We start from the raw sequence: 56,321 nt of genomic DNA on the forward strand, positions 1-56,321 counted from the left end.
GACGCGCCGCCGAACCCAACATCACCCGGGCATTCGGTCTGCACGCCCGGGCACTGGAACTCCTCGACGCCCGCGGCATGGCCGACGAACTCGTTGAACAAGGCAACCCGCTGCGGACCGTCCACCCCGCCTACGCCTCGACCGTCGACTTCGGTCGACTCGACACCCGCTACCCGATGCTGCTCGTCGTCCCCCAGAGCGGGACCGAGCAACTGCTGTCCCGGCGTGCGAACGAACTCGGCGTACAGATCCGCCGGGGCGCGGCCGTCACCGACCTGACCCAGGACGCGTCGTCAGTGCGGTTGCACCTCGACGACGGCACCGAACTGGTCACCCAGTACGTGGTCGGCGCCGACGGCGCCCACAGCACCGTCCGGGACCTGATCGACGTCGGGTTCGTCGGCGAGAGCTACGACATGCCGATGCTGCTCGCCGACGTGCGCCTGCCCTCGGGAGCCGACTCGCCTATCTCGCAGGTCGGGACGGAGGGCGCGGTCGTGGTCCTCCCGTTCGGCGACGGCTGGTTCCGGGTCGGCGCGTGGCTGCTGCGCCCCGAGGAGACCGGGACCGACTTCGCGCAGATCCGCCGCGCCTTCCATCTGATCGCAGGGACCGACTACGACATGAGCGAACCCCGCTGGTGCTCCCGATTCCTCGCCCAACGCAGACAGGCCCGCGCCTACCGCTCCGGCCGAGTGTTCCTCGCCGGCGACGCCGCGCACGTCAACTCGCCGATCGGCGGGCAGGGCATGAACACCGGCATCCAAGACGCCTTCAACCTCGGCTGGAAACTCGCCGCCGACGTCAACGGCTGGGCCCGAGCCGGGCTGCTGGACACCTACCACGCCGAACGCCACCCCGTCGGCGCCGCGGTGCTCGCCATGACCGACCACCTCACCCGACTCGCGCTCACCGGCTCCAAACTCCGCCTGGCCCTCAACCGCCGGATCATGGCCGCGATGCTCCACACGGCCCCGGGGCGCAAGCGCGTCATCGGGACGCTCTCGGGGCTCGAATTCAGCTACCCTCCAGACGATCCCGGCGCGCACCGGCTCATCGGCCGCCGCGCCACCGACCGGCGGACCGATCGCGGCCGCCTCTACGAAGTGCTGCGCAGCGGACGATTCGTGCTCCTCACCGACGCGGCCGACCCCGCCGAGGCCTGGAGGGAGCGCGTCGAGACCGCCCGGCCGCAAGACGGCCTCGGCCCGGAAGCGGTGCTCGTCCGCCCCGACGGATACATCGCCTGGGCGGGGAGCAACGCGGGCGTTCAGGGGGCTCTGATCCAATGGTGCGGCCAGGCGACACCAACCGACACGGGAAGGCGATCCGATCATGCCCCCGCCTAACGCGCAGCGGCGCGGCCACCTCGCCGACGCCGCCATCACCGTCCTCGCCGAGCGAGGCTCCCACGGACTCACGCATCGGGCCGTCGACGCAACCGCGGCCGTGCCGAACGGGACCACCTCCCGGTACTTCCGGACCCGTGAAGCCCTCGTGAGCGGAGTCGTCGAACGGATCACCGCTCGCATCAACGACCGCGTACAGGCATTCAACGTCCGCCCCCTCGACCCCGATCACCTCGAAGCCGCCCTGGTCGCCATCCTGACCTTGATGGTCAGCGAGGACGCCCGCGATGCCCTCGCCCTCTTCGAGCTCCACCTGGAAGGCACTCGCAACCCGCGGCTGCGCGAGACCTTGACCGCCTCGCTCAACGACCGGCGAGACCTCCTGCTGCGCCAATGCCGGGCCGCGGGGCTGGGCCTAGACGAAGCGGACGCCATGCAGTTGGAGATGAGCGTCCTGGGCATCGTGTTCACCACGCTCACCACCGGCACGGAGGACAAGGACCCGAAGGCGGCAGTGCGAACCGCGGTCCGGGCCCTGCTGAGCCGGCGGCTGCACCAGAAGTCCGCGGTGCCTGCCGAGTGACTGTTCGACGGTGATCGCAGTACCTCGGTTGAAGCCTCACATCGACAGGCGCCCTTCGGTGCGCCGCCGGGGACAAGAGCCGACTATTGCGGGCCGTCACGGGATCCGGCCCGGGCTCGATGGCGCGCATACACCGCTTCGGAGGTCCGCGCCTTTCCGCGGGCTGGGCGGCACAGCCCTGTAGCGGACACGGGAGTGCCGAAAATCGCTTGCCGCCGTTCGCGGGGCGTGACAGACTTCGCGACCATGACGCCTGCATCACCGACACTGCGCAGCGAGCGGCTCGTCTTGGAGCGGTATGTCCACGCCGACGAGGAGGACTTCGTCGGCCTGTTCATGGACGAGCGCGTCTCGCGCTACATGGGCGACGGGCCCGAACCCGAGGAGCAGGTGCGGGCCCTGTTCTGGCGGGTCTTCACGAACGTCTACGACAAGGGCGCGTTCGACGTGTGGGCCGTCCGCGAGCAGGGGGCCCACATCGGCCACGCCGAGATCAAGCCGACCGAGGTCTCCGGCGGCCACGAGCTGATCTACGCGCTCGCGCACCGAGCATGGGGCCGCGGGCTCGGCACCGAGCTGGCGAAGACGATCACCGGCTACGGGTTCGATGTGCTCGGGCTCGAGGAGGTCCATGCCACGGTCGCGTCCGAGAACTCCGCGTCGCTCGCCGTCATGGCGAGAATCGGCTTCAAGCACATGCGCGACAACGACAACGAAGACGGCTCGGTCACCCGCGTCCTGACGCTCGCGAAGACCGACGCCCACTGGTACCAGCCCGCCGCGTAGCGGGCTTCGGCGGCCGATGTCCCGGTCGACGCTCGCGACGCGGCCGTGATGGTGCGGGGGCGTTGGCGTTCCGCGACGAACGGTCGTGCGGGGGTGCTCGGAAGCGGCCGCGGGCTTGGCACGCTCGGAGCGCGCCTGCGAATCGGCGGTCGGGCGAGGGTCAGCCGGCCCGCCACGCCGCTTCAGGGCTCCGGTGGTCACTGGGCCGAGTGCCGCGGAGCCGTTTGAACGCCACGCTCAGCGCGAAGGCATTGGCGTAGCCCACCTTCCTGGCGATCGCGTCCACGGTGTGGTCGGTCTTCTGCAGCAGGTCCGCTGCGAGGGCGATCCGCCACCCTGTGAGGTAGGCGATCGGCGGTTCGCCGACCAGCGCGGTGAACCGGCGGGCGAGCGCCGACCGCGACACTCCCGCCTTGCCCGCCAGGTCCGCCACGGTCCACGGGTGAGCGGGCGCCTCGTGCAGCAGCCGCAGCACGGGCCCCACGACCGGGTCCTCCAGTGCCCGGCACCAGCCAGGGGCCCCGGCCTCCGGGTCATCGAACCAACTGCGCAGGACGGAGACCAGCATCAGATCCAGCAGCCGGTCCAGTACCAACTGCTGTCCCGGTCGGTCGGCGGCGACCTCCTCGACCACCGCCTCCACCGACGGATAAGGGCCGCCCTCGGCCGGCACGACCAGCACGGGCGGCAGGGCTTGCAGTAGCCGTTCGCTGAGCTCTCCTCTGCGTTCGAAGGCCCCGCTGACCAGCACGGCGGCGTCGTCGGTCGGCATGCCGCAGGTCCGGACGGGCCCAGAGGCGCTCTCGATGCCCTCGGCCCCTGGGCAGTAGTCGGCGCTGGTCACCACCACCGTGGGCGCGGTCGCAGGGTCATCGGCCACTGTGTAGGGCGCCGCTCCGCGAACGAGGGCGATGTCGCCGACGCCGACGGGCACCGGCTCGTGCCGGTCGGGAACGATCCATGCCCGGCCGCGCAGCATCATGGCCAGCGTCAGCGGGGCGCCGCCGGCCATGCGAAGGGCCCAAGGCGGTCGCATGACCGCCTGCCGGAAGACCGCGCCCCGCGCTCGTACCTCCGCCAACAGCTCCGACACGGCGTCCATGCCCAGAGTGTAGACGCCCAGACATCGACTGGCCTCTTCCGGACATGGATCGTCCCAGCCGTCGCCGGTTGAATGGGGTCATGCCTGAGCAAGCGATTCTTGTCATCGGCGCGACCGGCAAGTCCGGCCGCCGCGTCGTCAACCGACTGCGGGCCGAGCGACTGCCGGTCCGCGCCGCCGCCCGCAACGGCGAGCACCGTTTCGACTGGACCGACAGCGGCACCTGGGATGCCGCCCTGGAAGGGGCGCGGTCGGTCTATATCGTGCAGTTGGACGGCACGAAGCTCGTGCGGCCCTTCGTCGAGCGGGCGGTGACGCATGGGGTGCGGCGGATCGTGCTGGCCTCGGGTCGTGGGATCGACGACCCCGGTTATGCGAACGACAGCGGCGGCACGCTGGAGGGACTCCTCGACAGCGAGGCCGCCGTGCGGGAGAGCGGTCTGGAGTGGACGATCAGCAGGCCGGGGTGGTTCGCGCAGAACTTCAGCGAGGGTTTCTTCGCCGATGCCGTCCGCGCCGGTGAGTTGCGCCTGCCCGCCGGGGACGGGGCCGCCAGTTTCGTCGATGCCGAGGACATCGCCGCGGTGGTGGTCGCCGCACTGACCAAGGACGGCCATGCCGGCCAGACCTACGAGCTGTCCGGGCCCCGGGCGGTGACCTTGGCCGAGGCGGCCGCCACGATCTCCGAGGCCGCCGGCCGCGAAGTCCGCTATGTGCCCCTCTCCGTCGAGGACTATGTCGCCGAACTCGTGCGGCAGGGGCTCTCGCCGACGGACGCCGCAGCCTTCGCGGATGTCGTCGAGCCGCTCAGGAAGGGCCGGGACGCGTACGTCTCCGACGGTGTGCAGCGCGCCCTCGCCCGCCCGCCACGGAGCTTCGCCGAATTCGCCGAGTCCACCGCCGCCGCGGGCGCCTGGTCGGCCTGACCGCCGCGCCGCAGCCGACCGGCGCCAGCGGTCGCGATCGGGCCGGCGGAACCCGTCGGCGAGGGCGGCTCCGCGGGTAGGCCCCAGGCCGGGTGGAACCGGTAGGCGGCGCCGCCGTGCTCATCGAGTACGGCGGCGCCGGTCATCGAGGCCCGTTGCAAGGCGCGCGGCTCCGCTTCGCGAGCGGCGCCGCGCGCTTCCGCGACATCGCGATCGTCAGGATGCGGCCGCCAGGAGCTTCGCGACCTCCTCGACCTGGGCGGCGGTGAGCGGCCCCTTCTCGAGGGCCCCCGCGTTCTCCTCGACCTGGGCGGCGGTGCGGCAGCCGGGGATCGGGACGGTGGCGTCGCTGACCGCCCACAGCCACCCGAGCGCGCCCTGGGCGAGAGTGCGGCCTTCGCTGGTGAGGACGTCGCGGACGGCCTCCAGCCGGGCCAGGTACTCGGGGACGGGCCGGCCGTCCTCGAACAGGGTCTTCTCCCCGCCGCTGCCGCGGATGTCGTCGGGGCCGACCTTGGTCTCGGCGGTGTACTTGCCGGTGAGCAGGCCCATCGCCAGCGGGCCGCGGTTGATGCAGGCCAGGTTCAGCCGCTCGCAGACCTCGACGACGTCGGTCTTGCCGCCCTTCATGACCGAGAAGTCGTGCTGGACGGCGGTGCAGTGCTCGCCGCCTGCCCCCCATGCCTCGGCGCGGTCGGGGAAGTCGGTGCTCCACCCGTAGGCGCGGATCTTTCCCGCTTCGACCAGGGACTCGAGCGCCTCGAGCTGCTCGGCGGCGCTGTCGACCGGGTGGTCGTTGAGGTGGAACTGGTAGAGGTCGATGTAGTCGGTGCCGAGTCGGCGCAGGGACGCCTCGACCGCGTCGCGGAGGTATCGGGGTCCGTGCCCGGGCCCGGTGAAGACTTTGGTGTCCTCATCGAACCGGTTGCCCCACTTGGTCGCGATGACGACCTGGTCCCGACGGCCCTCCAGGGCCCTGGACAGGACGCGCTCGCTGTGTCCGGCGCCGTAGAGGTCGGCGGTGTCGAAGAAGGTGACGCCGAGGTCCAGAGCGCGGTGGACGGCGCGGACCGACTCGTCATCGTCCACCTCGCCCCAGCCGAGGGCGGTCCCGTCCGTGGTGAAGAACGGGCCGCCGATGGCCCAGCAGCCCATGCCGATCCCGCTGACTTCGATGCCGCTTCTTCCGAGTGTTCGTCTCATCATGCCCTCGACGCTAGAACCTGGAGCGCACTCCAGGTCAAATCCTGTTTCAGGATTTCTTCGTTGCGAGGGCCGGAAGGTGTCGCACCCGGGCACGACAAGGCGAGTCCCGAACGGGCCGATGGCGCAGCAGTGCACAAGGCGACGCCTCATTTGCTTCGGCGCCCTCGGTAGTAGTACTCGGGTACCTCTCGGCTTGCTCAGGTTCATGCGGTGAACCGATGATGGCGCGTTCGGCGGGCCGTAGCGTCGGAGACATCATCCACCCCTTGACCTGACGTGGATGTCCTTGCAGATCCCATGACTTCGGAGCTTTAAGTGACCAAAAGGGACTCCATTCGTTTCCGATACTCCTATAACGACCTCACCCGGAACAAGGGCGTCAACCTGGCGCTGATCGTGATCCTGGTGCTCAGCGCCTTCCTGATGGCCACCGGCGCCATGCTCATCGAACGCACCCTCAGCTCGATGAGCGAGTTCTTCGACGAGGCCGCGCCTCCGCACTTCCTCCAGATGCACAAGGGGGAGTACGACCCGGCCGAACTCGAGCGCTTCGCGTCCGAGCACCCCGAGGTCGACGAGTGGCTGATCGAGGACATGCTCGGCTACGACAGCGCCGCGATCAGCTGGGAGCGCCCCTCCACCGGCGAAGGCGGCGACCTCTCCGAGAGCCTCATCGACAACCTGTTCGTCACCCAGAACTCGGAATTCGACTTCCTCATCGACCAGAACGGCGCCATCCCCGAACCCGGCGCCGGCGAGGTCTACGTGCCGGTGGCCTACGAGCAGCAGTTCGAGCTCGAGGCCGGCGACCTGCTTCGCGTGCGGACCGCCGAGGGCCTCCATGAGCTGCGCGTCGCCGGCTTCGTGCGCGACTCGCAGATGGCCTCCTCGCTGTCGCAGTCGACCCGCTTCCTCATCTCCGAGGACGACTTCGCGGCGATGTCCGCGGCCGGGGGCGCCATCCCCGAGATCATCGTGGAGTACCGGCTGACCGACACCTCCCTGGCCCAGGCCCTCCAGTCCGCGTACGAATCCGACGAGGCCCTGCCCAAGAACGGGGAGTCCGTCACCTACGACCTGTTGCTCATCATCAACGCCATCAGCAACGGACTCGTGGCCGCAGCGCTCATGTTCGCCGGCCTGCTGCTCGTCGCCATCGCGCTCCTCAACGCCCGCTTCGTCATCCGCGGGACACTCGAGGACGAGGTCCGTCAGATCGGTGCGATGAAGGCGATCGGCCTGCCGGACCGCACCATCCGCGGCCTGTACCTGGCGAAGTACCGGGTGATGACCCTCATCGCGTGCGCCGTCGGCGGCGCCCTGGCGATCGCGGCCGTGCAGGTGCTCACCCGCACCGTCCAGGCCAACTACGGCGAAGCCGACGTCGGCCTCCTCACCGTGCTCGTGCCCGTCGCCGCGTTGGCGCTGGTCTACGTGTTCGTCGTTGCCATCTGCCGCAGGATCTTCGGCAAGGTCCGCAAGATCGAGGTCGTCAACGCCCTCGTCCACGGCAGCACCCTCGACGACCGCCAGACCGCGCGCCGCGCCAAGCGCGAGGCGAAGCGGGTGCGGCGCACCAGTCTCACCAGGTTCGGCGGTACGAGCCTCAACCGGCGGCTCGCCCTGCTCGACCTGCGGGCCGAGGCGCGACAGTGGGTGCTCATCCCGATCGTCATGTTCCTCGCCGCGGTGCTCATGACACTCCCGATGAACCTCCTCAGCACCTTCTCCGACCCCGAGTTCATCACCTATATGGGCTCGCCCGAGAGCGACCTGCGCGCCGACCTGGAGCTCTCCGAGGACGTCGACGCCGTACGCGGAGACCTCCTCGCGGCGATGTCGTCCGACGAGCGGTTGGACAACGTGCGGGCCTTCGCCAACCTCCTGTACGAGACCGAGGGCGAGGAGGGCTGGGAGGTCCTGCGCGTCGAGGTGGGCGACTACTCCGACTCCGCCATGCCCTTCATCGAAGGCGGCCCGCCCGAGCCCGGTGAGATCGCCCTTTCGGCGATGAACGCCGAGAAGTACGGCCTGGCGACCGGGGACGAGCTCCTCGTCCGCCTCGACGGAGAATCGTCGAATCTCACCGTCAGCGGCGTCTACCAGGACATCACCGGCGGCGGCCTCTCGGCCAAGATGCAGGGCGAGGTCGACGCCGGCGCGGCGAGCTACACCGTCTTCGCCGACACCGCCGAGGGCGCCGACACCGCCGAACTCGTCTCGGAGTACGCCGACGCGTTCCCCTCTGCCAAGGTGACCCCGATGCGCGAGTTCATGGAGCAGACGCTCTCGTACATCACCGGCGCGGTCCGCAGTGCCGCCGCGCTGACCTTCGCGTTCGCGCTCGGCGTGGCGCTGGTCATCACGAGCCTGTTCCTGAAGCTGCGGCTCGCCAGTGACCGGCAGAAGATGGGCATGCTCTCCGCCGTCGGCTTCTCCACGAACGAGATCATCGCGCAGGCGCGGGGCAAGACCCTCCTCGCCGTCGTCGTCGGCACCGTCCTGGGCACGGTGTTCGCGACCACCGGTGGCGAGAGCATCGCCGGGTCCTTCCTCTCCTTGGCGGGGCTGGGCATCGTCGACTTCCAGTTCCTTCCGAACCCGTGGCTCGTCTACCTCGCCTACCCGCTGCTGCTCATCAGTGCCGGATACCTCGGCGCCGTTTTCCTGACTTCGCGCCTCCGCGGCGCCGACAAGAGCTCATGGCTCAGAGGATGAAAGAAGGACCGATCATGTCGAACGACCACCGCATCACCCTGGAATGCACGGACCTCAGCAAGACCTACTTCTCGACCGACCCGCCCAGCCAGGTCCTGCACGGCATCGACCTCGCCGTGCGGACCGGCGAGTTCCTCGTCGTCATGGGCGCCTCCGGATCGGGGAAATCCACACTGCTGTACAGCATCAGCGGCATGGACCGACCCACGAGCGGCAACGTCCTGCTGGAAGGCCGAGAGCTCACCTCCCTCGACGACGCCGAGATGAGCCGGGTCCGGCTCACTCGCATGGGCTTCATCTTCCAGCAGGCGTACTTCCTGAGCAACCTCAACCTCCAGGACAACATCCTGCTGCCGGCGCTCAAGGCCGCGCCCGAGGACAAGGACGGCGTGATCAAGCGCGTCGACGCCCTCATGGAGCGGTTCGGCATCGACCACGTGAAGCGCCACGGCGTCACCCAGGTCTCCGGCGGGCAGCTCCAGCGGGCCTCGATCTGCCGGGCGCTCGCGGGCGAGCCTGCCGTGCTGTTCGCCGACGAGCCCACCGGCGCCCTCAACAGCAGCATGTCCACCGAGGTCATGAACGCCCTCACCGACGTCCACGGCGACGGCACCACCATCGTCATGGTCACCCACGACCCCGCCTGCGCCGCTAGAGCCGACCGCGTGGTCTACCTCCGCGACGGCCTCCTCATCGACACCCGCGAACAGGGCCCGTGGACCGAAGACCAAGCGAAACAACGGGAAGACGACCTGTTCGCCTGGCTGAGCGACAAAGGATTCTGAACACCCTCGGAAACGATCAGCGACCGAGGCCGCAGAGCGCCTGGGCAACCGGGGCGGGGCCGCACGGCCCCGCCCCCGCAGGACGGCGGCGAGGTGCGAGTGCCGATCGAAATTCAAGCGCCGAATCCGCAGCACGACCGCAGTGCGGATGCGGCGCCGGTCGGGGACCCGAGCCGGCGAGGTCGCGACGATCGCCGAGGATCCGGCGTCGGCCCGGGGCTCCTACACTGGCCGCATGTCGCATTCCGATGGTCCCGGTTCAGGAGCCGGTCCGGTCGAGCGGCGCTTCGCCTTGGATACGGGAGTCGTTGTCGGCCGTGTCGATGGCGATGTGGTCCGGGCGCTCGGCATCCCCTACGCGGAGGCGACACGGTTCGCCCCTCCCGTCCCGATCAAGCGATACGAAGCGCCGGTCGAAGCATTCCATCGGGCCCTGGCCGCGCCGCAGCTGCCGCCGAAACTGTTCGATCGGTTGATCAGCGGCGACGACCTGGGCACGGATGAGCACTGTCAACGGTTGTCGGTCACCGCTCCGGCCGACCTCGGCGACGACGAGCGGCTGCCGGTGATGGTCTGGATCCACGGCGGCGGCAACGTCGCCGGTGCCGGCGATCTCGCCCAGTACGATCCGCGCGCTCTGGTGGTCGAACAGCGGGTGGTCGTCGTCGCGGTCACCTTCCGGCTCGGGATGCTCGGCTTTCTCGGCGACGGCGCCGACGTGCCGGCGAACCTCGGCTTGCTCGACCAGCTGATCGCATTGCGTTGGGTACGGGACAACATCGCCGCGTTCGGCGGCGATCCCGATGCGGTCACGGTGTTCGGCCAATCCTCAGGCGCGGATGCCATCGCTCATCTGATGATCAGCGACGGCGCCGAGGACCTGTTCGGGAGAGTGATCCTGCAAAGCGCCCCCTTGGGCGTCACTGCGAGTCGAGCCGCCATGACCGAGGCGATGATCGCGGCGGTCGGCACGCCGCCGCGGGACGCCCCGGTCGAGGAGGTCCTCGCGATGCAGCCGGTGGCCGAGCATGCGGCCCGGCGCTTCGGGAAGGCGGCCAGGATGCCGTTCGGTGTGCAGCACGGATTCCCGCCGGTCCCGGGCGAGGCCGATCTGGATGCGGCGTGGCGAGAGGCGGCCCGACGCATCGATGTCCTGATCGGCTGCACGCTGGACGAGACCGGAATAATCGCGGCCCTCGTTCCGGCCCTGCACCGCGTGTTCCGGGCGCCGGCGCTCGGCCGTGCCACGCGGCGGCTGCTGACCGCGTCGCTCACTCGATCCATGTACGACACGCCCGCCCGGCAGTTCGCCGACCGGCACCGGTCCTGGGGTGGTCGTGCGCATCGGTACCGCATGATGTGGCGACCGGACGGCAACGGCTTCGGGGCCGCGCACCTCACCGATCTGCCGCTCCTGCTCGGCACCCGCGAGTCATGGGAAGGCGCTGCGCTCCTGGGGTCTGCGGATTGGTCCGACATGGACCGCCGCGGCCGCCTCGTCCGTGGTGTCTGGGCCGAATTCGCCCGCACCGGCTCGGTGCCGGACTTGCAGAAGAACGACACGATCGCCTTTCCGTCGCCCTGATGGGCCTGACATGGACCTGGTGTGGTCGAGTTCGCCTGATTGTTCCGGGAGGCACCGGCCCCACTTCCGGCGCTCGGCCGGGGCTCGAGACGCGCGTCGGAGACCGATACGGACGGCCAGGACCACGCCTGCCTCCGTCGCAGTCCAGCCGAACGCCCATCCCGCCCCCCAAGCGCCTCAGGTCATCGGGGGCCGACGCTCGCGGGAACCGACTTCCTGGAATCCCTCCTGAGGCCGATGAACCTGGACGACCGGGCCGTGACAGCCCGTAATGATCACTCGCGCTTGGCGAGGGCCTCGCGGCGGATCCACTGCGGGAGTGTGGGGTTGTCGGCCGTGGTGATGACGCCGACGGTCTTGCGGACATAGCGGTCGTCGTCCAGCAGCGACAGCATGCCCGCCGCCAGATCGACGCGCGCGGTGTAGCGACCGTCGGCGCGGCCTTCGACGAGCGTGTAGTCGGTGACCGACGGCAGGTGGTAGAGCCCACTGGGCCGCACGATGGTCCAGTCCAGATCGTCATCGCGCAGCAGTGCCTCCATCCGCCGCATGTCGTCGTACAGCGACTTGCCCAGGACGTTGGTGACATATGGCAGCAGCAGCCGGTTGAACAAGAAGCCGGCATCGGCGTACGGCTGCGGTTCGACCCCGGTCGAACTGATCACCGCGATGCGGCGCAGGCGGTGTCGGTGCATCGCGGCCGCGATGTTGGCTGTCCCGCGTGAATAGGTGGTGATCGGTTCCTTCCCGGCCGGCACCCCGAGTGCCGACAGGACGGCGTCCCCTCTCGCCACGACGGCGTCGACCGCGTCCTGGTCGAGCACGTCCGCGCCGATCACGTCGAGTCGGCCATGTCGCAGCGGAAACGAGTCCGGGTTCCGGGTGGCGGCGGTGACGTGATGACCGGCGTCGATCGCCTGACGAGTGAGCAGGCGGCCGGTCGGGCCATTGGCTCCGAAGATCGCGATGCGCATGATGTTCGTCCTTCCTAGACCATGTCCGGGTGACCTGACCGGCTGACGGTCACCACGATTCGATGAGGGGGTCTGCGTGCTCGACCCGTCGCCACCGCTCGGTGAGACGTCCGAGCCGGTCGGTGTCGGCAATGCTCACCACGCTCGCGATCTTGTCGCCGCGAGTCTCCAAGACCGCCAGGCCCACCACCTTGTCGCCGAGCGTCGCCAGGACCGCGGGAAGGCCGTTGACCATGTCGGCGTGGATCGCGGGGCGGCCGCCGGCCAGTCTCCGCTTCGCCGGAGTCGGCCTGAAGGCGGCCCGCACCACCGCGGCGATCTGTTCGGGGACCGTGTAGCTCAGCAGGTGCTCGGTCAAGCCCAGCCCGTCGAAGACCGCGGTCGTGTCATCGGTCAGCAACGCCACCAGCCGTTCGGTGCGGCCCGAGGCCGCAGCGTCGACGAACGCTTCGGCGATGCGCCGGGCGGCGGCACGGTCGGCCGTGTGGACGTTGCGCGCGACCCTGACACGGCTTCGCGCCCGGTGGGCGTGCTGCTGGCTGGCCGAGACACTGATGTCGAGGATTTCGGCGATCTCGGCGTGGCGGTGGGAGAACGCCTCGCGCAGGACGTAGACGGCCCGCTCGATCGGCGCTAGGCGCTCCAGGAGCATCAGCACCGCCAAGCTCACCGACTCGCGCTGCTCGGCGGTGTCGGCCGGGCCCAGCATCGGATCGCCATCGAGCAGCGGCTCGGGCATCCAGATGCCGACCGAGCGCTCGCGCCTGGCCCGCGCCGAGCGGAGCCGGTCGAGCGAGAGATTGGTGACCGTCTTGGTCAGCCACGCCTCGGGCACCGGAATGCGCTCGGCGTCGGCGGCCTGCCAGCGCACGAAGGCGTCCTGCACGACGTCTTCGGCGTCGGCGGCCGAGCCGAGCAGTCGGTACGCGAGCGAGGCCAACCGGTTCCGGTTGGCCTCGAAGCACTCCACGGTGGCAGCGTCCATGGGCACTGCCCTAGGCGGCGAGCGTGTTCGTCGCGCGGTCGACCTCGGCGGCCAAGCGGTACTTGCGGGTGGGCATGCCGAAGGTCGGGTGGGCCGCTCCCCATGCGGCGCCTTTGAGAACGGCGCCCTTGACACGGGCGGCCTTGCGCCCGAGCAATGCCCCGGTCCTCGATCGCGCGTCGCCGTCGACCAGTTGGAAGATCGCGTCGTCGCGTCCGAGGCTGATGTGGTTGCCGATATAGGACAGCTTGACGATCGGGGCCTTGCGACCGGTCAGATCCTCGATGATCGCGGCGATCGCCCGCTTGCTCGTAGGTCCCGCCGAAGCGCAGGACATCGGCAGCGGCCGGCCGTTCTCGGCGATGGCGTAGGCGCAGTCGCCTGCGACGAAGACGTCGGGGTGCGAGAGTGACCGCATCTGGCGATCAACCGCGATCTGTCCGGTCGCCGCGACGGCGAGACCGCTGGCGGCGGCGATGGGGTGAACGGCGAAACCGGCGGTCCACACGGTCGCGTCAGAGGCGATGTCGGTGCCGCCCGAGACGACCCCCGCCGCCTCGACGCGGTCGACGGTGGTGTGCTCGCGGATCGCGATGCCGAACCGATCGAACGCCCGCAGCAGGTGGCGGCGGGCCTTGGAGCCCAGCCATCCGCCCAGCTCGCCACTGGTGGCGAGGGTGATCTGGAACCCGGGCCGGGATTCGGCGAGTTCAGTGGCGGTCTCGATCGCGGTCAGGTTGCCGCCGACTACCACCACCTTCCCGTGCCCGCCCAGCTCGTCCAAGCGCCGCCGAAGCCGCAATGCCGCCGGCCGCCCGGCGACGTGGAAGGCGTGCTCGTTCACCCCCGGGACACCGTGGTCGGCGACGGTGCTGCCGAGCGCGTAGAGCAAGGTGTCGTACTGGAGCCGGTCGCTGCCTTGGTCGCCTTCGACGTGCACGATCCGCCGATCAGGGTCGACGCCGGTCACTCGCGCGAGCCGTATCCGGATGCCGGTGCCCGCGAAGACCTTCGACAACGGCCGGTGCGGAAGTTCCTGCCCGGCGGCGAGCTGATGATTGCGCAACCGCTCGACGAAATCGGCTTCAGCGTTCACGACGGTGATCTCAACTTCGTCGGAACGGAGCTGACGGGCCAAGTATCCGGCCGAGAATGCCCCTGCGTACCCGGCGCCGAGGACGAGGATCCGGTGCTTCATGGTGTTGCTCCTGTCTGATTCGTCTGCCCCTTTAACGAGACAGCGCTCAAATCCATGACAGAACCGCTCCGGGACCCGTGCCGAGATCGACCCGACGGCCGGTGCCAATCGCCGCAACGCGAGCCGCACGCGAATCGAACTCGCATCATCGGTTTGGAAGACCACGGCGTTTACCCTGATCTACCTGCGGAAACACCTATGCGTCGCCGCATGCTCGCCGGCGGTGTGCGGGCCGAACCGCACGTCTGGGAAGGCGCTTCTCACGGCAGGTTCGGCGGGAACGCGCCCGAGGACCGGGAGCAGATCGCCCGACTGAAGACCTTCTTCGACCGCGTCCGAGAACCGATCAGCGGGGCCGGGACGGATCCCGGCCTCGCTGATCGGATCGGCCGCTACTGGACGAGCAGCTGATCCGAGCGGTGGAGCCAGCGGGCGAGATCGGCGCGCTTGACCGGGCGCTCGGCGCCGAAACGCTCAGCGCCGGCAGGGTCGATGACGCCGGACTCCACGGCCCAGGCGATCGCGTCGGCCGCCGGGTCCGAAGGATCGACGTCGGCGAAGTCAGGCGGCTCGGTGGGCTCGGGCGAGCCCGCGAGCTGCCAGAGCGCCACTGCCGCTTCGTCCCTGTGCGTCGCCCCGTTCGCATCGTCGGGCTCCGGCACGCTGCCGGGGCGGTACGCCTCGAGCACCTGCTCCAAGTCGGCGTGGGTCACCGTGCGGCGCGGCTGGAAGTGGCCGCCGGCACCGGACAGGTCGATCACCTCGTCGTGGAGCCATTGGATCGCCTCGTAGTCGGGGTGTTCGCCGTTCACGTCCGGGTAGGCCGGAGGCGGCGGCGTTCCGGGCACGGCGCGCAGTTCGTCGACCGCCACCGCCCCTTCGAGCGCGCCGCCCTCGACCGCGTTGACGAAGACGCTGAACTGCGTGACCCGGCTCAGGGTCTCGGCGTCGAGTCGCCGGTCGGCGTTGCCGGTGTCCCACGGCGCGGGGCGCCAGTCCGCGAACGGGATCGTCGCCAGGTACGGTTCGTCCGCCTCCAGCGACGGGTACGCCTCGAACGCGACACCGTCGGCGACCAACTGGAGCACCATCGTGTTGCCCGAGGCGTCGGGGTCGATCCAGACCTCGAAGTCCTCGAACGACGACCAGTCGCCCGAGACCTGGCGCCCCACGCCCGTATAGGACTGGGCGGCGAACGAGTACGCCATGCGCAGGGCCTTCTCGCCGCCGCCGACGGCGTCGCCGTCGGCCGAGCGCAGCAGCTCGATCGTGTTGGCGTTCTGCGGCACCCAGGAGTTGCGCAGCGCCGCCTGGTCGCCGTAGCCCTCGAAGTCGTCGACCGCGCCAGGCGGCAGCACGGGCTCGGGGCCGAGCACGATCGACGATGCGACGGTCCGGACCTCGGTGCCGCCGGAGTAGACGTGCAGCGTGAGCCCTCGCGTCGAGTTGTCCAGTTCGGCCTCCGGGACGTCCCATTCACCGGTCCACCACATGTCGCCGTCGCCCGGGGCGGACAGTTCGACCGTCGGGCCGCCGTCGACGCTGACCGTGACGCTGTCGGCGTCGTAGCCGGTCACCGACGCGCGCAGGTCCACCGGGCCGGTCGCCACGCGCGAGCCGTCGGCCGGGCTCGCCAGGTGGGCCGCGGCGGACGGGACCGGCTCGGTCGCGGCGTCGTGGACGCCTTCGAGCTCGTCGGCGAAGTAGGTGTACGGGTCCTGGTGGTAGGCCTGGAAGTCCGGCAGCATCTCGCCGTCGACCGGCGTGTACGGGGTCGTGTCGCCGCCGTAGTTCGCCCAGGTCAGCATGTAGGCCGTGCGGGAGGCCGACGGGTCGGCCTCGATCGCCTCCAGCACGTCGGTGTACCAGTTCGGGTTCGCGTTCGCCCCGTCCGGTTGCACGCCGCCGCTGATGCCGAACTCGGTGAACGCGCTGATCTTGCCGCGCTCCTCGGCGAGCTCGCCCATCATGCCGAGGTCGGCCACGATCCCGTCGAGGAACGTCTGGGACGCACCGGTGCCGTCATAGGTGTCGTAGCCGAGCACGTCGACGAACTCGTCGCCGGGGTAGGTGCGCAGGTACTGCTCGGCGTCACCGCCGAATCCGCCGCCGGGCGAGAAGGCGTAGAGCAGGTTGTGCACGCCTTTGACGTCCCGCAGGTACTCCACGGTGAAGCGGAAGAGCTCGGCGTACTCGCCGGGGTTTCCGAAGGCCGCGCCCCACCAGAACCACGAGCCGGCGTTCTCGTGCCACGGGCGGAAGATGATCGGGATCGGCCTGCCTTCGGCATCGATCGCGTTCGTCGCGGTCATGGCGAAGCGGTCGAGGTAGGCGCGCAGGTCGTCGTGGTGCTCGCCGCCCGGCAGCACGGCGCGCAGGGCGTCGCCGCCGGTGTCGTAGAAGTCGCCGCCGGTCGCCCAGTTCTCCATGTGGACGGTCATGGTGGGGATCGCCCCGACGTCGTGCGCCTGGCGGATGTTCTCGGCCAGCTTGAGTGCGTTCGCCTCGCGCTCGGCGGTCGACATTCCGGCCGTCTCGAGCGTGTCGAAGCCGATCACGGCCGGGTGGTCGCCGGTGGCCGTCAGGACGTCCGAGGACGTGCCGTCCTGCTCGTCGAACGACTCGCCGAAGTACAGGTCCTCCTGATGTCCGAACAGGACACCTTGGTCGTCGATGTCCCGCAGGTACGCGAACAGTGAGCGCGTCTCGGGGGTCGCGTCCGGATCGGCCAGGTCCACCTGCGGGTCGATCGGGACCGGGTCGGCCTGCGCCGGAAGCGCACCGGCGAAGGCCGAGAGGCCGCCGACGGCCAGGGCCGTCGCTGCGGCGAGGAGTCCGCGGCGCAGCCGCGGCGAGGTCGGATTCGAGTTCATCGTCGAACCTCCGAAGACCTGCTCGTCGTTGTGTGTGACATCGTCGTCCTTTCACGTCCGAGGCGGCTTCGCCTGCGGAGCCGGAGGGGTGGCGCTCGCTTGGGCGTCCTCTTATTATTAAGCCACTAAATTTAACGTGTCAAGCTTCTGATGCAACAGCGACCGCGAACCATCGCCCAGGCCGTCGACGACGGCCGAAGGACGCGGGAGTCCTCGGCGCTCGGACAGGTAGGCCGGTTCCAGTAAGGTGATCCGCACCGACACTTGCCCGTGAAACGCGCCGTGAGGAGGCCGCATTGCGATCGTTCGGCGCAGACACCCGGATGCCGACGGTTGCCGCGGTGCTGGACCTCATCCGCGAGCGGAGGACGGTCAGCCGCGTCGAACTGGCGGAGGCGACGGGCATGACGCAGGCGACGATGACGCACGCGGTGCGCAAGCTGATGGCGATGGGCTTCGTCCACGAGGTGGGCAAGGCGCGTTCGAGCAATGGCATGCCGCGTCGACTCGTGGAGCTGGTGCCGGAGGCGAGCTACCAGGTCGGCATCCAGTTCGACCGGTATACGGCGGTCGGGGTGGTGATCGACCTGGCGGGCGCGACAGTGGTCCGGCGCGACCTCCCCGGAGCGGGAGACCGCCATCCGGAGGAGGTCCTCCTCGAGTACGCCGGGGCGGTGGACACGATGCTCGACGCCGCATCGATTCCCCGCGAGAAGGTCCTGGGCATAGGTCTGGCGACGCACGGGCCCCAAGACCGGGGGAAAGGGGTCCTGCTGACCCCCCAGCCGTCGCCGGACTGGCGGGAGTTCCCGCTGGCCGCGAGGCTCCAGGAAGCGACGGGCCTGCCCGTGGCACTGGAGAACGACGCGACCGCCGCGGGCATCGGCGTCCAGGCCAAGGCGGACGCGGCATCGAACTTCGCGGTGGTCTTCATGTCGGGCGGCATCGGCGCGGGCGTGATCATCGACGGCCACCCCTACCGCGGCGCGACCTCGAACGGCGTCGAACTGGGACACATCTCCGTCGAAGCGCGCGGCCCGAGATGCGCCTGCGGCAACCGGGGCTGCCTCGACATGATCTCGGGCCCCGCGGGTGTGACGGGTCAGGCCATGAGGAACCGATCCCTGATCTCCCGTCTCGGCTTGGGCAAGGACACATTGACCGACTTCCTCGCGATCGGCAGAGCCGCCGCCTCCGGCGATGCGGAAGCCGAGGTTCTGATCGACACCTCGAAGCAGCACCTCGCAATCGCCACGATCACGCTGGTGAACCTCTTCGACGTGGGAAGGGTGGTCTTGGCGGGCGCCGCCTTCGCGGAGTTCGGGGACGTATACCTCGACGCGCTCCAGGAAGACCTCGACGAATCGGTCTTCATGCGCCACGTTCACAGCGTCCAAGTGCGACTCGCCGAGAATCCCGCCGACGCCCCTGCCGTAGGCGCCGCCATGGTGGTCCTCCGCGACCTCCTGGAATCCCCTGGCGAATTCCCGACGCCCGCCACTTGAAGCGCGCGCCCCGCCGCACCTCGTGTGCCACCGAAACCGCGACAGAGCCGGTGGCCGGGAGCGAAATCCTCCCGGCCACCGCTCGATTCAGGCGGGCCGACATCGTCAGCCGTGGCCGGCCGTCGGTGTCATCCGAGGTCGGGGACTTCGTCGCGGGTGATGACGTAGTCGCTGCCGTAGACGTGCCGCAGGTGTGAAACGGAGTTGCTGACGGTCAGGTGGTCGCCGTGCCAGTGTTGAAGAGCACCCAGCCGGTGCCGGTGGATCGCAGCCGGTCGGGGTCGGGGATGGGCCCGTTCTCGTGCAGCGCGATCGGCATGGTGTCGCCGACGATGCCGCGCATCTCGTTGTACATCGACGTCAGCGGGTCGTAGTTGCCGTCGCCGGCGTAGGTGTCCGCGCCGATGTGGTAGCCGATCATGGGGATGCCGCCGGCGTTCCACCAGTCGATGGCGCGCTGGGAGAAGTCCGGCGAGTCGGTCTCACCGTCTGGACGCTGCTGGTCCCAGCCGTCGGGAACGGTTCCGTAAGCGGTGTAGCCGAGCCGTTCGTAGAAGGCGCGGTTCCCTGTCTCGTGTTCCTCGTAGCGCAACTCGGCTCGGGAGCGCCCACGAGAGCGGATGCGGTCTTCCAGTGCGCCGACCAGCAGGGTCCCGAGGCCGCAACGCCGCAGGATCGGATGGACGGCCAGTTGCCACAGATAGCCCGCGTCGGCGAACGGAGTGAAGTCGACCCCGCCGATCGCGACCGGGGCTCCCGATGGGGCGCCGATCGCCAGATAGTCGACCTCGCCGGCCTCGGCTCGCTCCAGTTCGCCGGCCACCGCTGCCAGATGCGAGGGACCGCCCGCCCACCCGCAATCGTTCAGGTCGTCCATGGACAAGTCGCGAACCACCAGGGACAGCGTCACCTCCGCGTGCTCCACCGTCCCAGAACCGTCCGACCGGTTCCCCCGTCGCTGATCCATCACGCGAGCCTGCCAGCCCCCGGGGCAGTATCGCAACGGGCCACCCGGCAACGATTGCGGGACGGCTTTTAACCCTGCGATGTCATGCCCGTGTGCGGGGCATGCGCTGATCGCGCGGCCGCGATGTCGGGCCCGTGTTCCACAGCCCAATCGGCGAGGGCCGAGAGCGGTACGAGCAGGGTCCGCCCGAGTGGGGTGAGGCGGTACTCGACGCTGGGCGGGTTGGTGGGGAAGACCTCGCGATGGACCAGTCCGTCGTGCTCCAGTCCGCGGAGCGTGCGGGTCAGCATGCGTTGGCTGATGGTCTCGATCCCGCGGTGGAGCTCGTTGAACCGGTACGGGCGTTTCCCGAGCAGTACGACCACCAGGATCGACCACTTGTCGCCGACCCGCCGGAGTACGTCGGTGACCGGACACTGCTCGTATTCCTCGACCGGCACCGGATCGGGCAGGGAGGCGCTGACCATTGAGGGCACATCCGTGTGCGTACCGGACATCAAACTGCCTCCTTGTGCGACCGCGGCTGGTTACTGATGATGGTAGTGCTTACTGGAAGTAACTACCTGAGGAATCGATACATGACTGCTCCGCAACCGAACCCGCACAGCCCCCGCGTCATCGTCATCAGCGGGGGGACCGATGGGATGGGACGCGCTCTGGGCCTCGCGCGCGCCGAACGCGGCGACCACGTCATCGCGCTCGGCAGCAATCCCGCCAAAGGGCGCCAACTCATCGCCGATGCCGACCGGATCGGCGCCGCCGACCGTGTCGACTTCATCCAGGTCGACCTGTCCGGCGTCGAAGCCACCCGGCGGGCGATTCGCGATATCGCCGCCCGCCACCAGGTCGTCGATGCGTTGTGCCTCTTCGCGAACCGGCAGTCGCCGAAGCGCACGCTGACCCCCGAAGGGCTCGAACGGACCTTCGCCCTGTACTACCTCAGCCGCTACCTGCTCAGCCATGAACTCGCTCCACTGCTGCGCCGAAGCGCGGCCGGCGTGATCGTCAACGTCGCCGGTGTCGGCATGGACAAAGGCAGCGTCCACTGGGATGACCTCCAGCTCGAGCGCAAGTACAGCACGATCACCGCCCAGCTCCAGGCCGGCCGCGCCAATGACCTCCTTGGCGTCGCCTACGCCGCCCAGCCGAAGAACCCCGTCCGATACGTCCTGTACCACCCCGGGTTCACCAAGAGCGGCGACCTCGGTCCCTTGCCCGCCGCGGCGCGCCTCTTCATCCGCGTCGCTGCCACGTTCGCCGCGCGCACGGTCGAGCAATCCATCGCACCCGTCCACGGGTTCATCGACAACCCGCCCTCGACCCCGCTCACCGCGATCGACCGCGACACCTCGCTGCCGCTCACGCTGAAGACACTCGATCCGGCTGGTGCCGAACGACTCGCCGAAACGACGCAGGCGCTCCTCGCCGCGCTTCCGTCTGGATCCGCAATCGAATAACAGCCCATGACGCCGCGATCCCGAAACACGTCGATCGACAAGGAGAATCGCGCCTGCGCCGATATCGCCTGTCATCGCCGATCTGTTCGAACAGCTGGGACCGCTTGCCCTGGATGATCTCCCTGACCTGCGCGGATCGAAGACCACCAGGGGAACGCGGGTGCACCTGCTCTCGGCGGTCGACCACGGTCAGGCGGTCACCCTCGCCCAGCGGCATGTCGACCAAGAAGTCTATGCAAAAGCCGCTTCCGAGTGACGGCGGAACATCTGGAGCTTGACCACGGTCTGTAGTGCGCGGTCGGCCTTCGGCAGCGACCGCCCTTTGATTCCCTGACTTGAGGCCACGTTCATCGGCGCTTCCGGCTGCGCTTCGGCTCGGCGATGACGATGACCGGGTGCTGTCCGGACAGACTGAGCGGACGGCGCTCGACGAGGTTCCAAGCTGATCGCTCGGTCTCGAAGTGGCACAACAATTCCGGCGGTACCAGGCACACGAGCCGTCCATCGTCGGCGATGACCCGCCGCCACGCCGCCAGGAGCGCGGGGAAGCGCTGCACCGTGGCGACCTGGCGCCCCCAGGCCGGATTGGTCACGATCCGGTCGATGCCGCCGGCGGGCATCGGCAGTCGGGCGGCATCGGATTTCGCGAATGCGATGTCGGTGAGGCGTCGCGCGTTGCGCGCAGACGCGGCGAGCGCATCCGAGTCGAGGTCAGAACCGATGAAGTCGGCGCGGGGAGTGAGCTTTTTCGCTTCGATGAGGATCGTCCCGGCGCCGCAGCAGGGATCAAGGACGGTCATCCCCGTGTCGATCCCGGCGAGCCGGGCCATGGCCGCGGCCACCGGCGGGTGCAGGGTGCCCCGAATCGATGCGGTCTTCCAGGCTCGGCGGTGGAGGGGCGGGCGGCGGCCTCGGTAGCCGAGCAGGAGGCCCTCGGGTGAGAGCACCGCGCGCCACTCGGCGGCACCGGCCGGAGGTCGGTTGCCGCCGCTGCGGGAGACGAACCGGGCTCGGAGACGCTCGGAGAGGAACGAGCCGATCACGTCCTCGAGCTCATGGCGGTTGTAGGTTCGCCGACCGATCATCGATGCCGAGACGGCCAGGACCGGGTCGCCGCGATCGAAGTCGGACTCGATCGGCTTCAGGTCAGCGGCGTCGAGCAGGTGGCGCAGGCGCTGCAGATCCGCTTTGGCAGGACCGGGGTCCGCGGTTCGTGCGATCTGCATGAGCAGGTCATCGACCGTCCGAGGACGCTCGGCCAGGCATGGCTCCGGAGCCGTGAGCAGCACCTGACGCTTCCGGATCGAGACGACTCGGCACCCGAGCTCGGTGAGTTCTGCGGCGGCGAGGTGCTCGAGTCCGTGGACGGTGCTGGCGAAGAGATGCCGGGGTTCCGGTGTTTCGGGCGTGGATGAGCCCACCGTCGAGCGACGGTTTGATGACATGACAAAGCTCCGGGTGAGCGACCTGGAGCGGCGGGCAGCCGCACCACATCGCTAGCCACGGGGATTCCCTCTGGACGGCTAGCGGAGCGCTAACCGAGACGGAAGAAGCTGTATGTCACCGCGCCATGCTAACTCACCCGAACGAGACTTTCGCATCAGCTTGCTGCCGTTCGCGTATTGGAGAGGACAGTTGTCCCGGCGTCGTTGTCCATGACCCGGCCTGCTGGGGAAAGGCTTCCGATGGTCGAGGACGGTGTGCAGTCGCGGTGTCCCGGCGTGGGAGACGCTGACTAGACTGGGGCTGCCGCTGCCGAGTGTTGTTCCGGTGTGCGCGCCGGTTCAGGACCGGCGCGTAGCAGCCGGTGCCTGGCGGCTGATGTGAAACCGGGGGAAGCGATGACCGAGACCGCTGGCCGTTCCGGGCGTCGGCATGCCGGCGATGGGGCGGCCGGGTGGAAGCGATCGCCGCTGCTGCGCCGCGGCATGTTCGTCGCCGCGGTCCTCCTCGTCTGCTTCCTGTGGGCCATGCCGATAGCCGGGCTGGCGTTCGCCTTGGTCGAGCGCGGAGTCGCGTATTGGTGGCTGATACTGATATTCGGACTGCTCATGCCCGTGATCGCGATGGCCGCGGTTCGCGGCGCCCTCATCGCTTCCGGTCGGGGCGGCGAGGCTCCCTCCTCGGTCGAACACGGCGCCGCCGCTTCCTCCGTGCCGCCGCACCATGCCTCGGTCGCCTCCGACACCGATCCGGTGGCTGAGTCGTCCGGTGCCCCGACCCGATCGGTGATCGAGCCGCTCAGCCCGCGGGAGATCGAGGTGTTGGAGCAGCTGGCGGCCGGGCGGTCCAACCGCGAGATCGCCGTAGCGCTCTACGTGGCGCCCGGCACGGTCAAGGCGCACCTGAACCACATCTTCCGCAAGCTCCAGGCCACCAGCCGGCTGCAGGCGGTCGCGCACGCCCGTCAGGCTGGCCTGCTCGACGCGCTCGATCGGAAATAAACCCGCTGTAACCCCCGGTTATGGCCGTCCGGCAGAGGTCGTGGCGGTCGATTCCCGGCTACGTTTCGGCTCCCACACCCCGATCGCGCCAGACCGGCCGCCCCTGTCGACGGGCCCCGGTCCGGGTCCCAACGCAAGGAGCCGGTAGCCACGATGAACACCCCAGCAATGACGAGCGTCAGTCCTCCGCCGGTGCCCGCCCGGAGTGCACGGCTCGTGCCGGTCCTCCTGTCCATGTCGTTCACCGTCGTCGTCCAGACGCTGTCGATGTCCGCGTTCGTGCCGGTGCCGGTGGCGATGCTCATCGGCCTGGGATGGGGCGTCGCGATCGGCCTGGCCGCGGCCTGGATCGCGGGCAAGGCGAGAGCGAGCGCGTGGTGCGAGGACGTGCTCGTCGTCCTCGGAGCGGTCGCGATGGCCGCGCTCGCCTTCGGAGGCGGGGTCGGGCTCCTGCTGCTGGGCACCGCCCTGGACAGCTCGTCGCTGACCGGCGAGACGCTGGTGCTGATGTTCCTGCCCAGCATCCCCATCGCGATCGCCTCGAACACGCCGATAGAACTCTTCGCGGTGCCCGCGCTGCTGATATTGGGGTGGCGAGAGGGCAGGCGGCGGGCCCTCATCGTCGCCGCCTCGGCGCTGTTCCTCATCCACCGCGTCTGGACGCAGCTGGTGTTCGCCGCCGATCGACTGGACTTCGCCGCCATGGAGCAGTCGACCACGCCGCTGACCGAAACCGAGCGCCGGCAGATCGCCACCGACCTTCAGATCGAGGACCCGCGGTGGATCCTCAACCTGGTGGTCTTCGCGCTCTTCCTGCTCGCCGCGCAGTTCTCACGCGTCCGAGAGCTACAGGCGGCGACCACCTCACCCGGACCCGATGGACAGTGAAGCGACACTTTCCACCCGGCGAGAATAAACGCGACGCCGACCATCGCCGGACCCCCGCAGGGCAATACGACTGCCGGCGAGAATAGAACCAGCACAACGCGATACAGCTGTCGTGCCAGCGCCGCGGCTGTATCGCGTTGAGCCGTCCCCTGCTGTTGAGCGGGCGGTTGCCGCGGTGTGCCGGCGCCGGTTCATGCGAGGTGGGTGGTGAACCATTCGGCGGCGAGGGCGGTCGCATCGTGGGCCGCGTCCCGGTCGTAGAGCTCGTTGTGGGTCACGCCCGGCAGGATCTCGATTCGTTTCGGGCCGGTGAGCCGCTCGTACACCGCCTGGTGGTCCTCGGGGAGGGTGGAGACGTCCTCGCCGCCGACGATGAGCATCCCGGCGCGCGGCCCGACCGTGTCGGCCGAGGTCCGCGTGTCGTGCACCAGCAGGGTCCGCAGGGACATGGCGGTGGCCTGGTTCTTCCAGCGTGCGATGCCACCGCGTTCGGGATCGCCGTAGTACTCCTCGGCGATCGGGTTGTCGAACAGCACCGGTCCCTCGTGTCCCTCGGTCCGCACCACCGGGATCCGGTCGAGCTCTCCGCTCCGGTGGTGGCGCTGGAGCATCGCCGTCTGTTCGGCCAGCATGTCGTCGTAGGCCGGCATCAGCTCCCGGGCGCGGGCCGGGTTGAGCAGCCCGGCGGCGACGGCCACGAACGCGCGGACCCTGGGGTCGGCGGCGGTCAGGTTCATCGCCAGGCCGCCGCCGATCGACACGCCCATCGCCCCGATGCGGTCGGCGTCGACCGCGGGCAGTCCGGCCAGGTGGCTGACCGCGACGTGGAGGTCGGCCAGCCGATCCTCGTTGTCCTCGTGCTGCCGCGGCCCGCCGCCGCTCTCGCCGAAGCCGCGCTGGTCGAACGCGAGGGTCACGAATCCGGCCTCGGCCAGCCGCTGCGCGTAGCCGGCGTTCACCGACTGCTCTTTGACCGAAGTCATCGCATTGCTGACCACGATCGCCGGCGAAGGGCCGGCGGCCCGCTCCGGCACTCGAAGGTGCCCTGCCAGCCGGACGCCGTCCGGTGTGCGCATGCTCATCCGGTGGAGCGTGACGCCGCCCTCGATGCCGAGCACGGTGTCCTCCTCGGATTGCTCGGCCGCGGCGGTGCCTGCAGTGGCGGCGTCGAGCAGGAGCCCCGCCGTCGCGGCGCCTCCCGCGACGAGCAGGCGGCGGCGGCCGTTGCGGTGGCCGGTGTCGTCGGTGGACGCGTTCATGAGAGGGTGCTCCGTTCGTTCAGGTGATGGGGTGCAGGCGGAAGCCGGGCGTGGAGAGCCGACCGATGACGTCGGGGTCGAACAGGATGTACGGCTGGTAGAGCTCGGGCCGTCCCGCCTCCTCCAAGCGGGCCGCCTGCTCCTCGGTGAGGGCGAGGTCGAGCGCGGCGAGGTTCGCCTCGAGCTGGTGGACGTCGCGCGCGCCGATCAGGGGCGAGGCCACCCCGGGGCGGTTCGCCGTCCAGTTGATCGCGACCTGCGCCGGCGTGCCGCCGATCTCGCCGGCGACCGCGGTCAAGGTGTCGAGCACGGCCCAGTCCCGTTCGGTGCGGCGCCGCATGAACGGCGCGTCGGCGATCGCCCCGAGCCGTCCGTCGCCGGTCGCCGCGGTGCCCTCACCGCGGGTGTACTTCCCGGTCAGGAAGCCGCTGGCGAGCGGCGACCACGGGACCAGCTCGGTCCCGAACTCGGCGGCGGCCGGGAGGTGCTCGCGCTCGATGTGCCGTTCGACCAGCGAGTATTCGAGCTGGAGGGCGGCGACGGGCTCCCAGCCGTGCCGGTCGGCGAGCATCTGCGCCTTGGCGAAGTACCACGCGGGGACGTCCGAGAGGCCGACGGCGAGGACCTTGCCGCTCCGCACCAGCGCGTCGAGGGTCGACATCACCTCCTCGACCGGGGTCAGGGTGTCCCAGAAGTGCATCCAGTACAGGTCGACGTGGTCGGTCTGGAGCCGCCGCAGCGAGGCGTCCAGGGAGCGCAGCAGGTTCTTGCGCCCGTTGCCCGCGGCGTTGGGCTCGCCGGGCCTGGTCGCCCCCGAGTACTTGGTGGCGAGCACGACATGGTCGCGCGAGCCGGTCTCCTTGACGAACGCCCCCACGAGTTCCTCACTGCGGCCGCCGCCGTAGCCATCGGCGGTGTCGACGAAATTCCCTCCCCATTCGAAGTAGGCGCGGAATATCGCACGGGCGGTGTCCTCGTCCGTGCCCCATTCCTTTTGACCGAACGTCATCGTTCCCAAGGCGAGCGGACTGATCCGCAGCCCGGTGCTCCCCAGCAGTCGATAGCGCACCAGTAGTGTTCCTTTCCAAGCGGTCGGAAGTCATCAGTACGATATGCGCGGCGGCGCCGGCCGGGCTTGTACGTTCTTGACAAACCTTTTCGGCCGCAAGAGGAGACAGTGTGCGAGACAAGGTGAACGGTGAGCCGTGGACGCCGACGGGCATGCCCGACCTGGTGCTCATGGCGAGCCCGCCGCAGGCCTACCGAGACAACCTCCACAGTGAACTCAAGCTCGTCTGGTGCAGTGGCGGATACGAGATCGAGCGTCGCGGCCGGCGCTACAGCGCGGGCACTGAACAGCTCATCGCGCTGCACGCGGGCGAGGCGCATTCCGGCCGGCCGGACCTCGAGGGCGGTGCGGCGAGCGAATGGCGCATCATCTGCGTGCCGCCGACCCTCGTCGACGCCGTCGCCGATCCCGATGACCTCAGATTCGAGCCTCCCGTCATCGACGACGGCGGCATCGCTCGCCTGTTCCGCTCGGTCTTCGACTTGTTCGAATCGCCCGTGTCGCATGCGGAGCAGAGAGCGGGTCTCTACGAGCTGGTGGCCGCGTTGACGCCGTTCGCCGCCCCGGCGGAGGCGCCGTCCTTCGACCCCGTCGACGACGCGGCGCTGCGCCGCGCGCAGGACCACCTGAGCGGCCGCATGGCAGACAACGTCACACTCGACGAGCTGGCCGACGTCGCGAAGGTGAACAAGTTCCGGCTGGTGCGGGCCTGCACCGCACGCTTCGGCCTGGCGCCGCACACCCTGCACCTTCGCATGCGCCTCGACCACGCCCGCCGACTGATCCGCGACGGCGCGCGGCTGTCCGACATCGCGCATGCGACCGGCTTCTACGATCAGGCCCACTTCAGCCGCACCTTCACCCGCGCCTTCGGCCTCACGCCCTCCGCCTACCGGGCCTCATGGAAGGGCACCGGCCCCGAACGCAAGATCGCCCCCGACCTGCGGTAGACCGGGGTCGAAGCCGTCCCCCACGAAGGACACGCCCCTGGGCGCGGACGCGATCAGCACCGAGGTAGCTGGGGATGAGCGTGTACACGGCGCCGTTAATCCGTCGTAGCCGCCGTCGGTCAGGATGGTCGGCGGGTGCCCTACCCTGCCCGCTACGAGAGCTTGTCTTTTAGCCTGCGGCACTGGTCAGAGTGCCCCGCGTGTACACGAGTGAAGCCCTTGCTTGATGATTCTTGTTGCGACGCAAGAATCTCCACTAAGGGGCGTCCCGTAAGTGGGTGCTGGCGCCCGATCCTCCGATCAGATGCTTGATGGTTTCGGTGCGTTCGGGCAGAGTTCCTGGCGGGATCGGCACGCAGTCGTAGCCCAGCTCGCGATAGGTCTTGCGGTGGAGCGCCTCGAACTCGATCGCTTCCTCGAGGTCGATCCGGCGGGCCGCGCTGGGGGTGATGAACCCCAGCAGCTCAACGAAGAAGACCCGCCGTTGGTAGACCTGTTCGGCCTCGATCCGGTCGAGTTCACGCTTCAGGGCAGGCGGGACCTGGTGCCCGAGGTGCCGAGCGAGGGCGAGGGTGCAGATCGGTGAGCGGTCGTAGAACTGCACGGTGTCGGGCCGGGCCGAGGCTGTGGTCTGGCGAGCGCGCTGCAGCTGGCAGATCCGGTCGGGAAACGACGGCTCGGTCCACGGCTTGGCGACGCCTCGGGCCTGGTCGAGGGTGATGACGTCGGTCGCGGCTTCCTCGACCACGGTGTAGCCGTCGGCCTCCAAGGATCGCAGGAGGGCCGTCTTGCCCGCGCCGGGAGCGCCGGTGAGGATGAAGCGTTGCAAGGATCTGCCTTTCTGATAGGGACGAATCGGATTCGACCGCCGCGGCAGCGTGCCGCGGCAAGCACGGTGAGCTGGTTTCATGACTGGTTGGGCACATGGGATCATGCCTGCGTGAGCGGTGTGATCAGCGCGGCGGACGAGGCCATGGTGGAGCTGTTCAGCGGGCTGAGCCCGCGCCTGTTCGCCAAGCTGGTGCGGCAGTTGCGCGTGAAGGCGCCGACCCTGCGCTGAAGGGCCGCCCGTGGAAGCTGGGGTTCGAGGACCGGGTGCTGCTGGTGGCGGCCTACTGGCGCACCAAGCTGACCATGCGGCAGATCGCGGCGCTGTTCGGGACCTCGAAGTCGGCGGCCGACCGGATCATCGACGACCTCGCCCCGAAGTTGGCGCTGCGTCCCAGGAAGCGCTACGCGCCGGAGACGGTTCTGATTGTAGACGGCACCCTGGTGCCCACCCGTGACCACACCGTGGCGGCCAAGAGCAAGAACTGTGCTCCCCCGTTTTTCCGGAGAGGTTTCATTTTGGTTTCCAATGAAGCCAGAAAGGGACATAGTTCGTATGCCTATCCGGAAGTACCCGCCGGAGTCGATTTCTGTCCACATAGACAAGGGTCGGTTCTCCACCCGGGTGTGTCCACGGAATCTGGCAACCAGGGGCACTCAGTCGCACAGGTGTCGGGTGAATAAAACGCTCCCGGTTCGATCCTGTGATCGGGACTGGGGGCGTTTTTGCATGTCACGGGCTTGAGCGAGCGACGAGAATCGAACTCGCGTCATTGGTTTGGAAGACCAGCCGGTGCAGGTGCCCAACCTGCTAAAACGTTCAGGGTAGTCGTGGATCCACCTCGAACCAGCCTGGTTTCCCGTTTCCCGTGAATAGCACGCTCGTGATCTGAGCGGCCTCGCGGAGCAGGTATACGGCATGGGGCCGAGGCACATCGGTGTCTCGGAATAGCTTCAGACCTGGACAGAGCGGCTCAGGTGATGTGAAATTAAGCGATTCCCTGACTGCCGCTCGGGCGGGGAGACCCACGACGCGGCACCGTTCACGCTCGGGACATAGAGCTGCCCCGCGTGGGCGGGGCGACTAGCGTTCGGACCGGGGCGTGACCACGAGCGTCGCGGCGGCGGTGTTCGCTCGATCGACGGCCCGGGTGAAGGAGTCGCCTGAGGCTAGGGACGCCAGCAGCGTGCCGGCGAATTCGTCTCCCGCACCAGTCGTGTCCACGGCCTGGAGCGGTATCGCCTCGATATGCCCGTGCTCGGCGTCGGCCGCGAACGTCGCGCCACGTGCCCCGACGGTGATGACGACCGAGCGGGCGATCCGGCGCAGCTTCGCAGCCGCCGCATGGTCGGCGGCATCGACGCGATCGGCACTCGGCGGCTCCCCGAGCAGGTACGCGGCCTCAGTCTCGTTGACGATGAGCGGGTCGGCCAGGTCGATGATCCCACTTGGCAGCTCGGCCACGGGGCTCGGATTGAGCATGAACCTGGCGCCGTTCGCCTCGCACCAGCGGGCCGCGGCGGCGACGGCGTCGAAGGGGATCTCCAGTTGCGCGAGCACGGCGGCCGGTCGTATGCGGTCCATGGCGGCGGTGACGTGCTCTGGCGTCACCGCGTGGTTGGCGAGCGGGGCGACGACGATGCTGTTCTCGCCGCCGTGGTTCACCTCGATGAGTGCGCGGCCGGTCGGGACGTCGGACCGCGTCACCTCGTCGACCTTGACGCCTCGGCGTCTCGCGTCTTCGACCGCCCGGGTGCCGAACGCGTCGTCGCCGACGCAGCCGAGCAGGTGCGCCTGGACGTGCTTGGCGGCGGCCACCGCCTGGTTGTATCCCTTGCCGCCGACGGTCTCGGCGTAGGCGGAGGCGAGGATCGTCTCGCCGGGCAGGGCGTGCCGGTCCACGGTGACGACCAGGTCGATGTTGACCGAGCCGACGACCGCGACCGCCGGTGGGGGCGGGGTGCTGGCGGGCATGGGGTGTCTCCTCACTCGTTCGGGGCGGTCGACGCGGGGCGGGGCGGGCACGGCGCCCGCCCCGCGCGCCTCCTCTCAATCGCCGGCGACCCAGGTCGACAGCGCGCGCCACAAGGGCGCGTAACCCGTCCACTCCATAAACGGCGGAGGAGCCCAGTGCGGCGACATGTCCGAGGTGAACACCCCGGTCCGTCCGCGGCCGGCCGCGGCGACCGCCACCAGCGGGTGGCCGTTGACTTCGGCGAGCACGTCGGCGCCGTCCTTCGGTTTCGTCCGGTTGAAGCCCAGCAGCGAGGGCCACAGCTCGCCGGCCGCGCCGATCGCCGGATGCTCGGGCCTGAGCACCTTGACGGTCGCGCCCTCGGGGTGCTCGGCGCGGTCGTCTACTTCGAGGACCTCGACGGGCAGCAGATCGCCGATCGGGCTGTTGGCGTACCCGGCCTTGGCGTCGACGCCCGAGAACGAGAGGTAGCCGCCGACCATGAGCAGCCCGCCGCCGCCGAGGACGTACTCGCGGATGAGCGCGAGCCGGTTCGGTTCGCTGACGCTGGTGTTGAACACCGCCCGGGACAGCAGGAAGGTGTTCGCGCCGACGTCGCTGATGACCACGAGATCGTAGGACCGGAGCGTGTCGAGGTCGGTGGGGAACGCCGTCTCGATGGTGTGCGCGGGCAGGTGGACGACCTCCCAGCCGTCGCCGCGCAGGGCCTCGGCGTATTCGCGTCCGCCCTCGACGTACTCGGTCGTGGTGAAGCTGTCGAATCCCTTCTGGTGGATCATGTGCGTCGTCCACGACTCGCCGAGCAGCAATGCCTTCTTCATGTTCTGGCCGCCTTTCATCCGATGGTTCCGGAGGGGAAGAGCTCGAGGAACTTCCAGTCGTGTTCGGGGACGATGAGGTCGGCCTCCCGGCGCAGCCGCTCGTAGCCGGCCATGAGGTCGGGCAGGTCCCAGAACGACCCCATGGGCCAGTTCAGTTCGAGGTTCTTGTAGTTGTACATGACGTCGCTGGTCAGGCATACCGTGCCGAGTTCGGTCTCGACCATGACGACCATGCAGCCGGGTGTGTGGCCGCCGATCTTCACCAGTCGCACGGCCGGGTCCATCTGCACGTCGCCGTCGATCACCCGCAGCCGGTCGCGGACGGCCTCGACCTTGTAGGCGTACTCGGGGTAATAGAACATGCAGAAGCCCGGCGGCTCGGTGGCCTGGGGCAGCTCGTCCCGCTGCACGACGAACGTGGCGTTGGGGAAGAGCTCGTTGTTGCCGACGTGGTCGAAGTGCAGGTGCGTCAGCACGACCACGTCGACGTCGCCGGGTTCGACGCCGTGGCGGGCCAGGCCCGCCACGAGGTCCTGCTCCGCCGAGCGCGAGGCGACGAAGTCGACGCCGTAGCGGCTCTGCATCCGCGACACCTCGTCGATGTCGCCCAGGCCGGTGTCGACCAGGATCGTCTGCTCGGTGCCTTCGAGGAGCCAGACCGGCACGGGGACCATCACTCCTTCATGGACGGACCCGTCGCGCCGGACGATGTCGTTCCGGAAGCCGTAGGGCAGCCGGTCCTCCTCGGCCAGGTCCGGGTGCGCCCCGGAGTTGAGGAGCGAGACCGGGAGCGAACTCTCCAGCTCCCCTGTCACGATGTGGTGGATCTTGACGCTCATCGTCGTCCCTGCCTTTCTAATAGCCGGTCTCGTCGGCGCCGTACTCCTCGACATAGGCGTCCCAGACCTCCCGCATGAGGAAGTGGTCCGCGGCGTCGACCGGCGCGGGGATCGCCCCGGTGTCGACGAGGTAGCTGTTGTCGCTGTCCCAGGTGTCCTTCCAGTAGGCGACGCCGTCCTCGTCGAGGATCATCGACTCGGCGTCCGCGGCGTTGCCCGCGTACAGCTCGATGTTCTGCCAGTACTCCTTGAAGCCCTCGAGGGTGAGCCCGGCGGCCGTCTCCTCGTTGAGCCGGTCGGTGACGGTGGTGCCGCACGCGTCGGTCTCGGCGTCGCAGTAACGGACGATGCGGTGCATGACGTTGAGGAAGGCGAGGATCTCCTCCTCGTTGTTCTCGACATAGCCGCGCTTGGTGATGACGCCGTTGATGGGCGGCGGCGCGAGCTCGGGGCCCGAGAGCCCGATGACCATGCCCTCGTCGAGGGCCTTCGAGCGCTGCGGGACGCCGCCGAGGTAGGCGTCGCCGGTCCCGCTGAGGAAGGCCGCCAGGCCCTGGTCGGGGTCCATGTCGACGAAGTCGACGTCGCTCTCGTCCATGCCGACCGAGGCGAGCGCGTCGTTGATCTGCTTGCCCATGTCGGTCGAGAGGGTCGTCACGATCGTCTTGCCCTCGAGGCTCTCGATCATCGCGGTCCGCGCCTGCTCGCGGTCGCCGAGCTCCGCTTCGAGCTCGTCGATCGTCTGGAGCGATCCGTCGTCGCGGAGCATCAGGGACGAGCCCTCGGTGAACGGGTTCCACCCGTAGGCGTAGACGATGTCGGGGTCGGAGTTCGCGATCGACACCACTCCGGTGGTGTTGTTGACGGCCATGTCGACGTCCCCGGAGATGAGGGCCGGGGTGATGCCGTTCCAGGCCAGCGACTTGAGCTCGACGTCGAGCCCGGCCTCCTCGAACCAGCCCCGCTCCTCGCCGATGATCGGCAGGTAGGTGTCCTGGAACGGGGAGATGCCGATGGTGATCTTCGTGAGGCCGTCGGCCCCCTCTTCCAAGGTGTCGCCGCCGCCGTTGCAGCCGGCGAGCGCCAGGACGGCGACCGCCGTGACGGCCGAGTAGCGTTTCGCGGTCTTCATCGTGCGTTCCTTTCTGTGGGTGCCGTCTCCTGGGCGAGGCGATTGGCGTGCGTGTCGCTGGAGTGCGTCGGTCAGCGCTGTGCGGCCCAACGGGTGACGTGGGCGCTGATGCGGGAGATGGCCTGGTCGAGCACGACTGCCATGAGCGCGATGCAGATCGTGCCGAGGAGCACGACCGCCGTGTTCAGGGTCCGGCTGGCCTGCATGATCAGGCGGCCGATGCCCGCGTCGGCCCCGAGGAACTCGGCCGCGACGACGACCGCGAAGGCCAGGGCGCTGCCGATCCTGAAGCCCGACAGGATCTCCGGGACGATCGCCGGCAGGACCACCGAGCGGTAGACCCCGCCGCTGTCCGCGCCGAGCGAGCGGGCCGCCTGGAGGTAGACGGGCGGGACGTTGCCCACCGCGACCGTCGTGTTGACGACCATGACCATGAAGCAGGCGAGCGCGCCCAGGAACAGCTTGCCGCTGTCGCCGATCCCGAACCAGAGGATCACGAACGGGATGAGCGCCACCGGCGGCACGGGGCGCACCGCCTCGATGATCGGGTTGAGCGCGTACATGAGCCACCGGGCGCGGGCCATGGCCAGGCCGATGACCACGCCGAGGGCGGAGCCGCCGATCCAGGAGGCCAGGACGCGGCCGAGCGTCGCGCCCGCGTCGGCGAGCAGCTGCGTGTTGAGCGTGGTGATCGCCGTCCACAGCGCCTCGGGCGAGGGCAGGTAGAGCTGCTTGACCGTCTCGGTGCCGGTGGTGACGGTCCACCACAGGACGAGCAGCGCCGTGACGACGCCGATGCTGATCAGCGGGCCGAGGTTGCGTTTCGGGGCCGCGGCCGCCGGCGGGGCGCCGGGGACGGCCGCGGCGGTCTCGTCAAGCCGTGTCATCGTGGACCTCCCTGAGCGAGTGGGCGATGTCGATCCGCAGCGCCTGGAAGTCGGGGTCGGCGCGCAGGTCGAGGTTCCGGTCGGGGCCGAACGGCACGTCGACGACGCTGTGCACTCTGGCGGGGCGGGGCGTCATCACGATGACGCGGTCGCCCAGGAAGAGCGCCTCCTCGATGTCGTGGGTGACGAACACGATCGTCTTGGGCTCGGCGTCGGCGACCCTCCTGAGCGATGTCCACATGGTCTCCTTCGTGAACAGGTCGAGCGCGCCGAACGGCTCGTCGAGCAGCAGCACGTCGGGTCCGCTGGCATAGGCGCGGGCGAGGTCCACCCGCTTGCGCATGCCGCCGGACAGCTCCTTCGGGTACGCCTTCGCGAAGTCGGACAGGCCGACCAGGTCGAGGAACCGCTCGATCCGCTCGGCGCGCCGGGCGCGCGGCATGCCCTGCATGCGGGGGCCGAAGGCGATGTTGCCGGCGACCGTGAGCCACGGGAACACCGCGTCGGCCTGGAAGACCACCGCCCGGTCGGCGGCGGGGCCCTCGACCTCCCTGCCGTCGAGGCTGATGGAGCCGGCGGTCGGCCGGATGAACCCGGCGATGAGGTTGAGCATGGTGGTCTTGCCGCAGCCGCTGGGCCCGACCACGCAGACGGTCTCGCAGTGGTCGATGGTCAGCGAGGTCTCGTTGAGCGCGACGGTGCGCTTGCGGGCCGTCGCGAACACTTTCGAGACCGAGTCGATGGTTATCTGCGCCATCAGCGGACCTCCTCGGGGACGGGCGCGATGCTCGGAGCGGATGTCGAGTCGCGGACGATGAGCTCGACGGGGTACACGTGCCGACCCCCGTCGAGCTCGCCGTTCTGGTCCAGGGCGGCGACCAGAGCGGCGACCGCCTCCCCGCCGAGGGCGGCGACGTCCTGTCGGACCGTCGTCAGCCGCGGGCGGGCATATCGGGTCGGGACGATGTCGTCGAATCCGGCGACGGAGACGTCGCGGGGAATCTCGACGCCGACGGAAGTCAGGTGGTCGATCGCGCCGAGGGCCATCAGGTCGTTGGCGGCGAAGAGGCCGGTGAACTCGCCGGCGGCGAACGCGCCGCCGAACGGCTCGACGGCCGCCCGGCCGCCGTCGTGGGTGAAGCCGCCGCTGACGATGTGCGGGGCGGGGGCCCCGGCGGCGGCCCAGACCTCGGTGAAGCCGCGGACGCGCTCGCGGCTGCTCACCAGGTCCGCGTTGGCCTCGAGGACGAGCACGTCGCGGTGCCCGAGGCCGAGGAGGTGCTCGGCGACGAGTCTGCCGCCGTCGTAGTTGTCCGAGACGAACGCCGTCGCCTCGGCGCCGGGCACCTCCTCGTCGACCAGGACCAGCGGGAGGTTGCCGAGCAGGCGGGCGAGCTCGGAGTTGCTCGGCGGGGCGCCCGCGGCGTACACGACGCCGTCGACGGCCCTGGAGCGGATCATCTCCAAGGCGTGCTTCTCACGTTCGTGATCGAAGCCGGTGGTGCAGAGCAGCACGTTGTAGCCTCCGAGGGTGGCCGACTGCTCGACGCCCTGCGCGAGCTCCGCGAAATAGCCGTTGCCGATGTCCGGCACGACCAGGCCGAGGATGCGCGTCCGTCCGCTGGCGAGGCTCTGTGCGGAGCGACCCGGGGCGTAGCCCAGTTCCTTGACGGCCGCGAGGACGCGCGCTCGGACGTCGGCGCTGACCCGCCGTTTCCCGCTGAGGGCGTGGGAGACGGTCGTGGGGCTCACACCGGCGAGCCTGGCGACGTCTGCGATAGAGACCATGTGTTCCGGGCCTTTCCGTCTTGCAAAGCGCTTTGGCAAAGCGCTTTGGCTCAACCTAACGCCATCGCACGGTAGACGCAAGTCACATTTGCATAACTGCGATGAAGCGGCTGGTCACGGGGCGGTGACCGTGCGACCCCCGGCGCCCGGCACGACCGCGACATCGCGGCGACCGAAAAGAGCTGCGAGCCGAGTGGCACGGCGCAGACGGCCTCTTGTCGGATCCGTGCGTGTTCGAGCAGTGCTTGGATTCAAGACCGCGTGACATCTCCCATTGTGGAGGCGATCGCGCGGAGAGACATCGGGCGAAGCGCGATCCAAGCCCCCGCCATGAGGACGAGGGAGCCGAGGAAGATCCAGAATCCGGTCCAGTTCGCCTCGTCGGTCGCCGCGTACATGTGGTTGAGGTTGCGCTGAGCGCCGGTCGCGAGCACGAGAGCCAGGTGCGCCACGATGAATGCGACGAACGCGATCATCAACGGGAAGTGCAGCGCACGCGCGGCCTCGATGGGGAACATCCTGTTGAGCCGGGTCGCGTTCCTCGGCCACGACGGTGACATCCGCAGCCCGGTGAGCAGCGACAGCGGGGCGACGAGGAAGACGATCGCGAAGTAACTCAGCAGTTGCAGCGCGTTGTAGTTCACCCAGCCGTCCTCGGCCGGCCAGTTCAGGGAGGCGTACTGGATCGCCGCCGAGAGCGCGTTCGGGAACACGTCCCAAGAGGTCGGCACGATCCTGGCCCACTGCCCCGTGGCGAACAGCAGGACGAAGAACACGACACCGTTGACGGCCCAGAGGGCGTCGGCGACGATGTGCAGCCACAGATCGATGCTGAGCTTCTTCGGCGGGTTCTTGGTACGGATCGGTCCGGCGTTGTTCCTGGTCCAGAACATCGTCGGTCGCTGGTTCGTGCGCACGGCCCAGCCCGACTTGATCACGAACACGATGAGGAGCGCGTTGATCCCGTGTTGCCAGGCGAGCCAGGCAGGGAAGCCGACCGGCGCCCACTCGGGCAGGTGGGATTCGCCCGGGTAGGCGGTCAGGAAGTCCCGCCCGATGCCGCTCGCCCGGAACGCCTGGGCGCCCAGCACCACGATGAGCAGTACCACGATCGCGGCCGGCACGAGCCACACGAGCTTGAACCATGGACGCTTTCGGACGGCGGCGAGCCGGTCGGCTGTCGTGCTCATCGTCGATCGGCCTCGATCTTCTCGATCAGCTGGGGCACCACGGTGAACACGTCGCCCACCACGCCGAAGTCGGCGATGTCGAAGATCGGCGCGTCCGGATCCTTGTTGATCGCGACGATGGTCTTCGCGGTCTGCATGCCCGTGCGGTGCTGGATGGCGCCGGATATGCCGAGGGCGACGTACAACTGCGGCGAGACGGTGACGCCGGTCTGGCCGACTTGAGCCGACTGCGGCACGTAGCCCGCGTCGACCGCCGCTCGCGAGGCGCCGACCGCGGCCCCCAGGGCATCGGCCAGCTGCTCGACGAGCGCGAACCGCTCCCGCGACTGGAGCCCTCGGCCGCCGGAGACGACGCGCGCCGCCGTGCGCAGCTCCGGCCGGTTCGAGGCGACCGGCGTCTCGGACACCCCCTCGACGGCGGCGCTCGGGACTGCCGACACCGGCAGCGCCTCGGATCTGACTTCGGGCTCAGTGACCGTCACCGGCCCTTCCAGGGAGCCCTGGCGCACCGTCGCGATGAGCGGGCCGCCCTCGACGGCCGACTCCACGGTGTACGACCCACCGAGCACCGAGGTGGTGGCCACCGCCCGTCCCTCGGCGGCGCGCAGGTCGACGACGTCGACGATCATTCCGGCGTCCAGGCGCACGGCCAGCCGGCCGGCGACCTCGCGGCCGTCGATGGTGTTCTCCGTCAGCACGGCGACCGGCGCGGTATCCGCGGCGGCGGTGGCGAGGGCGTCGACCATCGGCGTCAGCAACGCCGAGTCGACTTCGGGGGAGATGTAGTGGCGCACCTCGGCCGCCCCGGCGCGGCCGAGCGCGGCGATGGTGCCGTCGCCGAGCGGGCCGTCGGTCACCAGGACGGCGATCGGGGTGCCGAGGCGGGCGGCGCCGGCCAGCAACGCGGTGGCGTGAGCGTCAACGGTGTCGTGTGTTGAGAGTCTGATGAGGACGAGTATGTTCGGCACGGCCTGCTCCTAGATGAGGCGGGATGAGGTGAGGAATTCGGCCAGCTCCGCGGCCGCAGTGCCGTCGTCGGCGATCTTGCGGCCCGCCGCGCGGGCGGGGCGCCGCGTGGCGGTCAGCACGGTGGTTCGCGACGCCGGTTCGGCGACGCCGAGCTCGGCGAGCGCCACAGTGTCGAGGGGTTTCTTCTTGGCGCGCATCGAGCCCTTGAACGAAGGGAAGCGCGCCTCGGGGTTGCGCTCGGTGACCGAGACGATGGCCGGGAGCTCCGCGTGGATCGCCCTGGTGCCCTGCTCGCCGGCCCGTTCGCCCGCAACGTTGTCCGCTCCGATGGCGACGGTGTTGAGCGAAGTGGCGTGCGGGAGGCCGAGTCGCTCGGCGATCATCGCCGCCAAGGCGCCACCGCGGCCGTCGGTCGACTCGTTGCCGGCGATCACGAGATCGAACCCCTCACGGCGCAGTGCCGCCGCGAGCACGGCCGAGGTGCGCAGCATGTCCGATCCGGCGAGATCCTCGTCGAGAATGTGGACGGCGCGGTCCGCGCCGAGAGCGAGCCCTTTGCGAAGGACGTCGACGGAGGAGGCCGGCCCCATCGTCAGCAGCACCACCTCCGCCTTGCGCGCGTCCTTCTCCTTGAGCGCCACCTCCATCGCCCGCTCGGTGATCTCGTCGACGACGAGGTCGCCGCCGCGGTCGATCCTCCCGGTGGCCTGATCGAGCCGGCGGTCGCCGTAGGTGTCGGGCACCTGTTTGATGAGCACGATGATCTTCATGGTCGGTTCTCTCCTTCTGCGCGCGTGGGCGCCTCAGGTGGTCTCGGGGGCGAGCACGGTCGTGATGGTCTCCTCGGCCTCCCGCACCATGCGTTCTACGAGCGCGGCGCAGGTGGGGATGTCGTCGATGAGCGCCTGCGAGAGGCCGGCCCACCAGATGCCGGCCTCGAGATCGCCCGTCTCGTAGACCGTGCGTCCGCGGCGACCGGCGACGAGCTCGCGCACGTCCGCGAACTCGCCGCCCGCGTCGAGGATCGAGACGACCTCCTGAGAGACGCTGTTCTTCGACACCCGCGCGGTGTTGCGCAGCTGCCGGAAGACGAGGTCGGTCTGGAGCTCGTCGCGGGCGACCAGCTCCTCCTTCACCCGTTGATGGATCGGCGCCTCGGCGGTCGCCATGAAGCGGGTCGCCATCAGCACGCCTTCGGCGCCGAGTGCGAGGGCGGCGGCGAGTCCGGCCCCGTTCGCGATCCCGCCCGCCGCCAGCAGCGGCACGGAGATCCGCCGGGCCGCCGCCGCGAGCAGCACGAACAGCGGAACGTCGAGTTCGCCGGGGTGGCCGGCGGCCTCGAATCCGATCATCGCGACGGCGTCGGCTCCCGCCCGCTCGGCCTTGAGGGCGTGCCTGACGCTCGTGGCCTTGTGCACGACCTTCACGCCCGCGTCGTGGTAGCTCTGCACGAACACCGCCGGGTTGGAGCCCGAGGTCTCGACGACGGGAACGCCGAGATCGACGATGACGGCCTGGTACTCCTCGTAGGGCGGCGGGTCGATCGACGGAAGTGTGGTGAGGTTCACAGCGAATGGTTTGTCGGTGAGGTCCCGGCAGATCTTCACCTGCTCCGCGAGCGCGGCCGGGGTGGGGAAGGTGAGGGCCGTGATCGTCCCCAGGCCGCCCGCGTTCGACACGGCCGCGGCGAGTTCGGCGTTGCCGATCCACTGCATTCCGCCTTGCATGATGGGCGCGCTGACGTCGAAAGCTGTGGTGAATCGCGTCTTCAACACGGTGGTGGACTCCTTCGGCCGGAGCGGGCGTGCGGCCGGGCCGACGAACGCTCGTGCGGAAATTTCTTCATCAGTATTGACTGACGAGCGTTCGTCAGTCAATACTGGCGACTGTGAACCTGAACAAAGTCGTTCCGAGCTACGACGAACTTCCGCGCCTGCCGAAGCTCGACATGCCGCACTCGTGGGCGTTCTTCGGACCCGGCGACCCCTTCGGCACGCTGAACTTCCTCACCCCCGAGGTCGTCGCCGAGGCGGCCCGCTCGGTGCGGACCGGCGAGGTCGTGGCGCTCAGCCTCCCGGCCGACCAGCCCGACCCGCCGCTGTTCGGCCGGGAGCCGATGCGGCACCAGCAGTTCGACATCGACCGCAACACCAAAGACGACGTCGTCGACAATTACTTCCCCCAGGGCTCCAGCCAATGGGACGGCTTCTACCACGTCCGGGCGCGGGAGTTCGGCTACTTCGGCGGGGTCGAGGCGGCGACGGACCCCGTCGACGCCCCCCTCGGAATCGAGCTGTGGGCCGAACGCGGCATCGCCGGGCGCGGCGTCCTCATCGACGTCGAGGCGTTCCTGACGGCCGACGGCGGCCCGGGTGTCCCCGTCGACCAGGAGCACACGATCTCGCCGGGCCTGCTCCAGCGAGTCGTCGACGCGCAGGGCGTGCGGATACGGCAGGGCGACATCCTCCTCATCCGCACGGGCTGGCCCGCGAAGTACGCCGCGCGGCCCGCGGGCGCCGAGGCGGTGACCGCCATCCCCGGCCTGCACGCGGGCGAGGACACGGCACGGCTGCTGTGGAACTGGCACGCGGCCGCGGTCGTCACCGACCTTCCGGCCGTGGAACCCGTCCCCGGAGACGCCTCGGTCGGCTCGCTGCACCGGCGGCTCCTGCCACTGCTCGGCCTCCCCCTGGCCGAGCTGTTCGCCCTCGAGGCGCTGTCGGCCGCCTGCGCCCGCGCGGGCCGGTTCGACTTCTTCTTCACGGCCGCTCCGCTCAACCTGCGCGGCGCGTCCGGCTCACCGGGGAACGCCTTGGCGATTCTCTGACACACGATCCCTCACCACGCGAAGGAATATTCAATGACGAATTTCGCAAGGAGAACGATCGCCGTCGTGGCGGTCATCGGAACGCTCGGCATGTCCGCCGCCTGCTCGGGCGACGACGGCGACGAGCCGATCAAGATCGCCGTCGTCGGCCCGCAGAGCGGGCCGCTGGCCGAGATCGGCGAGAACCAGGTCGCGGGCGCCGAGGTGGCCGTCGACCAGATCAACGAGGCCGGCGGCATCCTGGGCCGGCAGGTGGAACTCGTCGACAGCGACGAGCAGACCACCCCCGAGACCTCGGTCGCCGCCGTGCGCGACATGGCGGGCGAGGGCGCCAACCTCGTCGTGGGCATGCTCTCCAGCGCGGGCTGCCTCGCGCTGGGGCCGCAGCTGGCGAGCATGGACGTCGCGCTGGTCACCACCGGATGCACCAACGACGACCTGACCGGGAAGGACGGGGAGGACGCGCCCTTTCCGAACCTCTTCCGCACCTCGAACAACGACTCTGCGCTGATCGCGCCGCTCGCTCAGACGATCGCCGAGCGGTTCCCCGAGGCCACCGACTACTCGGTCTTCGGCTACGACTACGTCACCGGCACCACCCAGTGGGACCTGTACCAGGACGCCGTCCAGGAGCACGGCGTCAGCATGGACGTCACCAGCGAGACCTTCGTGCCGATCGGGGAGCAGAACTTCGGCCTCCAGGTGCAGCAGCTGGTCAACGAAGTGGACGATCCCGCGACGAGCGCGCTCTACCTCGGCACGTACGGCTCGGGCACCGGCAGCTTCCTCCAGCAGGCCGCCTCCTACGACCTCTCCTCGCAGTTCGACGTGATCGTGAACCCCGGCGGCTACTATCCCGTCGCCCGGACCCTGAACGGCCAGGCGCCGAACGTGTGGAACTCCTACGACTACAACTACGCCGCGTTCGACAACGAGGCGAACACGCGGTTCGTGGAGGAGTTCAAGGCCAAGACCGGGAAGCTGCCGGTCGACTGGAGCTACGACGCCTACGTCGGCGTGCTCGCCATGGCGGCGGCCGTCGAGAAGGCGGGATCGACCGACACCGCCCCGGTCACCGAGGCGCTCGCCGGGCTCTCGTTCGACACCCCCGGCGGCGAGCTGACGATCGACGCGACCACACACCAGGCCGACCCGCCGGTGGTCATCACCAACACCGTCGGCAACGCCGACGCGGAGGAGGGCGTCGAGGTCCTCGAGACCGTCGTGGTACCGCGGAGCGAGGGCTGAGTCTTGGCCGTGATCTCGACATTGATCAACGGAGTGGCCTACGGCGTGCCGCTCTTCCTGGTGGCGAGCGGGCTGACACTGATCTACGGGGTCATCGGCGTGCTGAACTTCGCGCACGGCTCCTTCTTCGTCGTCGGAGCCCTGCTCGCCACCACCGTCATCGGCACCGGCCTCCCCACGCTCCCGACGTTCGCCGTCGCGGTGCTCGCCGGCGCCGCGGCCGTGGCGGCCCTCGGGCTCGTCACCGAGAGCACCGTGGTACGCCGCCTCTACCGCGGCGACCACATCACGATGCTGCTCGCCACCTTCGCGGTCCTGCTGATCGTGGAGGGCGTGGCCGAAGTGCTCTGGGGCACCACGCCGCGCTCGATCAGCAGGCCCGAGGTCCTCTCGGGCAGCACGCGGATCCTCGGCGCGACGATCCCCCTCTACGACATCGTGCTCGTCGTCGTCGGCGTCCTGGTCGCCGCGGGACTGTTCCTGCTGATCAACAAGAGCGCCTTCGGCCGCTCCGTGCGGGCCGTCGCGCAGGACTCCGTGATGGGCGAGGCGGTGGGCCTGAACACCAAGCGCGTCATGCTGCTGGTGTTCGGCCTCGGCTCCGCCCTCGCGGGGCTCGCCGGCGCCCTGATCGCCCCCAACGTCTCGGTCTCGCCCAGCCTCGGGCACGACTTCATCCTGCAGAGCTTCGCGATCGTCATCATCGGCGGCCTGGGCTCGGTGACCGGCTCGCTCGTAGCCGCGCTGCTGGTCGGCGTCGCCGAGGCGTTCGCGGTGGCCCACATGCCGGAACTCGCGGGCTTCACCTTCTACATCCTGGTCGCCGTCGTGCTGCTGGTGAGGCCGCGGGGCCTGCTGGGCAGCGCGAAACTGGGGAGGGCGTGATGAGCGCACCCGTCCGAACCGCGCCGCGCCGCATCGCCGCCGGGCCGTCGATCCTCCCGGGGGTCGCGAGCGCGCGCTTCGATCTGCGCCCGGTCTACGAACCGCTGATCTTCCTCGTCCTCACCTCGGCGGCGTACTTCGCGATGCCGCCCAACATGCAGTACATCCTGGGCATCGCGGTGATCTACGCACTGCTCACCACGAGCCTGAGCGTCCTGTTCGGCTGGACCGGCACCTACACCTTCGGCCACGCGGCCTTCTTCGGCATGGGCGCCTACGCGGCCGCGCTGCTGAAGGACCAGGCATGGGGGCCGCTGACGTTCCTCGGCGTGTCGGCGGCCGTCGCCGCCGTCGCCGCGGTCGTGATCGGGCTGATCGGCCGCCGCCTGGCGAAGGTCGAGTTCGCGATGCTCACGATGATCGTGGGGCAGATCGCCTACCTGCTCACCTTCCGGGTGCCGGAGCTCGAGGGCGACAACGGCATCTACGGCATCCCCCGTGGCGAGATCGCCGGGGTGGACCTCGCGCCGCCGGAGACCTTCTGGTGGTACTCCGTCATCGTGGTCGCCGTCGTGATGGGCCTGCTGCGCCGGATCAACCTCTCCTCGTTCGGCGAGAGCCTCAGCGCGATCCGCGACGACCCGGTCAAGGCGGCGGCGATCGGCATCCCGGTCAACGCGCTCCGACTCGCGGCGTTCACGCTCGCCGGGGCCGTGGCCGGTCTCGCCGGAGGGCTCTTCGCCCAGCAGGGCTCGATCGTCACCCCGTCCACGCTGTCGTTCACCTTCAGCGGCCAGATCATCATCATGGCGCTGCTCGGCGGCATGACGCGCTTCTGGGGACCGGCGGTCGGCGCCATCCTGTTCCAGTTCATCAACGCGCTCGTCTTCGGCAACACCCCGCACGCCACCCTCGTGCTCGGCGCCATCCTGCTCGCCGTCGTGCTGGTGTTCCCGAGCGGCGTGCTCGGCGTGCTCTCGCGACTGCGAGGGCTGCTTTCGAGAGGAAGGAGGACGCGGTGATCGCGCTCGAACTCCGCAACGTCCACAAGCACTACGGCGGCCCCCCGGTGGTGCAGGACGTCTCGCTCACGATCGAGCGGGGCCGCACCGTCGCCGTCATCGGCCCCAACGGCGCCGGCAAGACCACGCTGTTCGGCGTGATGGCGGGGGAGCACCGCGCCACCGGCGGCTCGCTGCTCCTGTTCGGCAAGGACGCCACGCGGGCCGGGGCCAAGCGGCTCGCCCACCTGGGCGTCGCCCGCACCTTCCAGGTCGCCCGCTACTTCCTCGAGAAGACGGTCGAGCAGAACCTCGTGATCGCCCGCGACGCCCGCCGGAGCCGGTACCGCAACCCGGTCTCGCGCGCACCGCGGCCCGGCGACACGATCACCGCGGCTCTCGACGCGGTCGGGCTCCAGGACCGGCGGCACCAGCCGTCCAGCACCCTCTCGCACGGTGACCGCAAGAGCCTCGAGATCGCCATGGCGCTCACACAGGACCCCGCCGTGCTGCTGCTCGATGAGCCCACCGCCGGCATGGGGGCGGAGGACATCCCCCGCACCATCAGGCTCCTCAAAGGACTGCGCGAGTCGCGGCCCGACCTCACGGTGGTGATCACGGCCCACGACATGGAGGTGGTGTTCGCCCTCGCCGACCGCGTGGTGCTGATGGCCGGCGGCAAGGTGGCCCTCGAAGGCAGCCCCGCTGCCGTCCGGGACGACCCGCTCACCAGGGAGATCTACCTCGGCGACTCCTACGAAGGGGGATCGGCGGCATGAGCGAACTCAAGATCACCTCCCTCTCGGCGTCCTACGGCCTCGCCGTCGCCCTCACTGATGTGTCGATCACCCTGCGCAAAGGGGAGACCGTCGGACTCCTGGGACGCAACGGCGCCGGCAAGACGACCCTGCTGAAGTCGATCGTCAACGACCCCGAGATCAGCGCGACGGGCGAGGTGACGGTCGCGGGCGCCTCGCTGCGCAAGACGCCGACCTACAAGGTGGCGCGCCGCGGCGTGGCGTGGGTGCCGGACAACCGGCGGATCTTCACCTCGCTCAGCGTGGCCGAGAACCTCGACATCGCGAAGTCCAGAAAGGCGCCGGGCGATCAGCTCGACAAGGTGCTCGCCAACGTGCCCCTGGTCGAGAAGCTGCTGAAGCGGCGCGGCTTCGAGCTCAGCGGCGGCGAGCAGCAGGCGGTCACGATCGCCCGCGCCCTGATGGGCGATCCCGACTTCCTGCTGCTGGACGAGCCGACCGAGGGTCTGGCGCCGCTCATCGTCGAACAGCTGCGGACGTCGATCTCCCGACTCCCTTCGCTGTTCGATCTCGGCGTCCTGGTCACAGAGCAGAACTTCCGCTTCGTGACCGAGCTCGCCGACCGGGTCCACATCCTGGAAACTGGTCAGGCGGTCTGGGCCGGCGCCCCCGATGAACTCGTCGCCCGCCCCGACCTGATCAACCGACATCTTTCAGTTGGGGAGAAATAAATGCTCGTCGAGAAGAACGACACCGAGACCCGCATCTACGAAGCCGCCCGGGTGCTGTTCAACCAGTGGGGCTATACGGGGATGACGCTCAGGCAGATCGCCAAGGCCGTCGGCATCGAGGTGCAGAGCATCTACAACTACATCCCCTCGAAGCAGGTCCTCGTCGAGCGCCTGGTGCGCAACGGCACCGGCGAACTGCACACCTCGGTGCTCGCCGCCCTCGAAGGCGCGGGGCCGACCCCGGGCGAGCGGCTCGCCGCGGCGGTCAAGGCCCACGTCATCCATTACCTCAGCTCGACGAACGTCGTCGTCTTCTTCCGCGACAGCCTCGTGCACTTCGACGAGGGCACGCGTTCGTCGCTGCTGGTGATGCTCAAGGCCTACGAGCAGGTCTTCAAGGACATCATCCGGGCGGGCATCGACTCCGGCGAGTTCCGCGACGTCGACGTCACGCCGACCACCTACGCCATCCTCGGCATGGGCGACTCGGTCGTCAACTGGTGGCGGCCGAGCGGGCGGCTCGACGCCGCGGCCGTCGGCGAGCTCTTCGGCGACCTCGCCGTGCAGATGGTGACCGAGGGCGCGCGGGACGAGCGCACGACACGAACACCGACCGACAAGGAGCACTGATTCGGCATGACCATCACCCGATTCGACGAGCCGGCCGCGGCCGTGTTCAGGGAGGAGGTCGCCGCCTGGGTGCGCGACGCCCTCCCCGAGAAGTGGACGGCCGACCGGGCCTCGCTGAGTCCCGCGGAGGTGCAGCAGGCGCAGCGGGAGTGGGACGCGGCGCTCTACGCCGGCGGCTACGCCGGACTCGCCTGGCCCGCCGAGTACGGCGGGCGCGGCTTCGGCCCGATCGAGGAGCTCATCTACTACGAGGAGTCCTCGCGGGCGAACGCCCCCGACGGCTTCGGGCGCATCGGGCGGGTGCTCGCCGGGCCGACGATCATCGCCGCGGGCAGCGAGGCCCAGCGGGCGAAGTACCTGCCGCGGATCCTCGACGCGAGCGAGATCTGGTGCCAGGGCTTCTCCGAACCCGGCGCGGGCTCCGACCTCGCCTCGGTCGCGACGACGGCCGTGAAGGTCGACGGTGGCTACCTCGTCAACGGGCAGAAGATCTGGACGAGCTTCGCGCAGTACTCGAAGCGCTGCCTCATGCTGGTGAAGACCTCGAACGAGCTCCCGCGCCACCACAACCTCGGCTTCCTGCTGCTCGACATGGAGCAGGACGGCGTCGACGTGCGCCCGATCCGCCAGATCGACGGCGAGGAGGAGTTCAGCGAGGTCTTCTTCACCGACGTCTTCGTCGCCGACGAGGACCTCGTCGGCGACGAGCACGAGGGCTGGAAGGTCGCGATGACCGTGCTCGGCAACGAGCGCGGCACCACCGAGGCGGCCACCCGGCTCGTCGAGGCCGCCGCGCAGATCGACCTGCTGGGCCGGTGCTGCGCCGAGGGCGGCGTCGACGCCGCGCGCCTCGACGACCGCCGCGAGCTGCTGCGCTGGCACATCCTGCGCGCCACCGAGGAGAAGGCGGCCGGTCTCGACTGGTTCACGGCCGGCTCCATCCTCAAGGTGCAGTGGAGCGAGCTCATCCAGGACGCCGCCCGGCTGGGCCTGGACAGCGGCTGCACTGCGCACCGCGACTACTGGCGGCACCACTATCTGGCCTCGAAGGCGATGTCGATCTACTCCGGCACCAACGAGATCCAGCGCAACATCATCACCGACCGCGTCCTGAAGGTAGCGAGGTAACCCATGTCCACTGTCGTCGAAGAGATCGGCGCGGTCGTCGCCGAGCACGTCGTCGAGATCATGCGGAGCGGCGCGGACGCGCCGCCGGAGCCGAACGCCCGGATCTGGTCGGTGCTGGCCGAGGGCGGCTGGGGCGCCGTCTCGGCCGATCCCGAGAACGGCATGGAGCTCCGCGACCTCCTCGAGGTCGCCCGCGCCTCGGGCCGGTACGCCTACTCCACGCCCCTGGTCACCACCCTCCTCGCCGGCCGCTGGTTCGACCTCGAGGAGCAGCGCCTGGCCGGGGGCCTCGTCACGGCGCTGCGCCGAGGCGACCAGATCGTCGCCCCCTACTACTGCGAAGGCGTCGCCGTCGTCGACGGAACGGGGGCGATCGTGCCGGCCGACCCGTCCGCAGTGGAGTCGTTCTCCCTCCTCGCTCCCGTCGCCCTGCTCCCGGAGAGCACCGCGCCGATCGACGGCACCGAGCTGGCCGAGGCACGCGCCGGCTTCATGGCCGTCGCGGTGGGATGCGCCGACGCCGTCATCGAGCGGTCGGTCGACTGGGCGCAGACCCGCGAACAGTTCGGCCAGGCCATCAAGGGCTTCCAGGCGGTTCGCCACCATCTCGCGAACGCGCACATCGCCCGCGAGCAGGCGTGGACGGCCGCCATCGCGGCCGCGCACGAGCCCGAGCGGTCGGCGCGCTGGGCGCGGCAGGGCTTCTCGCTCGCGCGCACCGCGATCGAGCTCGGCATCCAGGTGCACGGCGGCGTCGGCTACACCTGGGAGCTCGGTCTCCAGCACTACCTCGCCCAGGTGATCGAGCTCGACGCGATCTTCGGAGGCGAACGATGACAGCGCTCGAAGTGGACCGCCCGGCCCCCGGCGTGCTCCGGATGCGGTTGAACGGCGCCGACACCCTCAACGCGCTCGACGAGGGCGTGAAGACGGCGCTCGTCGACGCGCTGCGGGCCGCCGCCCTCGACCGCGAGGCACGCGCCGTGCTGCTCACCGGAACCGGGCGCGCGTTCTGCTCCGGAGGCGACGTGCGGGGGATGGGCACGCGGAGCCCTTCGGAGACGAACGACGTGCTCACCTTCGGACGGCAGATCACCGAGGGCATCGCGGAACTGCAGAAGCCCGTCGTCGCCGCGGTGAACGGCATCGCCTCGGGCGCCGGTTTCAACCTGGCGCTGGCCTCGGACATCGTGCTGGCAGCGCCCAAAGCGTGGTTCCAGCAGTCCTTCGTGCGCATGGGCCTGATGCCCGACATGGGGGGCACCTACCTGCTGAGTCGGGCGATCGGCCTGCACCGGGCGAAGCACGCCCTGCTCACCGGCCGTCGGTTCACCGCCGAAGAGGGCCGCGAGCTCGGCTTCGTAGCGCGGGTCGTCGAGGGCGACTTCGACGCCGAGGCCGTCGAGTTCTGCGCCGGGCTCGCACGCCGGGCGCCGATCGCGCTCGGGCTCACCAAGCTGCTCGCGAACCGGGCCGTCGACGGCTCGCTCGCCGACGCCCTCGACCGCGAGGCCCTCGCCCAGGGCGTCCTCGCGGCGACGGCCGACCACAAGGCGGCGGTCTCGACCTTCCTGTCCAAAGGCGACCTCGACGCGATCGAATTCAAAGGAGAATGACGTGACCGATCTCGTACGCACCACCATCGACGGACGCGTCGCGCACGTCGTGCTCGACCGGCCGAAGAAGCTGAACGCCCTCAACAATCCGATGCTCGACGAGTTCTCGGCCGCGATCGCCGAGCTCGGCGCGGACGACGACGTCTCGGTGATCGTGATCTCCGGCTCGGGCGGCAACTTCAGCGTCGGCTTCGACGTCGACCCCGGCAACGGCTATTCGGACGCGGCGGCCGGCCTGACCCCCTACGCGGACTGGGCCTCGCTGCGGCGCAACATCGAACGCTGGCTCGCCGTGTGGGACACCCCGAAGCCCGTCATCGCGGCCGTCGAGGGCTACTGCATGGGCGGGGCGACGATGCTCGCCGTCTGCACCGACATCACCGTGGTGGGCGAGACGGCCGTGCTCGGCTGGCCCTCCATCCCGCTCGGCGGGGGTCTGCTGAGCCCCACCTCCGCGTGGCTGATCGGACCGAAGAAGGCCAAGGAGCTCTCGTTCATCGCCGGCAGCCGCCTGAGCGGCGCCGAGGCGGCCGCCCTGGGCTGGGCGAACCACGCCGTCCCCAGCGGAACGGTGCTCGAACGCGCCGACGCGCTCGCGGCGAGCGTGGCGAAGATGCCCCTCGAGCTGCTGCGGGTCAAGAAACTCGCGCTCAACCGCTTCCTCGATCAGCAGGGCTTCCGCGAGTCGGTGCTGATGGGCGCCGAATGGGACGCGATCGCGCACACCTCCCAGGCCACGCACGCCATGACCGACAAGGTCGCCGAGCTGGGTCTCAAGGGGGCCATCGCCTGGTTCAACGCCGGAGGCGCGGAATGAACCGCGCCCTCCCGCTCTTCGACTGGGCGTTCTCGCAGGCCGACAAGCCGGCCATCGTCACCGACGACGGCTCGTACTCCTTCGCTCGGCTGCGCGACGCCGTCCTGAGCGCCGCCGCGAACCTCGCCGACCGGGTCGGGCCGGGCACGAGGGTCGGGCTCTTCATCGACAGCACGCCGAACTTCGTCGTCCAGCAGTACGCGGTGTTCTACCTCGGCGGCGTGGTGGTCCCGCTCAACCGCGCGATGCGCGAGAGCGAGCTGCTCGACGTGCTCGACTACCTCGGCGTCACCGTCCTGGTGAGCGACACCCCGATCGACCTGGCGTCGACGCCGGTCACCGGCTTCACGGTCTCGGGCGAGTTCCACACCACGGGCGACCACGCCTCGGCCCCGGCGATGGCGGAGCTCGACGCCGACGACCCGGCGCTCATCCTCCAGACCTCGGGATCGACCGGTCGGCCCAAGGGCGTCCAGCTGAGCGTCCGCAACCTGGCCGCCAACTACGACGCGAGCTACCGCTGGATCGGCGTGGGCAGGCAGGACGTCATCCTGCTCACCCTGCCCATCTTCAACACCTACGCCCTCAACCAGGGCGTCAACATGATGGCGATGACCGGCGCCACGATGCGCCTGCTGCGCCGCTTCTCCTGCGCCAACGTGCGCCGCGCGCTCGAGGACTCCTCGCCGACCTTCCTGCCGCTCGTGCCGACCATGCTCACCCGCCTGTACAAGGAGGGCGTGGTGTACGAGCGGCCCATCACCCTCGGGATCGGCGCGGCGGCCAGCCCGGCCCAGATCGCCGACGACGCCTGGAAGGTCTTCCCGAACGCGTTCCTGTTCTTCGGGTACGGGCTGACCGAGGGGACGGCGATCGCCTCCCAGAACAGGGTCGGCACGCGGGAGGAGAACAGCGGCGACTTCACCTCGGTCGGCCTCATCGTGCCGGGCGTGTCGGTGAAGCTCGCGCCCTCGGGCGAGCCGGACGGCCGCGGCGAGATCATGATCGGCGGCGAGTCGGTCTTCTCGGCCTACGTCGGCACGACGGAGGAGCGGCCGGTCACCGACGGCTGGCTGCGGACCGGCGACGTGGGCGTGTTCGACGACGGCCGGCTGAGCATCGTCGGCCGCAAGCGCGAACTCATCATCCGGGGCGGACAGAACATCTACCCCAGTGAGATCGAACGGCTCGTCTCCTCGCACGAATCGGTGCTCGAGGCGGCCGTCGTCGGCGCGCCCGACCCCGATCTGGGCGAGGTGCCTGTGGCGTTCGTGGTGCTGCGGGACGGCGCCGCGGTCACGCCCGAATCGCTGATCGAGTGGCTGCGCCCCCGGTCGGCGGCCTTCAAGATCCCGACCGCGGTGCACGTGGTCGAGACGATGCCGAAGACCCCGACGGGGAAGATCCGCAAGATCGACCTCAGCGCGATGGCCGCCGGCGGGAAGGCGGATTGAGATGCGGCGACTGGACGGCGCCGCCGAGGTCGAACGGGCGCTCGGCGAGGAGCTCGGCGTGGGCTCCTGGTACCCGGTGACGCAGGCGGCCGTCACGGCCTTCGCCGACGTCACGGGCGACCACCAGTGGATCCACGTCGATGCGGCCCGGGCGGCCCAGGGCCCCTACGGAGGGACCGTCGCCCACGGGTACTTCACGCTCTCGCTCCTGCCGCACCTGGTGAGCGACGCCTTCGAGCTCACCGGCTTCGGCATGAAGGTCAACTACGGGCTCGACCGGGTGCGTTTCCCCTCGCCGGTGCGGGTCGGCTCGCGCATCCGCGCCCGAGCGGTGCTGACCGAAGTGGAGGGTACCGCGCGCGGCACCCGGATCGTGGTGCGGAACACGGTGGAGATAGAGGACTCGACGGTGCCCGCGTGCGTCGCCGACACCGTCGCCCTGCTGGTCCCGCGACCCTGAAGACGAAGGACGGAACCATGGCACTACTCGAACGACGCACGGCCGTGATCACCGGCGCCGCGCAAGGGCTGGGCTTCGCGATCGCGCAGGCGTGCCTCGCCGAGGGCGCGAACGTCGTGATCGGCGACCTCGACGGCGCGGCCGCCGCCGCGGCCCGGCTTGCCGGGGAGGACCGCGCTGTCGGCCTCGCCTGCGACGTGACCTCGGAGGCCGACGTCGACAGGCTGCTGGCGGCCGCGGTGGCGGCCTTCGGAGGCGTCGACGTGATGGTCAACAACGCCGGGATCACGCGCGACAAGACGATGCGCAAGATGACCCTCGACGACTTCGGCGCGGTGATCGACGTGCACCTGCGCGGCACCTGGCTCGGCACGCGGGCGGCGGCGTCGGTCATGCGCGAGCAGGGCCGGGGCGGCTCGATCGTCAACATGTCGTCGATCTCCGGCAAGGTCGGCAACCCCGGGCAGACGAACTACAGTGCCGCGAAGGCCGGGATCGTGGGCCTCACCAAGGCGGCCGCGAAGGAGGTCGGCTTCGCTGGAGTGCGGGTCAACGCCCTCCAACCGGGCATCATCGAGACCGCGATGACGCGGAAGCTCAGCGACGAGGTGAGGGCGTCGCGACTCGCAGACGTCCCGCTCGGCCGATTCGGGCGCCCCGAGGAGGTCGCGCAGGCCGCGGTCTTCCTGGCGAGCGACATGTCGAGCTACCTCACCGGCGTCACCATCGAGATCGCAGGGGGGCGCAACCTCTGATGGAACGGGCCGACCTGTACGACATGATCGCCGTGGAGAGGATAGACGGATCCGCCGACGGTGCCGAGACCTTCCGCGGCACACCGGTTTCCGGCCCCTACGGGCGGGTGTTCGGCGGCCAGCTCATCGGCCAGGCGGTCGCCGCGGCCACAACGGCGGTCGAACAGACGCGGCCCGGGCGCGCCGCGCACTCCCTGCACGCCTACTTCCTCAGCGTCGGCGACCCCCGGAACCCGATCGACTACGAGGTGGCGGCGATACGCGACGGACGGTCGTTCTCGGTGCGGTCGGTGCGGGCGCGCCAGGACGGACGGCTGCTGCTGACGGCGGAGCTCTCCTTCCAGGATCCGGCCAAGGGGCCCACGCATGAGGAGCCGCGCACGACGGCGTACCCCGAACCGGAATCCCTGCCGACGTGCGAGCGGGGACCGGCGGGAGCGGTGCACCGGACCGCCGTTGAGATCCGGCGTGTCCCACCAGAACTCGACCCGAAATCGGAGCTCGGCCCGCGGCCCGGGCAGGCGGTCTGGCTGCGGGCCGCCGCCCCGCGAAGCGGCGTCTCCGATCGGGACGGGCGGGCCGTGCTGGCGATGGCCACCGACTTCACCGTTCTCGAATCCGTCGTCAAAGGCCACGGACTGACCTTCGCCACCGAAGGACTCACCGTCGCGAGCCTCGACCACTCGATGTGGTGGCACGCCCCTGGAGCCCTCGACGAGTGGGTGCTCTACCTGCAGGAGAGCCCGTGGTCGGGCGGCCAGCGCGGCCTGGTCACCGGTCGGCTCTACACCCGAGACGGCCGACTGCTCGCCTCGGTGGTGCAGGAAGGGCTGCTGCGGATCGCGCCGTCCGCGCCGGTGGAAGGCGCCTCGTGAACGCGGTACGGGTGGAGGAGCACGGGCCGGTGCTCGTGATCACACTGGACCGGCCCGAGGTGCTGAACGCTGTGGACGCCGCCCTGACATGCGAACTGGGCGAAGCGATCGAGCGACTGGACGGCGAGACCGCCCTCCGCGCGGGTGTGATCACCGGGGCCGGGGAGGCATTCTGCGCGGGCCTCGACATGAAGGCCGTCGCCGCCGGAGCTCCGATCGCGGCGACCCGGCATCCGGACCGAGGGTTCGCCGGAATCACCGCCCGGACCGCGGGCAAGCCGCTGATCGCCGCGGTCAACGGCGCGGCCGTCGGCGGTGGCCTGGAGATCGCGCTGGCATGCGACCTCATCATCGTGGCCGAGGAAGCGAAACTCGGGCTGCCGGAGGTGCGGCACGGCGTCTTCGCGGCAGGCGGCGGTGTCGCCCGGCTCGCACGGCAACTGCCGGAGAGGATCGCGCGGGAACTGCTGCTGACCGGGAGGCTCGTGACGGCGGCCGAGGCGCGCACCTGGGGGCTGGTGAACGCGGTCGTGCCCGCCGCCGACGTGGTCGGCGAGGCCCTGCGGATCGCGCAGACGATCGCCGAGAACGCGCCGCTCGCCGTCCAGGCGACCAAACGCGTGCTGGCGGCGAGCCCCCCGAGCCCCGGTGATCCCATCGCCGATACCGAGGCCGAGCGGGTGTTCGCCTCCGAAGACGCGGCCGAGGGGATCGCGGCGTTCGCTGCGAACCGGAGGCCGCGCTTCACAGGGCGCTGAGCGCCGAGCCGTCCATCGCCGCCCAGAGATCCGCCACCACCAGAAGGAGAGAAACCCGTGACCCAGGCCCTGATCTACGACGCCGTCCGCACCCCCTTCGGCCGTTTCGGCAAGGCGCTCGCCGGAGTGCGCCCCGACGACCTCGCCGCCTCGACCCTGGCGGCGCTGCTGGCGCGGCATCCGGAGACCGACCCGGCGGCGATCGACGATGTGGTGCTCGGCTGCGCCAACCAGGCGGGGGAGGACAACCGCGACGTCGCACGGATGGCGGTGCTGCTCGCCGGGCTGCCGACGTCCGTTCCCGGCGTCACCGTGAACCGCTTGTGCGGCTCGAGCATGCAGGCGGTGATGGACGCCTCCCGGGCAGTGGAGAGCGGCGACGCCGACCTCGTCGTCGCGGGCGGAGTCGAGTCGATGTCGCGGGCGCCGTGGGTGGTGCCGAAGCCGTCGCGGGCCTTCCCCGCCACCGACGAGACCATGCACTCGACGACGCTGGGGTGGCGTCTGGTCAATCCGCGGATGCCGACGGAGTGGACGGTCTCGCTCGGGGAGTCGAATGAGGCCCTCGCCGAACGGCGTGGCATCACCCGTGCCGAGCAGGACGAGTTCGCCGTCCGCAGTCACCGCAATGCGGCCGCCGCCTGGGACGCCGGCCTGTACGACGCCGAGATCGTGCCGGTGCCCGGTGTCGCGCTCGACCGTGACGAGGGCATCCGTGCCGACGCTTCGGTCGAGACGCTCTCGGGTCTGGAGCCGGCGTTCCGGACGGGGGGCACCATCACGGCGGGGAACGCATCGCCGCTGAACGACGGCGCCTCGATGGTGCTCATCGGTTCCCAGGGCGCTCCCATCGACGCGGAGCCGCTCGCGCGGGTGACCGGTCGTGCCGTGCACGGCGTCGACCCCGACGTCTTCGGGATCGGGCCCGTGCAAGCGGCGAATCGCGCCCTTGCTCGAGCGGGTCGCAGCTGGGCCGATGTCGATCTCGTCGAACTGAACGAGGCTTTCGCGGCGCAGAGCCTGGCGTGCTCGCGATCCTGGCCCGAACTCGATCCCGCCATCGTGAACGTGCACGGCGGAGCGATCGCGATCGGGCACCCCCTCGGAGCCTCGGGTGGCCGGCTGATCGGGCACGCCGCTCACGAACTGGTCCGTCGGGGTGGCGGCGTCGCGCTCGCGGCCATCTGCATCGGTGTCGGCCAGGGACTCGCGGTCGTCCTCGAGCGGTAGGCGAACGAGAAGGAGAACGGCGTCGAAACGGGCAACGAGTTCGTCTCGCGGATGCGGCTGCCGATCCAGGGCCCGACGGGCCCGGCCGAGGTCACCGACGCGCTCCAGAATCGGGAGCCCTCAGCCGCGAGGAAATCCGCTCGGCACGGGAGCGTCCGCTGCCGTCCGGACCCGTTCGATGAGCGACAACAGCGGATTCGAGGCTTTATCGGCTTCGACTACGATCAGGCAGTCATTTCCGTTAAACCCGGCATCACCCGAATTCCAGATTGGGAGGATCGGCATGAGCGGTCAGGTGTTCCCGGCGTTCGCCGCGATGGTGCTCGGCGTCCTGTTGGGCATCGTGTTGTTCGTGCCGTTCGTGGTCGTGCAGTACCGCAGGCGGGGACGGCTGACGCTGCGGCGGACTCTCCTGTGGAGCGGCTTTCTGCTCTACTGCCTGGCACTGTGGACCTACACGCTGCTGCCGCTGCCCTCCCCGGACGAGATCGTGTGCGCACCGGCCCAGTTGCGTCCCTTCCAGTTCGTGCACGACATCTTCGACTACCCGGCCGGCTCGGCCGGAGAGCTCGCGCGCAATCCGGCGATCATGCAGGTCGCCCTCAACGTGATGTTGTTCGTGCCGCTCGGGTTCTTCGTCAGGCTCATCTGGCGGCGCGGGTTCGCCGTCGCGACCGCGGCCGGGTTTGCGACCTCCCTGGCGATCGAAACGACGCAGCTGACCGGGGTGTGGGGCCTCTACCCTTGCTCGTATCGACTGTTCGATGTGGACGATTTGATGGCGAACACGGCCGGGGCGCTGCTCGGAGGACTGCTCTCGGTGGCGCTGCGGCCCTGGCTCTCGGACCGGAGCGCGCCTGCGGAGGCCACCAAGCCCCGACCGGTCACCGTCCCCCGCCGCCTGCTCGTCATGCTGTGCGACGTCCTCTCGGTGTGGCTGCTCGGCGGCTTCGCCGGCGTCCTGGTCAACGTGTGGCGCCTGTACGCCCTGAACGCCGACCCGGCGACCCTCGACCAGGGGCCGGCGAACATCGCGGCGACAGCAGTACCGCTGGTAGTGATCGGCGCCGTCGTTCTCGCGACCGGGCGCACCGTGGGCGACCTGGCGG

General features: G+C 69.7%; 54 protein-coding genes and 1 pseudogene (2 of these 55 cut by a window edge). 32 read left to right on the forward strand and 23 right to left on the reverse strand.

Annotated features, from left to right (window positions below):
• The 3 genes from YWW_RS0124855 to YWW_RS0124865 form a co-directional block, all read left to right on the forward strand.
• A protein-coding gene (locus YWW_RS0124855) for an FAD-dependent oxidoreductase (RefSeq protein WP_026932203.1) crosses the window boundary here: on the forward strand, nt 1-1,349 show its 3' portion. 94 nt of this gene lie to the left of the window's left edge; 1,349 of the gene's 1,443 nt are visible here — the last part of the coding sequence; the start codon falls outside the window, past its left edge; the stop codon is at nt 1,347-1,349.
• Nucleotides 1,336-1,932, forward strand: a complete 597-nt coding sequence (locus YWW_RS32915; protein ID WP_051326283.1) for a TetR/AcrR family transcriptional regulator — start codon at nt 1,336-1,338, stop codon at nt 1,930-1,932. The genes YWW_RS0124855 and YWW_RS32915 overlap by 14 nt, the downstream gene beginning before the upstream one ends.
• A gap of 246 nt (nt 1,933-2,178) precedes the next feature.
• Nucleotides 2,179-2,718 carry a GNAT family N-acetyltransferase gene (locus tag YWW_RS0124865; RefSeq protein WP_035696867.1) on the forward strand — a complete coding sequence of 180 codons (540 nt, stop codon included), beginning with the start codon at nt 2,179-2,181 and terminating at the stop codon, nt 2,716-2,718.
• A gap of 160 nt (nt 2,719-2,878) precedes the next feature.
• On the opposite strand, the gene YWW_RS0124870 is transcribed toward YWW_RS0124865, so the two are convergent.
• On the reverse strand, nt 2,879-3,820 hold the full coding sequence (locus YWW_RS0124870; protein WP_026932205.1) for an AraC family transcriptional regulator: 942 nt from the start codon (nt 3,818-3,820) through the stop codon (nt 2,879-2,881).
• A gap of 80 nt (nt 3,821-3,900) precedes the next feature.
• Here YWW_RS0124870 and YWW_RS0124875 point away from each other — a divergent pair, with 80 nt between their 5' ends.
• Complete coding sequence (locus YWW_RS0124875) at nt 3,901-4,746, forward strand: NAD(P)H-binding protein (protein ID WP_026932206.1); 846 nt, start codon at nt 3,901-3,903, stop codon at nt 4,744-4,746.
• A 216-nt stretch (nt 4,747-4,962) separates the two neighbouring features.
• Here the strand turns inward: YWW_RS0124875 and YWW_RS0124880 are convergent, their stop codons facing one another.
• Nucleotides 4,963-5,952, reverse strand: a complete 990-nt coding sequence (locus YWW_RS0124880) for an aldo/keto reductase (protein WP_026932207.1) — start codon at nt 5,950-5,952, stop codon at nt 4,963-4,965.
• A 315-nt stretch (nt 5,953-6,267) separates the two neighbouring features.
• Between YWW_RS0124880 and YWW_RS0124885 the strand changes: the two genes are divergently transcribed.
• The 3 genes from YWW_RS0124885 (at nt 6,268) to YWW_RS32920 (ending at nt 11,040) form a co-directional block, all read left to right on the forward strand.
• Nucleotides 6,268-8,670 carry an ABC transporter permease gene (locus YWW_RS0124885; protein ID WP_026932208.1) on the forward strand — a complete coding sequence of 801 codons (2,403 nt, stop codon included), beginning with the start codon at nt 6,268-6,270 and terminating at the stop codon, nt 8,668-8,670.
• A 14-nt stretch (nt 8,671-8,684) separates the two neighbouring features.
• Nucleotides 8,685-9,455, forward strand: a complete 771-nt coding sequence (locus YWW_RS0124890; RefSeq protein ID WP_035696809.1) for an ABC transporter ATP-binding protein — start codon at nt 8,685-8,687, stop codon at nt 9,453-9,455.
• A 235-nt stretch (nt 9,456-9,690) separates the two neighbouring features.
• Nucleotides 9,691-11,040, forward strand: a complete 1,350-nt coding sequence (locus tag YWW_RS32920; RefSeq protein WP_081687763.1) for a carboxylesterase family protein — start codon at nt 9,691-9,693, stop codon at nt 11,038-11,040.
• Nucleotides 11,041-11,315: 275 nt separating this feature from the next.
• On the opposite strand, the gene YWW_RS0124905 is transcribed toward YWW_RS32920, so the two are convergent.
• From YWW_RS0124905 to YWW_RS0124915, 3 genes are read right to left on the reverse strand one after another with little or no spacing between them, the layout of a single operon-like run.
• Nucleotides 11,316-12,014 carry an NAD(P)-dependent oxidoreductase gene (locus YWW_RS0124905; RefSeq protein WP_026932210.1) on the reverse strand — a complete coding sequence of 233 codons (699 nt, stop codon included), beginning with the start codon at nt 12,012-12,014 and terminating at the stop codon, nt 11,316-11,318.
• Nucleotides 12,015-12,063: 49 nt separating this feature from the next.
• Complete coding sequence (locus tag YWW_RS0124910; RefSeq protein ID WP_026932211.1) at nt 12,064-12,999, reverse strand: sigma-70 family RNA polymerase sigma factor; 936 nt, start codon at nt 12,997-12,999, stop codon at nt 12,064-12,066.
• Nucleotides 13,000-13,009: 10 nt separating this feature from the next.
• The gene (locus YWW_RS0124915) at nt 13,010-14,197 is read right to left on the reverse strand and encodes an NAD(P)/FAD-dependent oxidoreductase (RefSeq protein ID WP_026932212.1); all 1,188 of its coding nucleotides are present in this window, start codon (nt 14,195-14,197) and stop codon (nt 13,010-13,012) included.
• Between the two features lie 198 nt (nt 14,198-14,395).
• Between YWW_RS0124915 and YWW_RS0124920 the strand changes: the two genes are divergently transcribed.
• Nucleotides 14,396-14,608 (forward strand): alpha/beta hydrolase family protein, encoded by a 213-nt coding sequence (locus tag YWW_RS0124920; RefSeq protein ID WP_026932213.1) that lies wholly within the window; start codon nt 14,396-14,398, stop codon nt 14,606-14,608.
• Here YWW_RS0124920 and YWW_RS32925 read toward each other — a convergent pair.
• Complete coding sequence (locus YWW_RS32925) at nt 14,590-17,070, reverse strand: glycosyl hydrolase (RefSeq protein WP_051326285.1); 2,481 nt, start codon at nt 17,068-17,070, stop codon at nt 14,590-14,592. The genes YWW_RS0124920 and YWW_RS32925 overlap by 19 nt on opposite strands.
• A 296-nt stretch (nt 17,071-17,366) precedes the next feature.
• Between YWW_RS32925 and YWW_RS32930 the strand changes: the two genes are divergently transcribed.
• Complete coding sequence (locus tag YWW_RS32930) at nt 17,367-18,575, forward strand: ROK family transcriptional regulator (RefSeq protein ID WP_155830399.1); 1,209 nt, start codon at nt 17,367-17,369, stop codon at nt 18,573-18,575.
• Nucleotides 18,576-18,789: 214 nt separating this feature from the next.
• Here YWW_RS32930 and YWW_RS37085 read toward each other — a convergent pair whose 3' ends face one another.
• Together YWW_RS37085 and YWW_RS37895 are read right to left on the reverse strand one after the other, a co-directional pair.
• Nucleotides 18,790-19,542, reverse strand: a complete 753-nt coding sequence (locus tag YWW_RS37085; protein ID WP_211228689.1) for a GNAT family N-acetyltransferase — start codon at nt 19,540-19,542, stop codon at nt 18,790-18,792.
• A gap of 68 nt (nt 19,543-19,610) precedes the next feature.
• Complete coding sequence (locus YWW_RS37895) at nt 19,611-20,039, reverse strand: winged helix-turn-helix transcriptional regulator (RefSeq protein WP_026932214.1); 429 nt, start codon at nt 20,037-20,039, stop codon at nt 19,611-19,613.
• 81 nt (nt 20,040-20,120) lie between these two features.
• Here YWW_RS37895 and YWW_RS0124950 point away from each other — a divergent pair, with 81 nt between their 5' ends.
• Entirely contained in the window at nt 20,121-20,999 is an 879-nt protein-coding gene (locus YWW_RS0124950) for an SDR family NAD(P)-dependent oxidoreductase (RefSeq protein WP_026932215.1), read from the forward strand.
• A 347-nt stretch (nt 21,000-21,346) separates the two neighbouring features.
• On the opposite strand, the gene YWW_RS34545 is transcribed toward YWW_RS0124950, so the two are convergent.
• Complete coding sequence (locus YWW_RS34545; protein WP_162146001.1) at nt 21,347-22,225, reverse strand: TRM11 family SAM-dependent methyltransferase; 879 nt, start codon at nt 22,223-22,225, stop codon at nt 21,347-21,349.
• Between the two features lie 615 nt (nt 22,226-22,840).
• On the opposite strand from YWW_RS34545, the gene YWW_RS34550 reads away from it, so the two are divergent.
• Together YWW_RS34550 and YWW_RS0124965 are read left to right on the forward strand one after the other, a co-directional pair.
• The gene (locus YWW_RS34550; RefSeq protein WP_081687752.1) at nt 22,841-23,443 is read left to right on the forward strand and encodes a helix-turn-helix transcriptional regulator; all 603 of its coding nucleotides are present in this window, start codon (nt 22,841-22,843) and stop codon (nt 23,441-23,443) included.
• A 153-nt stretch (nt 23,444-23,596) separates the two neighbouring features.
• The gene (locus YWW_RS0124965; RefSeq protein WP_155830400.1) at nt 23,597-24,331 is read left to right on the forward strand and encodes a hypothetical protein; all 735 of its coding nucleotides are present in this window, start codon (nt 23,597-23,599) and stop codon (nt 24,329-24,331) included.
• A gap of 191 nt (nt 24,332-24,522) precedes the next feature.
• Here the strand turns inward: YWW_RS0124965 and YWW_RS32950 are convergent, their stop codons facing one another.
• Both YWW_RS32950 and YWW_RS0124975 read right to left on the reverse strand, forming a co-directional pair.
• Entirely contained in the window at nt 24,523-25,590 is a 1,068-nt protein-coding gene (locus tag YWW_RS32950) for an alpha/beta hydrolase (protein WP_035696801.1), read from the reverse strand.
• 19 nt (nt 25,591-25,609) lie between these two features.
• On the reverse strand, nt 25,610-26,659 hold the full coding sequence (locus YWW_RS0124975) for an aldo/keto reductase (protein WP_026932217.1): 1,050 nt from the start codon (nt 26,657-26,659) through the stop codon (nt 25,610-25,612).
• 110 nt (nt 26,660-26,769) lie between these two features.
• On the opposite strand from YWW_RS0124975, the gene YWW_RS34555 reads away from it, so the two are divergent.
• Nucleotides 26,770-27,609, forward strand: a complete 840-nt coding sequence (locus YWW_RS34555) for a helix-turn-helix domain-containing protein (protein WP_051326288.1) — start codon at nt 26,770-26,772, stop codon at nt 27,607-27,609.
• Nucleotides 27,610-27,865: 256 nt separating this feature from the next.
• Here YWW_RS34555 and YWW_RS32960 read toward each other — a convergent pair whose 3' ends face one another.
• Entirely contained in the window at nt 27,866-28,438 is a 573-nt protein-coding gene (locus tag YWW_RS32960; protein WP_051326289.1) for an AAA family ATPase, read from the reverse strand.
• Nucleotides 28,439-28,549: 111 nt separating this feature from the next.
• Between YWW_RS32960 and YWW_RS35505 the strand changes: the two are divergent.
• Nucleotides 28,550-28,923: pseudogene (locus YWW_RS35505) on the forward strand (transposase family protein); the annotation flags it as partial.
• Between the two features lie 598 nt (nt 28,924-29,521).
• On the opposite strand, the gene YWW_RS32965 reads toward YWW_RS35505, so the two are convergent.
• From YWW_RS32965 to YWW_RS0125045, 11 genes are all read right to left on the reverse strand, one after another.
• Complete coding sequence (locus YWW_RS32965; RefSeq protein ID WP_035696799.1) at nt 29,522-30,412, reverse strand: ribokinase; 891 nt, start codon at nt 30,410-30,412, stop codon at nt 29,522-29,524.
• A gap of 75 nt (nt 30,413-30,487) precedes the next feature.
• Nucleotides 30,488-31,234, reverse strand: coding sequence for a glutamine amidotransferase (locus YWW_RS0125000; protein WP_026932218.1), 747 nt, complete (start codon nt 31,232-31,234; stop codon nt 30,488-30,490).
• A gap of 14 nt (nt 31,235-31,248) precedes the next feature.
• Nucleotides 31,249-32,073, reverse strand: a complete 825-nt coding sequence (locus YWW_RS0125005; RefSeq protein WP_026932219.1) for an N-acyl homoserine lactonase family protein — start codon at nt 32,071-32,073, stop codon at nt 31,249-31,251.
• Nucleotides 32,074-32,089: 16 nt separating this feature from the next.
• Nucleotides 32,090-33,205, reverse strand: a complete 1,116-nt coding sequence (locus YWW_RS0125010; RefSeq protein WP_026932220.1) for an ABC transporter substrate-binding protein — start codon at nt 33,203-33,205, stop codon at nt 32,090-32,092.
• 71 nt (nt 33,206-33,276) lie between these two features.
• Complete coding sequence (locus YWW_RS0125015) at nt 33,277-34,092, reverse strand: ABC transporter permease (RefSeq protein WP_051326290.1); 816 nt, start codon at nt 34,090-34,092, stop codon at nt 33,277-33,279.
• Nucleotides 34,079-34,849 (reverse strand): ABC transporter ATP-binding protein, encoded by a 771-nt coding sequence (locus YWW_RS0125020; protein WP_026932222.1) that lies wholly within the window; start codon nt 34,847-34,849, stop codon nt 34,079-34,081. Before YWW_RS0125020 ends, YWW_RS0125015 begins: the two co-directional genes overlap by 14 nt.
• The gene (locus tag YWW_RS32970) at nt 34,849-35,880 is read right to left on the reverse strand and encodes a LacI family DNA-binding transcriptional regulator (RefSeq protein WP_035705063.1); all 1,032 of its coding nucleotides are present in this window, start codon (nt 35,878-35,880) and stop codon (nt 34,849-34,851) included. Before YWW_RS32970 ends, YWW_RS0125020 begins: the two co-directional genes overlap by 1 nt.
• Before the next feature lie 251 nt (nt 35,881-36,131).
• Complete coding sequence (locus YWW_RS0125030) at nt 36,132-37,070, reverse strand: cytochrome b/b6 domain-containing protein (protein WP_026932223.1); 939 nt, start codon at nt 37,068-37,070, stop codon at nt 36,132-36,134.
• The gene (locus YWW_RS36350; protein ID WP_026932224.1) at nt 37,067-38,038 is read right to left on the reverse strand and encodes an electron transfer flavoprotein subunit alpha/FixB family protein; all 972 of its coding nucleotides are present in this window, start codon (nt 38,036-38,038) and stop codon (nt 37,067-37,069) included. Before YWW_RS36350 ends, YWW_RS0125030 begins: the two co-directional genes overlap by 4 nt.
• 9 nt (nt 38,039-38,047) lie before the next feature.
• Nucleotides 38,048-38,809, reverse strand: a complete 762-nt coding sequence (locus YWW_RS36355; RefSeq protein WP_026932225.1) for an electron transfer flavoprotein subunit beta/FixA family protein — start codon at nt 38,807-38,809, stop codon at nt 38,048-38,050.
• Between the two features lie 33 nt (nt 38,810-38,842).
• Complete coding sequence (locus tag YWW_RS0125045; RefSeq protein WP_026932226.1) at nt 38,843-39,814, reverse strand: NAD(P)H-dependent flavin oxidoreductase; 972 nt, start codon at nt 39,812-39,814, stop codon at nt 38,843-38,845.
• Nucleotides 39,815-39,927: 113 nt separating this feature from the next.
• Between YWW_RS0125045 and YWW_RS0125050 the strand changes: the two genes are divergently transcribed.
• The 18 genes from YWW_RS0125050 to YWW_RS32990 form a co-directional block, all read left to right on the forward strand.
• Nucleotides 39,928-40,866 carry a cyclase family protein gene (locus YWW_RS0125050; protein WP_051326291.1) on the forward strand — a complete coding sequence of 313 codons (939 nt, stop codon included), beginning with the start codon at nt 39,928-39,930 and terminating at the stop codon, nt 40,864-40,866.
• A 33-nt stretch (nt 40,867-40,899) separates the two neighbouring features.
• Nucleotides 40,900-42,114 (forward strand): ABC transporter substrate-binding protein, encoded by a 1,215-nt coding sequence (locus YWW_RS0125055; RefSeq protein WP_026932228.1) that lies wholly within the window; start codon nt 40,900-40,902, stop codon nt 42,112-42,114.
• 9 nt (nt 42,115-42,123) lie between these two features.
• The gene (locus YWW_RS0125060) at nt 42,124-42,999 is read left to right on the forward strand and encodes a branched-chain amino acid ABC transporter permease (protein ID WP_162146002.1); all 876 of its coding nucleotides are present in this window, start codon (nt 42,124-42,126) and stop codon (nt 42,997-42,999) included.
• Nucleotides 42,999-44,021, forward strand: coding sequence for a branched-chain amino acid ABC transporter permease (locus tag YWW_RS0125065; RefSeq protein WP_026932230.1), 1,023 nt, complete (start codon nt 42,999-43,001; stop codon nt 44,019-44,021). The genes YWW_RS0125060 and YWW_RS0125065 overlap by 1 nt, the downstream gene beginning before the upstream one ends.
• Nucleotides 44,018-44,779 carry an ABC transporter ATP-binding protein gene (locus YWW_RS36580; RefSeq protein ID WP_026932231.1) on the forward strand — a complete coding sequence of 254 codons (762 nt, stop codon included), beginning with the start codon at nt 44,018-44,020 and terminating at the stop codon, nt 44,777-44,779. Before YWW_RS0125065 ends, YWW_RS36580 begins: the two co-directional genes overlap by 4 nt.
• On the forward strand, nt 44,776-45,489 hold the full coding sequence (locus tag YWW_RS0125075) for an ABC transporter ATP-binding protein (RefSeq protein ID WP_026932232.1): 714 nt from the start codon (nt 44,776-44,778) through the stop codon (nt 45,487-45,489). Before YWW_RS36580 ends, YWW_RS0125075 begins: the two co-directional genes overlap by 4 nt.
• The gene (locus YWW_RS0125085) at nt 45,490-46,119 is read left to right on the forward strand and encodes a TetR/AcrR family transcriptional regulator (RefSeq protein WP_035696798.1); all 630 of its coding nucleotides are present in this window, start codon (nt 45,490-45,492) and stop codon (nt 46,117-46,119) included.
• 6 nt (nt 46,120-46,125) lie between these two features.
• Nucleotides 46,126-47,247 carry an acyl-CoA dehydrogenase family protein gene (locus tag YWW_RS0125090; RefSeq protein WP_026932234.1) on the forward strand — a complete coding sequence of 374 codons (1,122 nt, stop codon included), beginning with the start codon at nt 46,126-46,128 and terminating at the stop codon, nt 47,245-47,247.
• A 3-nt stretch (nt 47,248-47,250) separates the two neighbouring features.
• Nucleotides 47,251-48,084, forward strand: coding sequence for an acyl-CoA dehydrogenase family protein (locus YWW_RS0125095; RefSeq protein WP_026932235.1), 834 nt, complete (start codon nt 47,251-47,253; stop codon nt 48,082-48,084).
• Nucleotides 48,081-48,863 carry an enoyl-CoA hydratase/isomerase family protein gene (locus tag YWW_RS0125100; protein ID WP_026932236.1) on the forward strand — a complete coding sequence of 261 codons (783 nt, stop codon included), beginning with the start codon at nt 48,081-48,083 and terminating at the stop codon, nt 48,861-48,863. Before YWW_RS0125095 ends, YWW_RS0125100 begins: the two co-directional genes overlap by 4 nt.
• Before the next feature lies 1 nt (nt 48,864).
• Entirely contained in the window at nt 48,865-49,680 is an 816-nt protein-coding gene (locus YWW_RS32975; protein ID WP_035696796.1) for an enoyl-CoA hydratase-related protein, read from the forward strand.
• Nucleotides 49,677-51,134 (forward strand): class I adenylate-forming enzyme family protein, encoded by a 1,458-nt coding sequence (locus tag YWW_RS32980; RefSeq protein ID WP_051326293.1) that lies wholly within the window; start codon nt 49,677-49,679, stop codon nt 51,132-51,134. Before YWW_RS32975 ends, YWW_RS32980 begins: the two co-directional genes overlap by 4 nt.
• Before the next feature lies 1 nt (nt 51,135).
• Entirely contained in the window at nt 51,136-51,594 is a 459-nt protein-coding gene (locus tag YWW_RS0125115) for a MaoC family dehydratase (protein WP_026932237.1), read from the forward strand.
• Between the two features lie 17 nt (nt 51,595-51,611).
• Complete coding sequence (gene fabG / locus YWW_RS0125120; protein WP_026932238.1) at nt 51,612-52,349, forward strand: 3-oxoacyl-ACP reductase FabG; 738 nt, start codon at nt 51,612-51,614, stop codon at nt 52,347-52,349.
• Nucleotides 52,349-53,224, forward strand: coding sequence for an acyl-CoA thioesterase (locus tag YWW_RS32985; RefSeq protein ID WP_035696795.1), 876 nt, complete (start codon nt 52,349-52,351; stop codon nt 53,222-53,224). Before fabG ends, YWW_RS32985 begins: the two co-directional genes overlap by 1 nt.
• Complete coding sequence (locus tag YWW_RS0125130; RefSeq protein WP_026932239.1) at nt 53,221-53,982, forward strand: enoyl-CoA hydratase-related protein; 762 nt, start codon at nt 53,221-53,223, stop codon at nt 53,980-53,982. The genes YWW_RS32985 and YWW_RS0125130 overlap by 4 nt, the downstream gene beginning before the upstream one ends.
• A gap of 57 nt (nt 53,983-54,039) precedes the next feature.
• Complete coding sequence (locus YWW_RS0125135) at nt 54,040-55,212, forward strand: thiolase family protein (protein WP_026932240.1); 1,173 nt, start codon at nt 54,040-54,042, stop codon at nt 55,210-55,212.
• A 283-nt stretch (nt 55,213-55,495) separates the two neighbouring features.
• On the forward strand, nt 55,496-56,321 hold the 5' portion of the coding sequence (locus tag YWW_RS32990; protein ID WP_035696793.1) for a VanZ family protein. 239 nt of this gene lie beyond the right edge of the window; only the first 826 of its 1,065 coding nucleotides appear in the window; it begins with the start codon at nt 55,496-55,498; the stop codon falls past the right edge of the window.

The organism is Glycomyces tenuis DSM 44171, assembly GCF_000427885.1.
In the GTDB taxonomy this organism is placed as follows: Bacteria; Actinomycetota; Actinomycetes; order Mycobacteriales; family Micromonosporaceae; genus Glycomyces; species Glycomyces tenuis.

Bases quoted from the DNA above. Each gene is read 5' to 3' on its own strand.
- YWW_RS32915 (WP_051326283.1), top strand. From the start codon at position 1,336: ATGCCCCCGCCTAACGCGCAGCGGCGCGGCCACCTCGCCGACGCCGCC.
- YWW_RS0124865 (WP_035696867.1), top strand. From the start codon at position 2,179: ATGACGCCTGCATCACCGACACTGCGCAGCGAGCGGCTCGTCTTGGAG.
- YWW_RS0124870 (WP_026932205.1), bottom strand. From the start codon at position 3,820: ATGGACGCCGTGTCGGAGCTGTTGGCGGAGGTACGAGCGCGGGGCGCG.
- YWW_RS0124875 (WP_026932206.1), top strand. From the start codon at position 3,901: ATGCCTGAGCAAGCGATTCTTGTCATCGGCGCGACCGGCAAGTCCGGC.
- YWW_RS0124880 (WP_026932207.1), bottom strand. From the start codon at position 5,952: ATGATGAGACGAACACTCGGAAGAAGCGGCATCGAAGTCAGCGGGATC.
- YWW_RS0124890 (WP_035696809.1), top strand. From the start codon at position 8,685: ATGTCGAACGACCACCGCATCACCCTGGAATGCACGGACCTCAGCAAG.
- YWW_RS32920 (WP_081687763.1), top strand. From the start codon at position 9,691: ATGTCGCATTCCGATGGTCCCGGTTCAGGAGCCGGTCCGGTCGAGCGG.
- YWW_RS0124905 (WP_026932210.1), bottom strand. From the start codon at position 12,014: ATGCGCATCGCGATCTTCGGAGCCAATGGCCCGACCGGCCGCCTGCTC.
- YWW_RS0124910 (WP_026932211.1), bottom strand. From the start codon at position 12,999: ATGGACGCTGCCACCGTGGAGTGCTTCGAGGCCAACCGGAACCGGTTG.
- YWW_RS0124915 (WP_026932212.1), bottom strand. From the start codon at position 14,197: ATGAAGCACCGGATCCTCGTCCTCGGCGCCGGGTACGCAGGGGCATTC.
- YWW_RS0124920 (WP_026932213.1), top strand. From the start codon at position 14,396: ATGCGTCGCCGCATGCTCGCCGGCGGTGTGCGGGCCGAACCGCACGTC.
- YWW_RS32925 (WP_051326285.1), bottom strand. From the start codon at position 17,070: ATGAACTCGAATCCGACCTCGCCGCGGCTGCGCCGCGGACTCCTCGCC.
- YWW_RS37085 (WP_211228689.1), bottom strand. From the start codon at position 19,542: ATGGATCAGCGACGGGGGAACCGGTCGGACGGTTCTGGGACGGTGGAG.
- YWW_RS37895 (WP_026932214.1), bottom strand. From the start codon at position 20,039: ATGTCCGGTACGCACACGGATGTGCCCTCAATGGTCAGCGCCTCCCTG.
- YWW_RS0124950 (WP_026932215.1), top strand. From the start codon at position 20,121: ATGACTGCTCCGCAACCGAACCCGCACAGCCCCCGCGTCATCGTCATC.
- YWW_RS34545 (WP_162146001.1), bottom strand. From the start codon at position 22,225: ATGCAGATCGCACGAACCGCGGACCCCGGTCCTGCCAAAGCGGATCTG.
- YWW_RS34550 (WP_081687752.1), top strand. From the start codon at position 22,841: ATGACCGAGACCGCTGGCCGTTCCGGGCGTCGGCATGCCGGCGATGGG.
- YWW_RS0124965 (WP_155830400.1), top strand. From the start codon at position 23,597: ATGAACACCCCAGCAATGACGAGCGTCAGTCCTCCGCCGGTGCCCGCC.
- YWW_RS32950 (WP_035696801.1), bottom strand. From the start codon at position 25,590: ATGAACGCGTCCACCGACGACACCGGCCACCGCAACGGCCGCCGCCGC.
- YWW_RS32965 (WP_035696799.1), bottom strand. From the start codon at position 30,412: ATGCCCGCCAGCACCCCGCCCCCACCGGCGGTCGCGGTCGTCGGCTCG.
- YWW_RS0125000 (WP_026932218.1), bottom strand. From the start codon at position 31,234: ATGAAGAAGGCATTGCTGCTCGGCGAGTCGTGGACGACGCACATGATC.
- YWW_RS0125005 (WP_026932219.1), bottom strand. From the start codon at position 32,073: ATGAGCGTCAAGATCCACCACATCGTGACAGGGGAGCTGGAGAGTTCG.
- YWW_RS0125010 (WP_026932220.1), bottom strand. From the start codon at position 33,205: ATGAAGACCGCGAAACGCTACTCGGCCGTCACGGCGGTCGCCGTCCTG.
- YWW_RS0125015 (WP_051326290.1), bottom strand. From the start codon at position 34,092: ATGACACGGCTTGACGAGACCGCCGCGGCCGTCCCCGGCGCCCCGCCG.
- YWW_RS0125020 (WP_026932222.1), bottom strand. From the start codon at position 34,849: ATGGCGCAGATAACCATCGACTCGGTCTCGAAAGTGTTCGCGACGGCC.
- YWW_RS32970 (WP_035705063.1), bottom strand. From the start codon at position 35,880: ATGGTCTCTATCGCAGACGTCGCCAGGCTCGCCGGTGTGAGCCCCACG.
- YWW_RS0125030 (WP_026932223.1), bottom strand. From the start codon at position 37,070: ATGAGCACGACAGCCGACCGGCTCGCCGCCGTCCGAAAGCGTCCATGG.
- YWW_RS36355 (WP_026932225.1), bottom strand. From the start codon at position 38,809: ATGAAGATCATCGTGCTCATCAAACAGGTGCCCGACACCTACGGCGAC.
- YWW_RS0125055 (WP_026932228.1), top strand. From the start codon at position 40,900: ATGACGAATTTCGCAAGGAGAACGATCGCCGTCGTGGCGGTCATCGGA.
- YWW_RS0125065 (WP_026932230.1), top strand. From the start codon at position 42,999: ATGAGCGCACCCGTCCGAACCGCGCCGCGCCGCATCGCCGCCGGGCCG.
- YWW_RS0125075 (WP_026932232.1), top strand. From the start codon at position 44,776: ATGAGCGAACTCAAGATCACCTCCCTCTCGGCGTCCTACGGCCTCGCC.
- YWW_RS0125085 (WP_035696798.1), top strand. From the start codon at position 45,490: ATGCTCGTCGAGAAGAACGACACCGAGACCCGCATCTACGAAGCCGCC.
- YWW_RS0125090 (WP_026932234.1), top strand. From the start codon at position 46,126: ATGACCATCACCCGATTCGACGAGCCGGCCGCGGCCGTGTTCAGGGAG.
- YWW_RS0125095 (WP_026932235.1), top strand. From the start codon at position 47,251: ATGTCCACTGTCGTCGAAGAGATCGGCGCGGTCGTCGCCGAGCACGTC.
- YWW_RS0125100 (WP_026932236.1), top strand. From the start codon at position 48,081: ATGACAGCGCTCGAAGTGGACCGCCCGGCCCCCGGCGTGCTCCGGATG.
- YWW_RS32980 (WP_051326293.1), top strand. From the start codon at position 49,677: ATGAACCGCGCCCTCCCGCTCTTCGACTGGGCGTTCTCGCAGGCCGAC.
- YWW_RS0125115 (WP_026932237.1), top strand. From the start codon at position 51,136: ATGCGGCGACTGGACGGCGCCGCCGAGGTCGAACGGGCGCTCGGCGAG.
- fabG (WP_026932238.1), top strand. From the start codon at position 51,612: ATGGCACTACTCGAACGACGCACGGCCGTGATCACCGGCGCCGCGCAA.
- YWW_RS32985 (WP_035696795.1), top strand. From the start codon at position 52,349: ATGGAACGGGCCGACCTGTACGACATGATCGCCGTGGAGAGGATAGAC.